Raw genomic sequence first — 57671 nt, 5'->3', positions numbered from 1 at the left:
GTGCCCGGGCATCCGCCCCGGCGGCCCGGTCGGCGACGACCAGCAGCGCACCGTCGGCGTGGCCCAGGCCTTCGCCGACGGCGCCGACGCGATCGTGGTCGGCCGTCCGATCCGCCAGGCCGCCGACCCGCGCGCCGCGGCCGAGGCGATCCAGCGCGAAATCGCCGCCACGCTGGATGGTGCGGCGACCCGCTGAGTTTCGCTCTATAAATATCAATGACTTAGAAGATAGAACTTAAACCATTGCATTAGCTTCGTACTGTCGGTAGCATGCGCAGCGTCCGGCTTTGCCGGAGATGCGCCACAAACCGTTCTCCGGCTTCGGTCGGATTTTGAAGAGGCCACGCGCCTTGGTGCGCGTGGCCTCTTTTTTTTGTGCCCGAGAGGCGCCCGGGCCATCGTTCAGAGCGGCGCGGCCGCGCAGTAGCGGTCGATGAAGGCCTGGTGCGCCGGCATCGCGTCCACGCAGTGGCCGATGGTCTGCTCGATGCCGGCGACGAAGCGTTCGATGTCCGCGGCCGGTATCTGGTCCACCAGCGGGTGGTAGGCGCGCGGCAGGATGCCCTGCCCGACCATCACCTGCACCCAGCTGATCTCGGCGAACATTTCCTCGCCGTTACGGTAGAAGCGGCCGCTGTCGCGGAACAGGTCCAGCGTCGCCTGCAGTTCGGGCGTGATCGCCATGTTGCGGCACTGCCGCCAGAAGTCGCTGTCGTCGCGCTCGGTGGCGCTGTAGTGCAGCACCAGGAAATCGCGGATGCGGTCGAACTCGAAGGCGATGCGGTCGTTGTAGCGCTGCACCAGCGCCGGGCTGATGCCCTCGCGCGGGAACAGCTCCAGCAGCTTGGAGATGCCGGACTGGATCAGGTGGATGCTGGTCGATTCCAGCGGCTCCATGAAGCCGCTGGACAGCCCCAGCGCGACCACGTTGCGGTTCCATACCTGCTTGCGGCGCCCGGTGAGGAAGCGCAGCGGGCGCGGGTCGGCCAGCGCCGGCCCGTCCAAGTTGGCCAGCAGCGTGGCCGCGGCCTCGTCGTCGCTGATGTGCGCGCTGGAATACACGTAGCCGTTGCCGGTGCGGTGCTGCAGCGGGATGCGCCACTGCCAGCCGGCCGCGCGCGCGGTGGCGCGGGTGTACGGCGTCGGCGGGCCGACCTTGGCGCACGGCACCGCCAGCGCGCGATCGCACGGCAGCCAGTGGCTGAAATCGTGGTAGCCGGTGTGCAGCGCCTGCTCGATCAGCAGGCCGCGGAAACCGGAGCAATCGATGAACAGGTCGCCGGCGATCACCTCGCCCGAGGCCAGGCGCACCGAGACCACGTCGCCCGATTCCGGATGCAGCTGCACCTCCTCGACGATGCCCTCGCGCCGGGTCACCCCGCGCTGCTCGGAGTAGCCGCGCAGGAACGCCGCGTACAGCGATGCGTCGAAATGGTAGGCGTAGGCGATGTTGCCCAGCGGCGAATTCGGCGGCGCATCGCTGGCCGAGGTCATGAACTTGCCGCGCTTGGCGGCGACGGTGTTGAGCGTATACGCGCCCAGCGGCTTGGCCTTGCCGAGCAGCGCCTGCTTGAACCAGTACTGCTGGAACGGCAGCATCCCGAGCGGATGCCCGATCTCGGTGCCGAAGCCATGGACGTAGGAGGTGCCGGGCCGCTGCCAGTCGACGAACTCGATGCCGAGCTTGAAGCTGCCCTGGGTCTGGCGCACGAATTCGGCTTCATTGATGCCGAGCAGGTTGTTGAAGGCCTTGATGTGCGGCACGGTGGCTTCGCCAACGCCGACGATGCCGATCTGTTCCGATTCGATCAGAGTGATGCGGTAGTCCGGGCCCAGCACGCGCGCCAGCGCGGCGGCGGCCATCCAGCCGGCGGTGCCGCCGCCAACGATGACCAGGTTGCGGAGAGGGGCGGCGATCATGCGTGCGCGGTCCTAGGCAGGAAGAAAGAGGCGACCGATACGCGAACGGGGCCAAGCGGCCCCGTCCGGAAAACCCCACGCGCGCCGGTCGGGCACGCGCGTGGGCGATGGCGGTGGATCAGAACTTGGCGCCGATCTCGAAGGTCACGGTGCGCGGCACGTACAGGATCTCGCCGGTCTTGTTGATGGTGATGTCCGGGTCGAAACTGCCGTTGGTGCCGAAACCGTTGTACGCATACGACGAGTAGTTCTTGAAGTTGAAGGCGTTGAGCAGGTTGATGCGCGCCGACAGCTTGAAGTCGTTGTACACAGCGAAGTCCTTGCTCGCCTGGAAGTCGACCGTGCGATAGCCCCAGATCTTGCCGCCGACCAGGAACTTGCCGCTGCCCGGCGGAGTGACGCCGACCTGCTGGCAGGTGCCGCCGTCCGCATCGACCCTGCCGTAGCAGGCGATGGTGTTGATCGGCTCAGGCGTGGCCAGCACCACCTTGGCGCCGAAGGTGACGCCCCACGGACCGTCGATCGAACCGGAGGCCACGAAGCGGTGCGCCGAGACCGCATCGGACTTCACGAACGGATAGTCGCCCACCGTCGGCTTGTCGAACGCGAACGGCTCGTCGATGTTGCGGTTCTGGCGCGCGCTGGTGTGGGTGTAGGACAGGGTCAGACCCCAGCCCGATTCCTTGGTGTAGGGCTTCTCCGCCGACAGCAGGACCTGGCTGCTGCGCTGTTCCAGGCCGTTGTTGCCGATGATGGTGTTCTGGTAGCCCGGAACCGGCTCGCCCCACGGCACGCTGCCGTTCTCGAAGTAGGAACCATTCGGATAGCGGTTGATCAGCGACATCACGAAGCCGTCGTAGCTGAGCACGCGCTGGAAGGTCACGTCGGTCAGCCAGTCGCCGACCTGGTTGCTGATGCCGATGCTGTACTGGTCGCTGTACGGGGTCTTGATGTTGTTGTTGAAGATGAACAGCTCGGCGCTGCCGCTGACGCCGGGAATGGTGTTCAGCTGGTCCACGCCATTGAGGAAACGCGGATCCCACGCAGCGCAGGTGCGATCGCTGCGGAAGCACTGGCCGGTGGCCGGGTTCTCGAAGTACACGGCGACCGGCGACAGCGCGGCCTTGCTGGTTTCCAGCGCGAGCTGCTCGAACAGGTTGCGGTCGTACGAACGGCCGGCGCCGCCGTGCAGGACCGCGGTCTCGTCGCCGAAGAAATCGTACGAGAAGCCCAGGCGTGGCGCCCACGCATCCTTGAAGTTCTTGCGGTTGTTGCCGGTGCTGATGTAATCGGCCGCGTTGATGCCGCTCGGCAGCAGGCGGTTGGCCCAGGGCTGGCCGGGGTTGTCCGGATCGTCGCCGTACAGCGCATCGACGAAGCCCTGCGAGGTGACGAAGTCGGTGTAGGCCGGGGTGTCTTCGTAGTCGTAGCGCACGCCGACGTTGATCAGCAGCTTGTCGGTGGCGGCCCAGTCGTCCTGGATGTAGATGCCGTACTGCTTGGACGGCGACTCCACCGTCGCCCGCTGCCCGGGCGTGGTGTAGGGGGCGACGAAATCCACGCGGTACGGCGTGGCGGCGACGCCATTGGCATCGACGGCGTAGCTGAACTGCGGGTTCACTGCCGCCGCGTCCTGCGAGGTCAGCTTCACGTCCTTGTAGTTCACGCCCATCTTGATGGTGTGTTCGCCGTGCCACTCGAAGCTGGTGAAGGTCAGGTCGTTCTGCAGGAACCAGCCCTTCTGGCTCTTGCGCTGCACGGTGGAGCCGCCTGCCGAGCCGGTGGCCAGGAACGTGTATTCGTCGACGTCGGTGGAGCCGGCGCGCGGTGCCAGGTACTTGTAGAGGATGCCGTTGCCGAGGGTCTTGGCGGTCGGGTTGTTCTCCGAATCCTCGGTGCCCACGATCAGCTCGTTGTACCAGCTGTCGGCGCTGTGCTGCCAACGCAGGGTCGAGCGCTTGTCCTTGTTGATCTTGTTGGTGGCCTGCTCGGGCGTGTTGAGGCCGCCGACGTTGGCGATCTGGGTCTCGTCGCGGTACAGGGTGCTCAGCTCGATGCGGTCGCGGTCGGTCGGCTCGAAGTCGACCTTGGCGAAGACCAGGTCTTCTTCGAACGGCATGTTCGCCGCGCCGTACTGGCTGGACAGGTTGGCCGGCAGCACGCCGACGAAGGGCAGCGCATTGGCCTCGGCCTGCACGCTCTTGGGCGCCACGTTCTCCTTGCCTTCGTAGGCGACGAAGAAGTGCATGCGGTCCTGCAGGATCGGGCCGCCCAGGGAGAAGCCGTATTCCTTGGTCTGCGAATCGATCTTGCCGTTGTCTTCGTCCGGGCGCTTGTCGCGCAGGTCCTGGTCGGTGTAGCGGAAGAACGCCTCGCCGTGGAACTCGTTGGTACCGGACTTGGTCGCCGCGGTGATCGCCGCGCCGCTGACCTGGCCGTACTCGGCCTTGTAGTTGGAGGTGATGACCTTGTACTCGCCGATCGCCAGCTGCGGGAACGGGTTGCCCTGGGTGTCGGCCTGGCCGGCGATGCCGCCGCTGCGCACGTAGCTCTTCTGGCCGACGCCGTCGATGTACAGGTTGCCGGCGCTGGCGTTGGCGGCGCCGCCGCGCAGCTTGGTGTTGCCGTTGCCGTCGATGGTGAAGACCATGCCCGGCACGGTGTCGGCGAACTCCAGGAAGTTGCGCGTGGCCTGCGGCAGCTGCTGGATCTGGCGCAGCGACACGATGTTGCCGACCTCGGAGGTCTTGACGTCCTTGATCGACGGCGGCGCGGTGACGTTGATCGTGCCCAGCGTGGTCGCGTCGCCAGTCGGCGCGGCGGCCGCGCTGGCGTCGAGATCGACCGTGGAAGAGGAGGCGACCTGCAGGGTCACCGTGCGGCTGACGCCCTTGGACTCGACCGTGTAGGTGCCCGGCGGCAGGCCGATCACGGTGTAGTTGCCGTTGGGACCCACCGGCGCGCGACGCACCGAACCGGTGGCGGTGTTGGTGACGACCACTTCGGCGCCGGCCTGGGCCTGGCCGCGCAGGATCGCGTTGCTGGACTGCGCCATCGCCGGCATCGAGGCGAACAGACAGGTCGCCAGCGCGCAGCACAGCAGGCTGCGTGCGGGCAGGTTGGAAGCGGAACGCTTGCTCTTCATGACAGTACCCCTCCCAGGGTGGTAAACGGGATCATTCGTGGCTTCTTCTAGTTGGATGCAGACGGTGGTGGCGTGAAACGCGTCGGGCGTGTCAGTCCATGGCGGTTCCTCGCTGGACACTGGACGCACGGACGATCAATTGCGGGGCGATGTCGGTGGAGGACGGCGCGGACGCGGTCTGCGGCTCCAGCGCGGCGATCAGCAGCTGCATCGCGCGCGCGCCGAAGCCGGCGATGTCCACCCGCATCGTGGTCAGCGCCGGATGCACGTAGCGCGCCATCGGCACGTCGTCGAACCCAGCCAGGGCGATGTCGTCGGGCACGCGCAGGCCGGCATGGGTGAAGGCGAACAGGCAGCCGAGCGCCATCATGTCGTTGGCCGCGAACACCACGTCCGGGCGTTCGCCCTGCAGCAGCGCCTGTCCGGCGCGGTAGCCGGAGGCTTCGTCGAAGTCGCCCGGCAGCACCCGCGGCGGCGTCTGCGGGCTGCGCTCGTGCAGCTCGTCGCGGTAGCCGCGCAGGCGTTCGCGCGCATCGAAATTGTCGTCCGGCCCGGAGATGAAGGCGATGCGGCGGTGGCCGCTGTCGAGCAGGTGGCGGGTCATCGCGCGCGCGCCGCCGTAGTTGTCGACGTTGAGCACCTGCGTGTCGGCGATGCGCTCGGCGCAGTTCATCAGCACCGCCGGCAGAGCGCCGGGGAGCATGTCGATGGCCTCGTCGGCGCCGCTGCCCAGGTACGGCGACATGATCAGCAGTCCGTCCACGCGCCCGGGCATGCGCCGCACCGCCAGCCGCTGCTCCTCCGGCTCGCCGTGGTAGCTGGACACCAGCAGGTGCAGGCCGCGCTCGCGCGCGACGGTGTCGATGCCGCGGATCAGTTCGGAGAAGAACTCGCCGTGCAGGTCGGGCAGGATCACGCCGATGGTGTGGGTGCGGCGGCTGCTGAGGCTGCGCGCGGCGTGATGCGGCACGTAGTGCAGCGTGCGCGCCGCTTCCAGCACCCGCGCGCGCACCGGCTCGGCCACGTGCTGATGGCCGTTCATGGTGCGCGACACCGTCGCCACCGAGACGTTGGCCATGCGCGCCACGTCCTTGATGGTGATGCTGGCGCGCTGTTCCGGCGCTTGCGCGATCCGCGGGTTCACCAGCGTGCCTCCAGGGTCCGGAACGGCTTGCTCAGCACCACACCGCCGGCGTCGTAGTCGTCGACGCGGCGGCCGTCCACGCGCAGCTGCGTCGGCCGCGTGCGCGAGGGCCACACCACGCGCACCGCGGTGCCGGCACGCAGCCCGCTGCCGAGTTCGACGCGCAGCACCTCGTCGCGCTGGCGCGCGCGCATGCTCAGCTGACCATAGGCGGTGGGCAGGCGCTGCACCGACAGGCCGTCGCCGGCCAGCCACGACGGCGGCGCGCCCGGCAGCAGCACCAGGGCGTCGTCGCCTTCGTGCATCAGCATGCCGAACAGGGTGCGCGCGTATTCGGCGCCGATCCAGGTATGCGGCATGTCGCCGAGGTAGCGCGGGAAGCGCAGCCGCGACTGCACCACTTCGGCCAGCACCTGCCATTCGAACGGGCGGCGGTCGCGCATCATGTCCTGCAGCAGCTCGTCGGCGACCTGCGGCTGGTCCAGGTGCACGTAGGTCAGCACGTTGCGCATCTCGTACGGCGAGTACGCCCACAGCGCGTTGGGCTGCTTGCGCTTGCGCACGTCGTCCAGGTAGCGCGCGAAGGTGGTGCGCAGCGCCTGTTCCGGCAGCAGGTCCTGCTGGCCGGTGGGATCCAGCGCGATCGACACGCTGCTCGGGTCGCCATCGCCCAGGTCGGCCGCGGCGGGGATGAAGTCGGCGCCCTTCCAGGCCATCGTGGCGCGGATCGAGGCGGCCAGCGAGGTGCGCAGCGCGGCGTACTGTTCGCGCGCCCAGGCCGCGGTCTGCGCATCGCCCAGCGATTCGGCCAGCCATGCGCCGTCGTGCCAGCCCTTCAGCGCCCAGTAGTCGTCCCAGTAGCTGTGGGTGGGGCTGGAATAGCCTTCGTGGCTGATCGATGGGGCCAGGATGCCGCGGAAACGCTCCGGCGCCGGCTGCTCGGCCATGTAGCCGGGCACCAGGGTGCGCTCGCGCAGTTCCTGCATGAACTGCATCGCCAGCTTCACCTTCGGCAGGTAGGCACGCACGCTCTCCGGGCCGCCGTCCAGGCGCGCCACGTCGGCGACCAGGGTGATGTATTCGCCCTGGCTGTCGTACTCCAGGTCCGAGCCGAAACCGTCGTTGACGCTGCCGTCGTCGTTGAGGATCGGCGACACCAGCCCGTTCGGATGCACCGCGTGGTCGCTGTACCACTGCAGGTAGTCGCGGGCGACCTTGGCCTGGCCCATGCGCAGCAGCACCGCCGAGGTGGCCATGCCGTCGCGGATGAAGGAGCGGTTGTAGTTGCGCGGACCGGGCTGCATCGCCGGGCCGGTCTGGTTGATCAGCATGTACGCGGCCTGCGCGCGCAGCATGTCGACCAGGCTGGCGTCGGGCAGGGTCAGCCCGACGTTGCCGAGCCGGCGCTGCCAGTCCGCGGAGACGCGATCGGCCAGCGCGTCGAAGCTGCGGCCCGGATCGCGGCCCGCGGCGCCGAGCAGCGCGGCGCGGTCCAGCGCCGGCGCCGGCGGCAGGCGGCCCTGCTTGTCGGCGTTGGCGGTGCCGAGCGGGAACGCCAGCACCACGTCCTGCTGCGCGCCCGGCGCCAGCGACACCGTGTAGTTCAGCATCGCCGCGGCCAGGCCGTCGGCGTCGTGCGCCTGGCGTTGCGCCGGCAGCGTGCCGGCGGCGACGTGGCGGGTGATTTCGGTTTCCCCATGCGCGCCGAACGCTTCGGCGCCGGCGCCGCTGGGCGCGCTCAGCGATTCCAGCAGCAGGCGGCCATTGACGCGCACCGCGGCGTCCTCGACGGCCACGTCGTGGATCGGCGACAGGCCGCCGTTCTGCCACGGCGGGTTCATCTGCATCGGCCGCACCAGCAGCGACAGCGTGCCGCTGACCGGGGTGTTGCCGGTGTTGCGCAGGCGGTGGCGCAGCAGCGTCACCGGCTGCCCGTTGTGCTCGATCGCGAAGGTCTCGCTGCGCAGTTCCAGCCCCGGCTGCGGCGACCAGCGCACCGACGGCATCGGCTTCCAGCCATCGCGCAGCGCATGCGTCAGCGCGTGTCCATCGGCGCCGGCGGCGCTGCCGGACGCGTCGCGCCACAGCGGCTGCACCAGCGGCGCGCCCTTCCACGCCTCCAGGTTGCCGTACTCGTCGAAGATCGATTTCTGCCGGCCGGCGTGGATGCCGACCGCGGTCCAATAGGTCTGCTGCATGTGCAGCGAGGCCGGGAACAGCGCGCGTTCGCCGCGCTGCGCGGCGACCTGGTAGCGCTTCATCGGCGTCATCAGCGCCTTCGGCCCGAGCAGGCGCAGGCGGCGCAGCGCCGGTGCGGCGGCGCCGGGTGCGGCGTCCACGCTCAGGCGCAGCGCACGCGCCTGCACCGGCGCGGTGCCGGCCAGGTAGGCGCTGTCGCCCTGCCCAGCCTGCGGATCCTCGGCCAGCGTGCTCCAGCGGCCGCCGGCATCCTGCGCCTGCAGCCGCGCCGCGCCATGCGCGCCGGCGAACTCGACGATCAGGCCGGTGCTGGCGAACGCGCGCGGGAGGGCGATGTCCAACTGCCGTGCCTGCTTGCCCTTGCCCGGCATCGGCACCGCCGCGCCGCCTTGCCACAGCGCGGCCGCATCGGCCACCGCCACGCCGCGCAGCTGCGCGCTGGCCGCGGCGCCCAGCGGTTCCATCTCGAAGATCGACACGCCCCAGTCGGCGGTGCGTTCGGGGCTGGCCAGGCGCAGGTAGCGAGCGCGGCGCGGCGCGAAGAACAGCGTCTCGCTGCCGCCCATGGAATCGGCCATGGTGTAGACCGTGTCCCAGCGCTGGCCGTCGGTGGAGGCCTGCAGCAGGAAGCCTTCCGGATTGGCGGTGTCCCATTGCAGATGCACGCCGCCGACCTGCGCCACGCGGCCCAGGTCGACCTGGAACCAATGCCCGGGACTGAAGGCGCCGCCGGTGCGGGTGGTCGCATCGCCGTCGATCAGGTAGTCGATCGCCTGCGCCTTGACCTGGCTGGAGGAACTGGAAGCGCGCCACGCATCGCGCGGCGGCAAGCGGCCGTCCTGCGCCTGCACTGGCAAGGTCATGGCGAACCCGCACAGAACGCCGGCCAGCGCCAAGCCGCAGCGGCCAATGCCACCGTGACCCAGCGCTCGGAAGATGTCGGACCTGTATCGCACTGGGACCCCCGTCCAGTACCACCTCAAGTCGAGGTGGGCGGACGGTAACAGCAACTGCAAGCGGTTACATGATGCGCCGCAACATTGCGGAATGTGGCGGCACGCTGTGCGATACGCCGACACAGTGCCGACATCGTTGTCTCGGCAGAACCGAACGGGTCAGGAATTGTCCCGATGCGACATCCGCGCACGGCCCGGCCGCCGTCGCGCAGGTTCCTGGACCGCGGCGCGCGGCTTGCCGGAATCGCCTGCGCCCAGCAAGATGCGGAACGTTTTGGGGAACGAGCCGAATAGAGTATGTCGCCGCCACGCCCGACCCGGCTCACGCCCACGCTTGTCGTTCCCGCGCTGCTGCTGGCGGTGCTGGCCCTGGCCGGCTGCAAGCGCAGCCCCGCCGAACTGCCCGGCGCCAGCGCCGAACCGGCCGCGGCGGTGCGCGAGCTGGCGCGCACGCTGCAGCGCAACGACCTGGCCGGCTATGCCCGCGCCGCGGTCCCGCCGGAGCAGTACCGGCGCCTGCAGCAGGCCTGGAGCGAGGACCGCAGCCGCTGGCCGCTGACCCAGCTGCCGCTGGCCGAACGCCTGCCGGAGATCCTCGACACGCTGTCCGCACCGGACGCCGAGCGCCAGCTGCAACGGGCCTTCGATGCGCAGTTCGGCGGGCAGGCGGCGAGCCTGCGCCAGGCCGCGCACTCGCTGGGCCTGTTCGGTGTGCAGTACCTGCGCAACCAGGGCGACTACACGCCGGAGCAGCGCGGCCACTACGTGCAGCTGGTGCAGGCGCTGAGCGGCTGGGCCGAACACGCGCCGCTGTCCGAGCGCAAGCGCGCGCAGGCGGCGATCGCCCGGCTCAGTGCCGCCGCGCGCCGCACCGGCCTGCGCAGCGATGCCGATCTGCACGGCCTGGGCATGGAGCAGAGCCTGGCCCGGCTCGGTCCGTTCCTGGCCGACCTGAAGGCGGTGCTGGGCGACTACGGCCTGGATCTGGACGCCAGCGCGCGCGAACTGCGCACCGGGCTGGTCAGCCAGCAGGGCGACCAGGCCGTGGTGCGCATCCAGTACCCGCTGGCCGGCGCGCAGATCGACACCACCGCGGTGCTGGTGCGCCGCCAGGGCCACTGGTACCTGCGCGATACCCTGCACGAGGTGGACGCGCTGCTGGCTGCCGCGGCGGCACCGATCGCGGCCTCCGCCCCGCCTGCCGATGCCCCGGCGCCCCCGGCCGCCGGCCCCGCGCCGCCGGCTAAGCGATAATGACGCCGATGCCAGAACAAAATCCCCTCCCCTTTCCCGACGACGCCGCGGGCGCGCGCGCGCCGGACCCGGCGGCAGCGCCGCCCGCCCCGGCCGGCGGCGACGCCGCCGAAGCGCCCGGTGCGGCGGCGCTGCCGGTGCCGCCGTCCAACGTGCGCACCGCCAAGCGGCCGCTGTGGGCGCGCCTGCTCGGGCGCGTGGCCGATCCGTGGCTGGGCCTGAAGATCGAACCGGCCGAGCCCGGCCAGTACGACGACGGCCGCCCGGTGGTCTACGTGCTGGAGGACTACGGCCTGTCCAACGCGCTGATCCTGGACAAGGCCTGCCGCGAGGCCGGCCTGCCGTCGCCGCTGGTGCCGCTGCCCGGCGACCCGCTGGGGCGCAAGCGCGCCTACCTGGCGCTGTCGCGGCGCAGCAGCAACAACGCGCTGATCCCCGAGCAGCGCGGCGCCAAGACCCACTCCGATTCGCTGGCCAAGCTGCTGCAGGCGCACCGCGAGCGCCCGGACCTGGACATCCACCTGGTGCCGGTGTCGATCTTCGTCGGCCGCGCGCCGGACAAGCAGAGCGGCTGGTTCGCGGTGCTGTTCTCGGAAAACTGGGCGCTGGTCGGCAGCTTCCGGCGCCTGCTCGGCGTGCTGCTCAACGGCCGCAGCACCATCGTGCGCTTCGCCCCGCCGGTGTCGATGCGGCAGACGATCGAGGAAGGGCTGCCGCCGGAGCGCACCGTGCGCAAGCTGCAGCGCGTGCTGCGCACCCATTTCCGGCGCATCCGCGAGGCGGTGATCGGGCCGGACCTGTCGACCCGGCGCCTGCTGGTGGACCAGGTGCTGGCCGCCGAACCGGTGCGCGAGGCGATCGCCGCGCAGGCCAAGCGCGACAACAGCAAGCCGATGGACGCGTGGCGCAAGGCCCACGCCTATGCCTGGGAAATCGCCGCCGACTATTCCAGCCCGGTGGTGCGCTCGGCCAGCTTCCTGCTCACCCATGTGTGGAACCGCATCTACGCCGGCGTGCTGGTGCACCACCTGGACAAGCTGAAGGAAGCCGCGCCCGGACACGAAGTGATCTACGTGCCCAGCCACCGCAGCCACATGGACTACCTGCTGCTGTCCTACCTGCTGTACGAGCGCGGCATCGTGCCGCCGCACATCGTGGCCGGCATCAACCTCAACCTGCCGGTGGTCGGGCAGTTGCTGCGCAAGGGCGGCGCGTTCTTCATCCGCCGCTCGATCCGCGGCAACGCGCTGTACTCGGCCGTGCTCAGCGAATACGTGGCGCAGCTGGTGGCCGGCGGCTACTCGATCGAATACTTCGTCGAGGGCGGGCGCTCGCGCACCGGCCGGCTGCTGCAGCCCAAGGGCGGCATGATCGCGATGACCCTGCGCGCGTTCCTGCGCCAGCCGCGCAAGCCGGTGCTGTTCCAGCCGATCTACGTCGGCTACGAGAAGCTGATGGAAGGCAACAGCTATCTCGACGAACTCAGCGGCCGGCCCAAGGAGAAGGAATCGATCTGGGGCCTGCTGTGGAGCATCCCCAAGGTGCTCAAGCAGAACTACGGCCAGGTGGTGGTGAACTTCGGCGAGCCGATCGCGCTGAGCCAGGTGCTGGCGCAGCGCGCGCCGGAATGGGACGGCCAGCCGCTGGGCGAGGACGAGAAGCCGAACTGGTTGAACGGCACCGTCGATGCGCTGGCGCAGCAGATCCAGGTGCACATCAACGCCGCCGCCGACGTCAATCCGGTCAACCTGCTGGCGCTGGCGCTGCTGTCCACGCCCAAGCACGCGATGGGCGAGGCCGACCTGATCGCGCAGATCGAACTGTGCAAGAAGCTGCTGGCCGAACTGCCGTACTCGGACCGGGTCACCGTCACCCCGCATTCGCCCGAGCGCATCATCGCCCACGCCGAGGAGATCAACGTGCTGACCCGCACGCCGCATCCGCTCGGCGACGTGCTCAGCGTCAACGGCGACAACGCGGTGCTGCTGAGCTACTTCCGCAACAACGTGCTGCACCTGTTCACCGCCTCCTCGTGGGTGGCGTGCTGCTTCCAGAACAACCGCCGCATGAGCCGCTCCGGGCTGCTGCGGCTGGGCCGCATCGTGTACCCGTTCCTGCAGGCCGAGCTGTTCCTGCCATGGAGCGAGGACCAGTTCGCCGAACGCATCGAGCGCACCATCGAGGTATTCGTGCGCGAAGGGCTGCTGCTGCAGGTCAACGACGACGACGGCGGCGTGCTGGCGCGCAACACCGGGCAGACCGACGAGGTGTTCCGCCTGCGCGCGATCGGGCATTCGCTGCAGCAGGCGTTCGAGCGCTACTACATCGCCATTTCGGTGCTGGTCAAGAACGGCCCCGGCAAGCTCGGCGCCGGCGAACTGGAGAGCCTGTGCCAGCAGGCCGCGCAGCGCCTGAGCCTGCTGTACGCGCCGGCCGCGCCGGAGTTCTTCGACAAGACCCTGTTCCGCGGCTTCATCCAGAAGCTGCGCGAACTGAAGCTGGTGTGGCCGGACGAGAACAGCAAGCTGCTGTTCGACGAGCGCCTGGACGCCTGGGCGAAAGACGCCAAGTTCATTCTAGGCCGCGAATTGCGTCACACCATCGAGCGGGTCAGTCCGGAAGCGGCGAAGACAGAAGAGCCGGCGGTGCCGCAGGATTGAAGCGGCGGCGAAAGCGAAGGGGTCTGCTACCGCCTCTGGTGCTTTGTCCCTCAGCCTCCATGTGTCGCTCGATTGTGGGAGCGACTTCAGTCGCGACGGGCTCTACCGGTAAGGCCCGTCGCGACTGAAGTCGCTCCCACATGTGGCATCGGCATCGCCGAGCCCATGGCTCAGCCGCCGAACAGATCGCCGGTGACCGAGCCGGCGGGCGGTGCGTCCGGCGGGTAGACCAGTTGCCCGTGCGCGTCGGTACGTGCGGCGGGATTGAGGGTGGCCGGTTCGCGGCGCTTGGCGTCGATCAGGTGGATCACCGGATGGCCGTGGTGCAGCAGGTGATCGCAGACGATCTGGCGATGGCACTGGCGCCAATAGGCCTCGGCGCACATCACCGCGCACGCGCCGCGGCTGCCGAGTTCGCGCAGCTGCGCGAACGCTTCGCCGAATTCGGCGCCCAGCGCGTAGTCGGCGTAGTTGTGGAAGCTGACGCTGCGCCAATGGCCGTTGCGCTGCGGGTCCACGCCGGGCTGCTTGCCGCGGCGCCCGCCCAGCGCGCGGAAATGCTGGTAGCCGATGCCCTCGGCGGCCAGCGTGCGCGCCAGTGCGCTGCCGTCGAACTGCGGGAAGCGCCGCGAATACGGAAACGCGCGCACGTCGGCCAGCTGCTCAATCTGCGCGCCGTGCAGGATCTCCAGGAACGCGTCCAGGCCACGCGTGGAGTGGCCGATGCTGAAGAACGTCGCCGCGCTCACGCCGGTTCGTCGGGAATCAGCAGGTTTTCCAGGCGCATGATGCAATCCTTGAGCTGCAGCTTGCGCTTCTTCAGCCGCTTGGCCTGCAGTTCGTCGTCGAGGTTGGCCGGGGTGCGCTGGATCTGTTCGTCGAGCGCACGGTGCTCGCGACGCAGGGCGTCGATGCGCAGGGAGATCTCGGCGGGCGTCATGTCTTCCACGAGGCCCGAGCATACACAGGCAACGGGTCTGCCGTCACCGTGCGCCGCGGCGGCGCTTTGTCGGCGGCGCGGTTGCCGGCACAATGCACGCGGCGCCGCGGCGGAGGCGGCGCCATTTCCCTCGTCCGCATCACCGGCGGCAGGATCGCCGCCCAGAAAGGAGTCTCCATGCGTTTGCGCCCTTCCCTGTTGTTCCTCGCCCTCGCCGTGGGCACGGCCGTGCCTGGCCTGGCCGCCGCGGCCGACGCCAAGTACGACGGCTTCCTGTGCTGCAACATGCGCAGCGACGGCAGCTGGATCAGCGACAGCAACTATGCCGAGAACGGCAAGCGGGTGATTCCCGCCGGCACCCCGGTCAAGGTCACCGGCTATGGCCGCTACCGGGTCAACGTGCTGATCGACGGCCAGAAGCAATCGATCGGCAACGACTACAGCCGCGACCTGGACAACGATGCCTTCGCCAAGCGCTACGTGGTCACGCAGGATCCAAAGCTCAAGCTGGCGGCGTATCCGGCCAAGATCCGCGAGGCGATCGGCAGCAGCCGCGTCACCAAGGGCATGACCCGCGAACAGACGCTGATGGCGCTGGGCTACCCGATCAGCAGCGAGAACCCGAACCTGGACAGCGCCCTGTGGCGCTACTGGCGGTCCAGCTTCGGCGAGTTCCAGGTGTCCTTCGACGGTGCCGGCAAGATCGACAAGGTCACCGCCGATCCGCAGACCCAGAACCTGGTGTGGATGCCGTAAGCCGGCGGCGCCGCAGCGCACGTGCAGCGCCGACTGACGCTGCGCGTGCGCCGCGGCGTAATTACGCACCGCGGCACGAGCATCCTGCGCGCGCTCAACCGCCGTAGGGATCGATCGGCGCGATGCGCCCGTGCGCGTCGTGGTGCAGCTCGGTGAGCTTGATGCAGCGCAGATGGGTCACGCCGCCGGATAGCGCCGAGTCGTGATAGAACAGGTACCACCGGCCCTGGAACTGGCAGATCGAATGATGGGTGGTCCAGCCGATCACCGGGCGCATGATCGGCCCCTGGTAGGTGAACGGTCCGTACGGCGTGTCGGCCACCGCGTAGCACAGCAGGTGGGTGTTGCCGGTGGAATAGGACAGGTAGTAGCGCCCATCGTATTTGTGCAGCCACGGCGCTTCGAAGAAACGGCGCGCATGGTCGCCGGCCAGCAGCGGCTGGCCGTGTTCGTCGACGATGCTGACCTCGCGCGGCGGCTCGGCGAACTGGGTCATGTCCGCGCGCAATCGCGCCACCCGCGGCCCCAGCGCCGGCTCGGCATCGGCCGGTTCCTCGTGGGCCTGCGCATAGACGTTGTCGCGGTACTTCTGCAGCTGCCCGCCCCAGATCCCGCCGAAGTACAGGTAGTGCTCGCCGTCGTCGTCGGCGAACACCGCCGGATCGATCGAGTAGCTGCCGTCGATGGCCAGCGGTTCGGCGGCGAATGGGCCCTGCGGGCGCGTGCCGATGGCCACGCCGATCTGGAAGATGCCGTCGGCGCGCTTGGCCGGGAAATACAGGTAGTAGCGCCCGTCCTTGCACGCCGCGTCCGGCGCCCACATCTGCCGTTCGGCCCACGGCACGTCCTTCACGTGCAGCGCCACGCCGCAGTCCACCACCGGACCGTCGGCGCTGTCCATGCGGAACACGTGATAGTCCTCCATGTCGAAATGGCCGCCGTCGTCGTTGAACGGCACGCCGGCGTCGATGTCGTGCGAGGGATAGATGTAGATCGCGCCGTCGAAGACGTGTGCCGACGGATCGGCGGTGTACATGTGGGTCACCAGCGGTGGCGAGATGGCGCGGCTGGCCAGGGTCTGCAGGTCGTCGGCGTCGATGGCGGGGGGCATGGCGCGGTGGGGCTCCGGGGGATCGTGTCGGGTTCAGCCGATGGCGCCGGAGGACGCGCGCAGGCGGCGCGCCTCCAACTCGCGCTCAATGCGCGCTTCCATGGGCTTGTTGATTTCGTAGAGGAACAGCGCGGCCACGCACAGCAGGAACGGCGTGGCGCTGTACACGCTCACCGCCAGGCGGATGCCGTGGGTGACGGCGGCGCTCTGCTGCGGCAGCGCCGCGTCGTAGCCGTAGAACGCCAGGATCGCCGCGACCAGCGCGCCGCCGACGCTCAGGCCGATCTTCAGCCCGCACATCATGGCCGAGAAGATGATCGCGGTGGCGCGGCGGTGGTTCTTCCATTCCGAGTAGTCGGCGACGTCGGCGATCATCGCCCACAGCAGCGGGATGGTGATGCCGTAGAAGAAGCCGTGCAGGATGTAGGAACCGAACACCAGCGCGATGGCGTCGGGCGGATACAGGTAGAACGCCAGCAGGAACAGGGTGGAGACTAGCAACGCGGCGCCGAACACGTCGCGCTTGCCGAAGCGGTCGGCCAGGGGCTTGGAACAGCCGATGCCGACGATCATGAACAGGATGCCGCCGGCGCTGAACGCGCTGAACGCCGAGGTCGGCGCGTCCTGTGGCCATTGCAGCGCGGCCAGGCCGGCGCGGGTGGTCATCGCGTTGGCGCCGGCGATCAGCGTGTTGAAACCGCTGCCGTCGAGGAACCGCGACAGCGCAGCGGCGTCCAGGTAGTACTTGAAGTAGTAGACATACATGCCGCCCTTCATCGCCAGGTTGACGAACACCAGGATGGTCAGGGCCAGCATCACCAGCCACGGCTTGTTGCGTACCAGGTCGGTCAGGTCCTCGCGCACGCTGGAGGCGCGCTCGGACAGCGGCAGCACCCGCTCGCGGGTGGTGAAGAAGGTGATCAGGAAGCACAGCGTGCCGGTCGCCGCGAACAGCGCCATCGCGTTGTGGAAGCCGCGCGCCTTGTCGCCGTCGCCGAGGATCAGCACCAGCGGCAGCAGCAACACCTGGATGATGAACTGCGCGATCATCACCGCCACGAAGCGGTACGAGGACAGGCTGTTGCGCTGGGCCATGCTGCCGGTCAGCACGCCGCTCAGCGCCGAGTACGGCAGGTTGTTGGCCACGTAGACCAGCATCAGCAGCGAATAGCTGGCCAGCGCGAAGACGGTCTTGCCGCGCTCGCCCAGATCCGGCGTGGTGAACGCCAGCAGCGAGGCGGCGCCGAACGGGATCGCGGTCCACAGGATCCATGGCCGGAACTTGCCCCAGCGGCTGCGGGTGCGGTCGGCGAGGATGCCCACCAGCGGCGTGAACACGAACGCGCCGAGCAGGCCGACGACGAAGATGATGCTCGCCGCCGACGCGGCCGGGATCTTGTAGACGTCGGTGTAGAAGAACGCCAGGAAGGTGATCAGGGTCTGGAAGATGATGTTCGCGGCCAGATCGCCGAGGCTGTAGCCGATCTTTTCCGTGATCGAGAGGCGGTGCGCGCTGTTGGTCATGGCCTAGGGGAACCGGTGGTGGGGGCGTTGCTTCCCGCTTCCGGCGGAAGCGGGTCCGCCGGTGAGGGTAAGGCGAACGCGCTGCCCTGCGGCGGACGGCGCGGGCGCTGCGACCGTGCGGGTCGGCGCTCGCCCGCCCGCTGCGGCGCGGCTGGGTCAGGAGTGGAGGCCATTGGCTGCGGCGCGATCAGAACGAACCGCGGATGCCGAGCATGATGGTGCGGCCGGGCTTGTACAGATCGTAGGTCGCGTTCGGGTACTGGAAGGTGGTGCGCAGCGGTTCGTCGGTGAGGTTGGTGACGTTGAGGGTGATCTGCGGCGCCGAGCGCATCCACGCCAGCGTGTAGCTGGCCGACAGGTCCAGCTGTCCGCGCGCGTCGGCCATCAGCCGCGCATCGGGGATGCCGTTCTGGTTGGCGCCGGAGATGATCATGTCGTCGTTCCAGGCGTAGGACAGGCGCACCGAGGCGTTGTTCTTCTCCCAGTACACGGTGCCGTTCCACAGGTTCGGCGCCACGCCCACCGCCACCGCCTGGATGCCGTCGCCTTCGGATTCCTGCTTGACGTGGGTGTAGTTGAGGCTGAAGCCCAGGCCGTCGAACAGGCGGTCCAGCGGCTGCACCCAGATCGCTTCCAGGCCGCGGATGTTGAGCGTGCCGTCGGCGTTGACCTGGGTCTGCACGTCCACGGTGGCCGCATTCGGACCGCCGCGCTGGTCGATCGCGGCCTGCTGGGTCGCGGTCAGATCGGCGTAGGCCACGCCCAGGTCGAGGAACGGGATGCGGCGCACGCCGTTGACGGTGAAGCCGTCGATGCGCTTGTCGAACACGGTCAGGCCGACGAAGCCCTCGCCGCCGGTGTACCACTCGCCGCCGATGTCCACGTTGGTGGACAGGTACGGCGCCAGGTTGGAATTGCCCTGGGTCGCGGTCTGCGCGGACGGGTCGCTGAAGTTGGTGTTGGGCAGCATCGCGCTGGGATCGGGCCGGGTCAGCGTGCGCGAGCCGGACAGGCGCAGCACCACGTTGTCGGCCACGTCCCAGGCCACGTTGAACGACGGCAGCAGTTCCTTGTAGTCCGAATCCAGCACTTGGTAACGGCGCACGCCGCCGATGGTGACCGGGCCGCTGATGGTCTGGTCGGTGGTCACGTAGCGCACGCCGGCGTTGAAGCGCAACGAACGGTTCCACACGTCGGTCTCGGCGTTGGTCTCGACGTAGAAGCCCCAGTTCTTTTCCTCGATACCGCCGGTGGAGGCGCCGGTATTGGCGGCGTTGGTCTCCGGCGCGGCGTCGCGCAAGGCGTAGTAATTCGTATCGCGCAGGAAGCGGTCGAAGTCCACGGTGATGAAGCCGCCCGGGCCGGGCTTGAGGTACGACGCCAGCGCCGACTGCGGCACCAGCGAGCCGGGGCCGCCGGTGCAGGTGGCGCCGCCGCCGCGGCACACCACCGTCTCCCAGGCCGCGCTGTTGTCGAAGCCCTGGATCGTCCGCTCGGCCTGGTCGTAGGCGACGCCGACCTTGATGTTGCGCTTGTCCTCGCCGAACTGCAGGTCGGCGCGCGCGCCGCGGGTCTCGGTGACGCGCTTTTCGTTGTTGATGTTCAGGCGCCCTCCGGTCCAGCCCCAGCCCAGGTTCGGGTCGTTGAGGTCCAGCGGGCTTTCGATCGACGGCTGGTCGCCGCCCTGGTTGCTGTACTGGACGGTGGTGAACGGCGAGGTCACCAGCACGCTCGGCGATTCGCGGAACATCCAGCTGCGGGTGGCGTTGGCCTGCACGTTGAGCTTGATGTCCTGCTCGGCGCCGAACAGCAGCTCGGCACCCGGATTGACGCTCCAGAACTTGACCTCCTCGCGGTACGGGCGCGCTTCCAGGAAGTACTGCGCGTTGGCGAAGGTGGCGTCGGTGACGACGTTGTTGCCGTCCAGCTGCATGCCCAGCGGAATCATGTTCCCGTTGCGGCCGATCAGGTTCATGCTCAGCCGGTCGGTGACGCGCTTGGCCTTGGAGAACAGCGTGTCCAGGTAGAAATGCGCGCTGTCGCTCGGCCGCCACTCCAGCGACATCACCGACGAGTCGCGGTCGCGGTCGCCCTGCATGTACACGCTGCGGCCCAGCCGCGGGATCCGCGCATCGCTGATCTGGTCGATGCTCAGCCCGGGGTTGTTGGCCAGCAGCCACGCCGCGTCGATGGTCTGGCCCGGGGTCAGCCCGGCGCCGGCCGCAGTGACCGGCACGGTGTCGGGGATGCGCCAGTTGCCGCCGCCGTTGACGTTGCACGCGGCCGGCTGCGCGGTCGCCGGGGTGCCGGCCGGCGGGGTCAGGCCGCATTGGGTGTAGGTCAGGCCGGGATTGGTCCAGCCCACGGTTTCGAAGCCTTCCACGCCGATCTTGCTGCGCACCGAGGCCACGCCGAACAGCGCGCCGAAGGTGCCGGCCTCGTTGGTCCAGCTGCCCATCAGCGCGCCGCGCGGAGTGGTCTTCTCGCTGGTGCTGTTCCAGTCGCCCTGCAACTGGTAGGTCAGGTGCGTGCCGGGCCGGTCGAACGGCCGCGCGCTGCGCATGTCGACCACGCCGGACACGCCGCCTTCGAGCATGCTCGCGGTCGGCGTCTTGCTCACCGTCAGCTGGGTGAAGAACTCGGTCGGGAACAGATTCAGATCCACTTCGCGGTTCTGGTTCTGCGCGTTGATGCCGATCGAGGCGGTCGCGATGCTGGAGCCGTTGAGCGTGGTCTTGGTGAAGCTGGTGCCCAGGCCGCGGATGGCGATGTTCAGGCCTTCGCCGTTGACGTCGCGCGCGAGCTGCACGCCGGGAATGCGGTTGAGCGACTCGGCGATGTTCATGTCCGGGAACTTGCCGATGTCCTCGGCGAACACGGTGTCGCTGAAGGTCACCGAATCGCGCTTGGCGTCGGTGGAGAACTGGATGCTGCGGCGATAGCCGGAGACGGTCACCGTATCCAGCTGCTTCACCGCATCGTCGCTTGCCGCTGCCGGCGCGGTCGCCTGCGCCGCGGGCGCCTGTGCCGGCGGGGCGGTCTGCGCCCAGGCCGTACCCGCGACCATGCCGAGCAGCGCCGTGGCCAATGCGTGAGACAACGTGGTGCGCGCGTAACTGTTCTTCACCGTGATCCTCCCCAAAACAGGTGACCTGCGGCTCTGCGATGCCACGCGGAGCGGCCAGCCGACGAATTGCCGAGCGACGGAAAAACCTGAGCGACTTCGCTGCCCGTGCGGACAGTGGCCGAGATGGTAGCGCTACCAAGATGGGTGTCACGCTGCACGGCAACATATGGCTGGCCGTGCCGCCACGGGCCAGCCAACGTGCGTCGCGGTATGGCCGATGCGCGATGGGCACCGTGCGACCCAGTCGCGTTTCATGCTGCTGTGCACGATGGATCGCGTGCGCCGGCATGTTACTGATAGCGCTACCAATCGCGGCGACGGCCGCATCCTGCGGGGATCAAGCGCATGCACCGGCCCGGGAACAGCGCAGTTTGCGGACTGCATCGCACCATCCGACACGCCCGCGCGCGCGCCGCAGTGCGCTGCCGGCATCCGCAGCGCGCTGTGCGGCGCATACGCGCCACATCGGTGCAGCGCGCATGATGCCGCTGCCCGGCGCCGACACCGCCGCGCCGACGACCGCCGGCGCGCGCCTGGGGCGCATGCGCTGGCGCATCTGCGCGCTGCTGCTGGCCGCCACCACGATCAACTACATCGACCGCCAGGTGCTCGGCGTGCTGGCGCCGTTCCTGCAGACGCAGATCGGCTGGAACGAGATCGAATACGGCTACATCGTCACCGCGTTCCAGGCCGCCTATGCAATCGGCCTGCTGTGCAGCGGCGCGGTGATCGACCGCTTCGGCACGCGCGCCGGCTATGCGCTGGCGATCGGCATCTGGAGCGTGGCGGCGATGAGCCATGCGCTGGCGGCCAGCGTCGTGGGTTTTGCGATCGCGCGTTTCTTCCTGGGCCTGGGCGAATCGGGCAACTTCCCGGCCGCGATCAAGACCGTGGCCGAATGGTTCCCGCGGCGCGAGCGCGCGCTGGCCACCGGCATCTTCAATTCCGGCTCCAACATCGGCGCCATCGTCGCCCCGCTGCTGGTGCCGCTGATCGCCAGCGCCTGGGGCTGGCAGTCGGCGTTCCTGTTCACCGGCGCGCTCAGCGCCACCTGGCTGGCGGTGTGGTGGCTGACCTACCGCGCGCCGGAGCAGCAGCCGCACCTGAGCGCGGCGGAACTGGCGCATATCCGCAGCGACCCGCCCGAACCGATGCAACGCCTGAGCTGGGCGCAGGTGCTGCGCCACCGCCAGGCCTGGGCGTTCGTGGTGGCGAAGTTCGTCACCGATCCGATCTGGTGGTTCTTCCTGTTCTGGCTGCCCAAGTTCCTGCATGCCGAGTACGGACTGAGCCTGCTGCAGCTCGGCGCGCCGCTGATCGTGATCTTCGTGCTCGCCGACATCGGCAGCATCGCCGGCGGCTGGATCGCCGGGCGCTTCATCGCCCGCGGCTGGAGCGTCAACCGCGCGCGCAAGACCGCGATGCTGATCTGCGCGCTGTCGGTGGTGCCGATCGTGTTCGCCGCACGCGCCGACAACCTGTGGCTGGCGGTGGGCCTGATCGGCCTGGCCACCGCCGCGCACCAGGGCTGGTCGGCGAACCTGTTCACGCTGCCCTCGGACATGTTCCCGCGCCACGCGGTGGCCACCGTGGTCGGCATCGGCGGCTTCGCCGGCGCGGTCGGCGGCATGCTGATCGCCACCTTCATCGGCTTCCTGCTCGAGGCCACCGGCAGCTACGTGCCGGTGTTCCTGATGGCCGGCTCGGCCTACCTGCTGGCGCTGGCGCTGGTGCAATGGCTGGCGCCGCGGCTGCAGCCGGCACGGCTGGAAGGGGCGGCGTGATGCCGCTGCGGCAAACGCTAGCGCGAGCCCTTCGCGACGCCGCGTCGCCACCACGAACCCGCCTGGCCGATCCGCGACGGCGGCAGCGCGCGGCCGGCGCCGACCCGGTTGCGCGATGATGCAGCCAGCATGCCGTGGCGCGGCGCCCACCTCTTCCGACCATCACTCCCTACGCGCATCCCGACCATGACCCTGTCCTCCCCCGCCCTGTCCCTGCATCCCGACCGCCTGCTACCGCCGGAGCCGGGCATGCGCGCGATCGCGCGGCGCCTGTACGCGCAGGTCGCCGCGCTGCCCATCGTCAGCCCGCACGGGCATACCGACCCGGCCTGGTTCGCCACCGATGCGCCGTTCGCCAACGCCACCGAACTGCTGCTGGTCCCCGACCACTACGTGTTCCGCATGCTCTACAGCCAGGGCGTGGACCTGGACGCACTGGGCATCCCGCGCGCCGACGGCAGCCGCGCCGCGGTGGACCCGCGCGCGGCCTGGCGCGTGTTCGCCGAGCGTTTCCAGCTGCTGCGCGGCACGCCGTCGGCGCTGTGGCTGAACCACGTGTTCCACGAGGTGTTCGGCCTGCGCGTGCGCCTGGACGCGGCCAGCGCCGACCTCTACTACGACCGCATCGGCGAGGCGTTGCAGACGCCGGCGTTCCGGCCGCGCGCGCTGTTCGATCGTTTCGGCATCGAGGTGATCGCCACCACCGAATCGCCGCTGGACCCGCTGCAGCAGCACGCGGCGATCCGTGCCAGCGGCTGGGGCGGGCGGGTGCTCACCGCCTACCGCCCCGACGCGGTGATCGATCCGCAGCACGAGCAGTTCCCCGAGGCGCTGCACCGCTTCGGCGAGCTGACCGGCGAAGACGTGTACGCCTGGGACGGCTACCTGCGCGCGCATCGCCAGCGCCGCGCGTTCTTCGCGCAGATGGGCGCCACCTCCACCGACCACGGCCATCCCAGCGCGGCCACCGCCGACCTGCCCGCGGCCGAAGCGGCGCGGTTGTTCGCGCGCGTGCGCGGCGGCGGCGCCAGCGCCGCGGACGCGGAACTGTTCCGCGCGCAGATGCTGACCGAGATGGCGGCGATGAGCGTGGACGACGGCCTGGTGATGCAGCTGCATCCCGGCTGCTTCCGCAACCACAACCGCAACCTGTTCGCGCGCTACGGCCGCGACAAGGGCGCCGACCTGCCGCTGCGCACCGACTACGTGCACGCGCTCAAGCCGCTGCTGGACCGTTTCGGCAACACCCCGGGCTTCACCCTGATCCTGTTCACCCTGGACGAGAGCACCTATGCGCGCGAACTGGCGCCGCTGGCCGGGCACTATCCGTCGCTGCTGCTCGGCCCGGCCTGGTGGTTCCATGACGCGCCGGAAGGCATGTGGCGCTTTCGCGAGCAGACCCTGGCCAGCGCCGGTTTCTACAACACGGTCGGCTTCAACGACGATACCCGCGCGTTCCTGTCGATCCCGGCGCGGCACGACGTCGCCCGCCGCGTCGATTGCGCGTTCCTGGCCAAACTGGTGGCCGAGCATCGCCTCGACGAGGACGAGGCGACCGAGATCGCGATCGACCTGGCTTACCGGCTGCCGAAGCGGGCCTATAAGCTGTGACCGGTACGGCACGCCGTAGCGCTGCGCACGCATGCGGCCGAGCATGCGTAGCGGCCGCGCCCAGGCTCGCGCGCGTGCCGTCTATCGCGTTCGCGCTGCTGCTAGCCTTGGTCTGGCTGGCCGCCGGCACCGTGGCCGCAGCGCCGCCGTCCCCGCGCGAGCGGCTGTCGCTGGATGCCGATTGGCGCTTCCATCGCGGCGACGCGCCCGGCGTCGGCGACACGCTGGACTACGACGTGCGCCCGGAGATCGAACGCAGCGCCGACGGCAAGGTGGCCGATGCCCGCCCCGACGCCGCCGACCGCCTCGCTACGCGCACCCGGCCCGTACTCAAGCCCTGGATCCTGCCCACCGGCAACGCCTTCATCGCCGACCCGGCGCGGCGTCACCAACGCCCGCCCGGCGACCCGGGCGGCGACGTGGCCTTCGTGCGCGCCGAGTTCGACGACAGCGCCTGGACGCGCGTGGACCTGCCGCACGACTGGGCGATCGCCGGGCCGTTCCTGAAGGACGGGCCGTACGGCGGCATGGGCCGGCTGCCGAGCTGGGGCGTGGGCTGGTACCGCAAGCGCCTGGACATTCCCGCCAGCGACCGCGGCCGCGCGGTATTCCTCGACATTGACGGCGCGATGTCCTACGCCACGGTGTGGCTCAACGGCCGCCTGGTCGGCGGCTGGCCGTACGGCTACAGCTCCTGGCGCGTGGACCTGACCCCGTACTTGGTGCCCGGCGGCAGCAACCAACTGGCGATCCGCCTGGACAATCCGCCCGAGTCGGCGCGCTGGTATCCCGGCGGCGGCCTGTACCGCAGCGTGTGGCTGAGCAAGACCGCGTCGGTGCATGTCGGCCAGTGGGGCACGCAGGTCGCCACGCCACGCGTATCGGCCCAGGCGGCGGACGTGCAGCTGGCGGTGACGCTGGAAAACAGCGGCGACAGCGATGCGCAGGTGCAGGTGGCCAGCGCGATCTATGCGCTGGATGCCGACGGCAAGCGCCAGGGCATGCCGGTCGCGCGGATCGCAGCAACCAGCGCACGCATCGCCGCGCGCGCCAGCGCCACGCTCCATGGCGATGCGCGCATCGCCAAGCCACGGCTGTGGGGCCCGCCGCCGACGCAGCGGCCGCACCGCTACGTCGCGGTCACCGAGGTGACGCAGGACGGGCGCGTGGTCGATCGCTACGAAACCCCGTTCGGCGTGCGCACGCTGCGCTGGGATCCGGAGCGCGGCCTGCTGGTCAACGGCGAACACGTGCCGATTCGCGGCGTCAACAACCACCACGACCTCGGCGCGCTTGGCGCCGCGTTCAACCTGCGCGCCGCCGAACGCCAGTTGCAGCTGCTGCAGGGCATGGGCGCCAACGCGATCCGCATGAGCCACAACCCGCCCGCGCCGGAGTTGCTGGAACTGACCGACCGCATGGGCCTGCTGGTGGTCGACGAACTCTTCGACAGCTGGGAAATGAAGAAGACCCCGCTGGATTTCCACCTGCTGTTCGCCGACTGGCACGAGCCGGACCTGCGCGCGCTGCTGCGCCGCGACCGCAATCACCCTTCGGTGATCCTGTGGAGCGTGGGCAACGAAGTCGGCGAGCAATACACCGGCGAGGCCGGCGCCGCCATCGCGCGACGGCTGCAGGCCATCGTGCACGAAGAAGATCCCACCCGCCTGGCCACCGCGGCGATGAACTACGCCGCGCCGGACATGCCGCTGCCCGCGGCGCTGGACGTGATCGGCCTCAACTACCAGGGCGAAGGCATTCGCGACACGCCCGAGTTCGCAGGCACCGAACGCATCCGCAAACCGCCGCAATATCCGCTGTTCCATGCGCGCTTCCCGCACAAGCCGATCTTCAGCAGCGAGACCGCCTCGGCGTTGAGCAGCCGCGGCGTATACCTGTTCCCGGTGAGCGCGGACAGCAGCGCGCCGGTGCGCGATGGCCGCGGCGGCGATTCGGTGGCGCACCAGGTCAGCGCCTACGAACTGCACGCGGTGGATTTCGGCGCCAGCGCCGACAAGGTGTTCGCCTCGCTCGACCGGCATCCGTACGTCGCCGGCGAATTCGTGTGGACCGGCTTCGACTACCTGGGCGAACCGACCCCGTACTACTCCTCGCGCAGTTCCTATTCGGGCATCTTCGACCTCGCGGGCTTTCCCAAGGACCGCTACTGGCTGTACCAGGCGCGCTGGCGCCCCGAACTGCCGATCGCGCACCTGCTGCCGCACTGGACCTGGCCGGGCCGCGAGGGCCAGGTCACGCCGGTGCACGTGTTCACCTCGGGCGACGAGGCCGAGCTGTTCGTCAACGGCGTCTCGCAAGGGCGCAAGAAGAAGGCGCCGCTGCAGTACCGGCTGCGCTGGGACGAGGTGGTCTACGCGCCGGGCGAACTGCGCGTGCAGGCCTACAAGGACGGCAAGCCCTGGGCCAGCGAGCGCGTGCGCACCGCCGGGCCCGCAGCGAGGCTGCAGGCCACACCGGACCGCACCACGCTCAGCAACGACGGCCGCGACCTGGCCTTCGTGACCGTGCGTCTGCTCGACCGCGACGGCACTCCCGCGCCCACCGCGGGCGACCGGCTGCGCTTCCGTGTCGAGGGCCCGGGCGAACTCGTCGCCACCGACAACGGCGATCCCACCGATCTGGAATCGTTCGCCACGCCCGCGCGCAACGCCTTCAACGGCCTGGCCCTGGCGATCGTGCGCGCGCTGCCGGGCAAGACTGGCACCATCACGTTGCATGTCGAATCAGACACGCTGCAGGCCGCCAGCACGCAGATGCGGGTGCAGCCATGAGCGGCGCGCCCGCCGGCATGCAGGCGCCGCCTGCACTTTGCTGCACACGTACTCCGCATTCGCGTGACACCCACGCTCGAACAAGGACCGCCGCCATGCCTGCACTGCGCAACATACGCATCGCGCCCCTGCTGCTGGCCTGCCTGCTCGGCACGGCGACGGCGGGTGCCGCCGACCAGCCTGCCGCCGCATCGCGCACGCCGAACGTAGCGGCGGACGGCCGCGGCCTCAAGGACGCCTACGCCGGCGCGTTCCTGATCGGTACCGCGGTCAACGCCGACATCGTCTCCGGCAAGGACGCGGCCTCCGCCGCGCTGCTGCCGCGCCAGTTCAACGCGATCACCGCCGAGAACGCGATGAAGGCCGAAGTGGTCAATCCGCGCCCCGGCGTGTTCGATTTCGCCGCCGCCGACGCCTTCGTCGAGTACGGCCGCCGCCACGGCATGTTCGTGGTCGGCCACACCCTGGTCTGGCACAACCAGACCCCGGACTGGTTCTTCGTCGATGCGCAGGGCAGACCCAACAGCCGCGACGCGCAGATCGAGCGCATGCGCGCGCACATCCAGGCGGTGGCCGGACGCTACGTCGGCAAGGTGCAGGCCTGGGACGTGGTCAACGAGGTGATCGACGAGGACGGCAGCTACCGCAACACCAAGTGGGTGGAGCGGGTCGGCGACGGCGACGAACTGGTGCGGCAGGCGTTCCGCTTCGCCGCGCAGTACGCGCCGGATGCGCAGCTGTACTACAACGACTTCAACGCCTGGCGCCCGGAAAAGCGCGACGGCATCGTGCGCATGGTGAAGATGCTGCAGCGCGCCGGCATCCGCATCGACGGCGTCGGCATGCAGGGCCACTGGGGACTGGACTATCCAAGCCAGCACGACATCGAAGCGGCGATCGATGCCTACGCCGCGCTCGGGGTCAAGGTGATGATCACCGAGCTGGACGTGGACGTGCTGCCGCTGACCAAGGAAGGCCAGGTGATCGGTACCGGGATGGCGCACAAGCAGTTCCAGCTGCCGGAGTTCAAGCGCTACCTCGATCCGTACCGCGACGGCCTGCCGGCGGACGTGCAGGCGCAGCTGCGCGACCGCTATGCCGAACTGTTCCGGCTGTTCTGGCGCAAGCGCGACAAGCTGACCCGAGTCAGCGTGTGGGGCGTGGACGACGGCATGTCGTGGAAGAACGACTACCCAGTGCCGGGCCGCCGCAACTATCCACTGCTGTTCGACCGCGAGCGCAAGCCCAAGCCTGCATTCGACGCGGTGCTGGCGGTGCCGGCGCAGGCGCAGGCGCAGTAGCGCACCCGCCGGCGCCGCCGCTGCGGCACGCCATGGTTTGCCAAACGGCCAGGGCCGACTGCCCCGAGGACCGGCGCGCTACCCGCGCGCCGGCGGCGGCTCAGCGCGTCAACACCTGCGGCGCCTGGGCCTGGGTCTGCGCCTGCGTGGCCTGTTCCTGCGCCTGCACCGTGCGTTGGGTCTGCGCCTGCTGCAGCGATTGCTCCTGCAGCTGCTGGTAGGTTTCCTGCGCCGGCCGCGCGATCGCCTCGCTGGTCGGCATCTGCGCGCGATTGGCGTAGGGATCGGGCGAGGCGGTGTGGCCGTCGCGATACACGAACGCCAGTTCCCCGCCCGGGTGCGTCGCCGTGGGCCGGTTGAACCCCACCGACAGCTGGTCGCGCTCGCTGAAACCGTTCTGCCTGGCCAGCAGGGTCAGGCTGGCGGTCATGCGTTCGCTGTTGTCGTCCCAACCCTTGCCGATCGCCTGCTCGGCCTGCGCGACGCCGCTGCGCACCTTGTCGTGCAGGGCGCGGTCCGCACCGGTCGGCTCGGCCGCGGGTGCGGCGGCGCGCGGCGCCGGCGGAGTCGCGCCGGTATCGCGGAAACCGTTCGGGATCCACTCCGGCCGTACCTTGTCCTGGTCGATGCCCAGCGCCTTCAGGTCGGCACGCACTTCCGGCTGCGCACGCTTGGGATCGCGCAACTGCGCCGCATCCTCGGCCTCAGCCACCATGCCCAGGTCGCGCGCGCCGTAGTGCTGCGGATAGCCGCGCGCGTCGTAGAACAGCTTGCCCATCGCCTCGACGTTCTTCGGCGCGTTCGCGTCGATCTTCAAGTCGTTGCCGAAGGTCAACCCATCCTTCGCCTTGTAGGTCGCCTTGGCGCCCTCGCCGTCCTTGTCGATGTAGTTGGCCATCTCCGTGCTGGCGTTGTACAGGTCCTTCAGCGTCGCCTTGGGATTGCTGTGCTTGACGTAGTCGGCCAGCGTGTTGATCCCGGCGATCTCGTCCTTGGACTCGCGCGTGCGCTCTTCGGCGCCATGCGCCTTCAGCGCCGCGGTGTAGTCGTGCGGCGAAGGCGACTTGGCGATCTCGTCGATCTTGTCCTTGAACGCGGCATCGGATTTCTCGATTTCCACCTTGTTGATCGCGTGGCCGACCTCGTGGCCGAGGATGATCCGCGCGGTATTGGCCGAATCGTCGCGCGGCGCATCCATCTTGGCGGTGCGCAACACGTCCATCGGCAGCAGGATCTCGCCGGTGCTCGGCCGGTACGCGCCGGCGCCCGCGTGCGGATGCGGCCCGAACCCGGACAGCTGCTTCTGCTCGATCGCCTGCTCCACCCGCGCCTTGAGCTCGGGCGTGTTGTCCAGCATCTGCCGCAGCGCCTTGCCTTCCTTGGCATGGTCCGCTTCGAACCTGTCCACCATCTTCTTCAGATCGTCGTCGTTCGCCATCACACCCTCTCCTTATGCGGTGGCCAGGATCTGCAGCGCGGACACGCAGGCCTGCAGGTCGTCCTGCGCAGCGTCCTTGCCGACGAACGCGTACACCACCACGGCGCCGCGCTCGAAGTGCCAGCGGCCGGGGCTGCCCAGGCGCGGCGGTGCGATCCACTGCGCGGCGAAACCGGCCTCGGTCAGCGCCTGCTTGTACGCGCCGAGCGGCTGCGTGCAGCGCGCCGGCGCAGCGGATGCCGGGGCGAACGCGAAGTCCAGCCGCGATGGCGGCTGTCCATCGGCATCGGCGACCGACTCCAGCGAATAGCGGCCGCCGCCGGCCACCGGACCGGACGCACTGAATTCCTGCGCGCTGTCGCCGGCGTCGACCTGCAGGCCCGCATGCGCGGCGATCTGCGCCGGGGTCAGGTCCTGCTTGCCGCCAATCGCCAGGATCAGCCGCACTACGCCTTGTGCCAGTTGTTCTGGCGTCATCTCCGACATGGCCCGCTCCTTTGCAGTGGTAGTCGATGGGGAATGGGGTTGCGCACCGGCGCACGCGGCCAGCAGCGCCGCGGCCAGCACCATGGCGCCGCAGCGCACGCGCCGGTGGCCGGCGCGCGGCGGCAACGGGCGGTAGCCGTTGGGGGAAACAGGGTCCATGGTGCGCCTCTCCTTTGAATGCCCGTCGCGGCTGTACGCGGCCGGCATGGTGGCCGCGATTGTAGCCATCGTGTCCGCGCAACGCAGCCCGGTGGCTGCCGCGTACGGCAGTTCGGTGCCATCGCCGTGCGGGCAGCGCGAGCATGCGGCGCCGCGGCATGCACCGAAGTGAAGAAGCAGGCGCCGCGCGATGGCATCATCGCCCGACACCACACAGGAACCTCCCGATGCGATTCCCGACCCGCGTCCTGCTCGCCGCCTCCGTGCTGGCATTGCTTGCCTGCTGTGCGAAGAGCCAGGCGCCCGCGCCGCGCTTCCCGGTCATCGGCCACGTCACCGCGTTCGACCCCGCGTTCGGCGATACCGTGGCGGCGGACGCGCGCATCGAGCGCATCGCCGAGGGCTTCACCTGGGCCGAGGGCCCGGCCTGGGTGCGCGATGGCGGCTACCTGCTGTTCAACGACGTGCCGCAGAACACCATGTACCGCTGGTCCGAGCGCGACGGCCTGTCGGTGTTCCTCAAGCCCTCCGGCTACGCCGGCCCGCCGCTGGCCGCCCTGCGCGAGGCCGGCGCCAACGGCCTGCATGCCGAAGCGTCGGGCACCGTGCTGCTCGCCGATTCCGGCACCCGCGCGGTGGCCCGGCTCGATCCGGCCACGCGGCGCAAGACCGTGCTGGCCAGCGCCTACGACGGCCACCGCCTCAACAGCCCCAACGACCTGATCCAGCGCCGCGACGGCGTGGTGTTCTTCACCGACCCGCCGTACGGCCTGAAGGACGGCGACAACTCCCCGGTCAAGGAACTGCGCTTCAACGGCGTCTATCGCCTGGACCCCGACGGCAGCGTGCACCTGCTGGACGACAGCCTGAGCCTGCCCAACGGCATCGCCCTGTCGCCCGACGAACGCACCCTGTACGTGGCCAACTCCGATCCGGCGCGGCCAATCTGGACCGCCTACACGCTGGACGCGCGCGGCGAAGTCACCGGCAAGCGTCTCTTCGCCGACGCCTCCGACATCGTCGGCGACGCCAATCCCGGCCTGCCGGACGGCATCGCCGTGGCCAGCGACGGCCGCCTGTTCGCCACCGGCCCCGGCGGCGTGCTGGTGTTCGCGCCGGACGGCCGCCGCCTGGGCCGCATCGAGACCGGCGGCCCCGTCGCCAATTGCGCCTTCGGTGACGACGGCCGCACCCTGTACATGACCTCGCACAAGATCCTGGCGCGGGTGCGGGTGAAGGCGACGGGGCTGGGGTTTACGCCGTAATCGACCGACGGCTCGGCCGTCCATTCAAGCCGCCTCGCGCGGCCAACGCGAACATGGGACTCTATGGAAATCATGCGATTCGCGGATGCAATAAAGCAGGACGATCCCGCAGATGCGGTCTTCACGACTGCGCTCGCCCTGGTCTTCGACAAGGGCGACGGCGTTACGGAGCATATCGATCGCCTCTCCCCTGAAGCGCGGCTTGTCTACTTGCTGTGGTGCTTCGACGGGGAGGTACACAATGGCGGCTTCGACCAACTTTTCACCAACTCTCTGGGCAACCATTGCGTCGAGATCCTTGGCCACTTGGAGGCCATCGGCGCGAGCAAGTCCCACGACCTTCTGGCCAAAGCAGTTTCGTGGTTTCCGAACGCATCGCCATCCAGCGACCGCCGGGTCAGGTGGTCGCAACATGAGTCCTTCTCTGGCACGCCTGAGTATGAGGCGGAGATCGACAGGCTGGATGCCGAGTTCTACAAGTACGAGGACAATCTGGGTTCGCTGCTGAGTGCGTATGTGGCCCAGCACCCCAATGCGTTGATCAGAGCCTGATTCGCTTCAACGTTCGCCTCTTAGCAGGCATTCCACGGCTCGCCTTGCTGTCCATTTCGCCCTGTCGGAAGAAGATGTCGCGTCTTCTATCTGAGCAACGTAACGAAGACCGTCTGGCCGTCGTCGAGGAAGAAAATAGAGGGACGCTGCTTTGAGCAGTCCGGAAGCAAAGTCCCTTCTCCCCTCGGGAGAAGGTGGCGCGTAGCGCCGGATGAGGGTACGGGCGACCTAGGCAGTCGCACCGCACCTCAGGCTATTTTTTTCAAGGCAGGCATCCACAGTGGACGCTCTTCAATCCAACCATTCGCGTCGCCGTAATGTCTGCCGCTTCGTTCGTCGCGGCTGAAGCCGCTCCTACAGAGAGATTCAAACGTCTTCTCTCTGTAGGTAGCGAGGCGGCGTCGCCACGGGACACACGCTGATCTGTGTTTGAGTTTTCTCAGCCGCCCTCTTGCCCGATCCGATCCAACGCGGCCAGCACATCGTCCGACAACGACAGCTCCGCCGCCGCCAGGTTTTCCCGCAGATGCGCGACCGACGAGGTGCCCGGGATCAGCAGGATGTTCGGCGCACGCGCCAGCAGCCACGCCAGCGCTACCTGCATCGGCGTCGCACCAAGCTGCTGGGCGATGGACGACAGCGTGCCGGACTGCAGCGGCGTGAAGCCGCCGAGCGGGAAGAACGGCACGTAGGCGATACCGTCGCGGCCGAGCGCGTCGATCAGCGCATCGTCGGCGCGGTGCGCGAGGTTGTAGTGGTTCTGCACGCAGACCACGGGCGCGATGCCGCGCGCCTGCGCCACCTGCGTGGCGGTGGCGTTGCTGATGCCCAGATGCCGGATCAGCCCGCGCTGCTGCAACTCTGCAAGCGCGCTGAATTGTTCTTCGATCGAGCCCTCGCTGGGCGCGTGCACGTCGCCCATCACCCGCAGGTTGACCACATCCAAGACATCCACGCCGAGGTTGCGCAGATTGTCGTGCACCGCCCGGGTCAGCTCGCCGGGGCTCTGCGCCGGCCGCCACGACGCATCGTCGCCGCGCACGGCGCCGACCTTGGTCACGATCGTCAGCTGCTGCGGATACGGATGCAGCGCCTCGCGGATCAGCTGGTTGGTGATGTGCGGCCCGTAGAAATCGCTAGTGTCGATGTGGTCCACGCCCGCGGCCACCGCCTCGCGCAGCACCGCCAGCGCCGCGTCGCGGTCCTTGGGCGGGCCGAACACGCCCGGCCCGGCCAGTTGCATCGCGCCGTAGCCGATGCGGGTCACCGTGCGGTCGCCGAGGGAAAAGGTGCCAGCTGTCGAAAGCTTGCTCATGACTGTCTCCAGGAATGGTGGGCCGAAGCCCGGATGAGGCCTGCACTGTAGATCGCGCGCCGATGCGCGATAATCCGGTCGAATCGGCACGGGCTGTGCGGGATCTCGAACAATGACCACGGATCTGCAAGACCTCTTCGCCTTCCTGGCGGTGCTGCGCGGCGGCGGCTTCCGCGAAGGCGCGCGGCTCAGCGGCAGCTCCGCCTCCAGCCTGAGCGAGGCGGTGCGGCGCCTGGAAACCCGCCTCGGCGTGCGCCTGTTCAACCGCACCACCCGCAGCGTGCTGCCGACCGAGGCCGGCGCGCGCCTGGCCGAACGCCTGGTCCCCGCCCTAGGCGAAGTGGAAGCGGCGCTGGACGTGGTCAACGGCTTCCGCGACCGGCCCAGCGGTACGCTGCGGCTCAACGTGCCCGGCGTCGCCGCGCGCCTGGTGCTGCCGGCCATCGTCACCCCGTTCCTGAAGGCCTATCCGGAGATCAGGCTGGAAGTGATCGTGGAGGACAGCTTCGTCGACATGCTGGCGGCCGGCTGCGACGCCGGCATCCGCTACGACGAGCGGCTGGAGCAGGACATGATCGCCGTGCCGATCGGCCCGCGCGTGCAGCGCTTCGCCACCGCCGCCGCACCCGGCTACCTGGCCGAACGCGGGCACCCGCAGCACCCGCGCGACCTGCTCGCGCACGCCTGCCTGCGCGGCCAGTTCGCCAGCGGCGCGATCCCGGCCTGGGAATTCGAACGCGACGGCGAGATCGTGCTGGTCGAGCCGACCGGCCCGCTACTGGTGCGCCTGGGCGCCGCGGTGGACCTGGCCATCGACGCCGCCGTCGGCGGCCTGGGCGTGATCCACCTGTTCGAAGACTGGCTACGCCCACACCTGGACAGCGGCGCGCTGGAGCCGGTGCTGGAACCATGGTGGCAGAGCTTCAGCGGCCCATTTCTGTACTACCCCGGGCGCCGCCACCTGCCCGCACCGCTGCGGGCGTTCGTGGATTTCATTCGGACGCCGTGAGCGCGGCGCAGGCGGTGACGCCACGTCGCCGCTCCGGCATCCGGAAGCAACGCCAACCTGCGCTCCCTGCTTCCTGTAGGAGCGGCTTCAGCCGCGACCCGCCTCACCGACAATGCCTGGAGCGCCTGACGAAGGCGCGCCATCCCGCATCGCCCCCACGACTTGCAAGGATATTGCCCAGCTACTCCCGAAACCGCCGCAACCAAACAAACCCAGGCACCGCGATCCGCATCTTCGACGTCCCATCCCACGCCAACACAAACCCCGCACCCACCAACGCCGCAGCGACCTGCTGCCCCACGGCCAGATCCGCATCCGCCCCACCCTGCAAATCCCCGAACGCGATAAACAGCCCACCACCATCCACCGCGCACTCCACATCCTGCCCGTGGTAGAAACAATAGCCGTGGTAGTGGCCCCCCGGCGCCTGCGCCACCGCCTCGGTCACCTCTGTGTGCCCATCGGACATCGTGTAGCCGGCATTGGCCAGCGCGCAGATGCCGACCTCATGCAACCGATAGAACACCGCATCCAGGCGATCGCAATCGGTCTGCGCCGGCCAGCCCTGCTCCGCCTGCTGCTTGGCCTGCCACTGGCCGGCAACCGCGGCACGCAGCATCGGTTCGTCGCAATCGTCTTCCAGAATGTCGTCGAGCATCTCCTCGCGGATCTCGGCCTCAGAGTAGTAGCCGGACCAAACCCACTTCCGGATTGAATCGAGGACATACGCATCGGTCTCGTTCACGCTCGCTCCTTTGGAGGCCAGGCACTTGCCTGGCGCGCACGGTAGCAGGACGACGTTTCGATCTTGGAAACGCCGAGTGAATCTCAGGATCGAGGCCAGCGCTATCGAGGCAAAAGCCGACCACCGACACCACGCCAGTCGCCGCCTCACGCGACGCTGGCGTGGCTATGGCGGCGCACGCCACACGAACGTGCGCACACCAATGACGTCAGACCTTGGATCGCAGCGGAAGCGAAGCGGCGCGCGTTGCCCGCGCCTTCTTCTTCCCCGCAGCCCGCGCCGATGGCACGACCGCAGCCGGCGCGCGACTGATCAACAACACCCCGCGCCCCACCGTCACCCGCAACGCATCGCCCACCGCAAAACCGTACTGCTCCAACCAGCGCCCGGACAGGCGCAGCTTGGGCACGGCACAGCCGACGACATCCTCGGCGCGGCGCACGTCGTAGTGCTGGTAGCTCATCGTGCAGCGCTCGGGCACGCGGAAGCGCAAGCGCGACGCGGCAGGTATGACGAGTGGGGAGGCATCGGCGATCGCTGGCTGCTCAGCGGCTTGCGTGTCGGCTGATCGAGCACGGCGCTTGGGTGTCCGCGACGCGGACGCAGTCTTGGGGGGAGTGAAAGTGGTTCTGCTGAAACGGTGCATGTCGGACTCCTCGGTTTGATGGGAGCCCGCCCCTCGCTGTCAATAGGGGTGGCGGACGGTACGCGGTTGACAGACCGGACCGAGGACCGGCAGACCTTGCGGTCTCCACGCACCGCCCGCCAGAAAGCAGGCACGTTCCCATTGCCGAGCAGGCACAAAAAAAGCGCCGGCATCGACGATGGGCGCTGTGCGCCTCGGTCGTTCGAGCTGTCAAACTCGGCTGCGGGATTTGCCGCAGCACATCGATCATGCGACTGCGTATTAGATCCTGTCAATAGATGTTCATCCATTATTTCAAAGAGCTTGCTAGCAAAAAGAAGGCTGGCCACAACGAATCGGATGTCTACCGGCCAGATCGCAAGAGTGCTTGCGACCGTCGAATTATGCTGATAGCGTCACAATAATCGGCATCCGCGGGAAGGACACCATGATAGGCACAGGGGTTACACACTTACTTCGTGGAAATCTGTTGGTGTGATAAGGCCGCTATTGCAGCTAGGCCTAGCGGAAGCGAGGATAGACACCTCGTTTACAACCCAGACTGTCGTCGAATAGTAGTTAGGCCGCGGAGAAAGTTGATGGGACCGGATGACATTCTTGGGGCTGCTGCGGGACTAGGATTGCTCATCGTAGTTCTGGGCTGCTGGCGGCTCATGCGCACACTTCGCTCCCGATCAAGCAGATTGCTCTTCGCATCGGTCGTGACTCTTATCCTATGGGTCGTACTTTCTGACACGATCTACAGAGCTGTCTTCTACTACTCCGATTTCTCTAAGCCAAAAGCTTGGGAGAATTGGGTTTATTTATCACTGGAGACATTTGTGCCAGCGCTCCTGATTCTGTGTGCATCGATTTGCTTCTGGTTGGTCGCTCGGTCACTGCCGCTGCCTAACAATTCATTCAAGCCGAACCCACATCAGGGCGGCGCCTAAGTGCGCGCCTTCGGCTATATTTGCACTCAGTCGCCGCCCTGCTGCGGGCCGGCTTAATTCAGGCGTTATGCCGCATTACGATGATCTCTGTATCCGTTAGAAGAGCACTACTTGATATCTCGCTGCGTCGGGCGTCGCCAGATCGAATTCCTAGATCCGGAGACGCTGGCGCAGCTGTCAACTGTTACACCACACGAGTTATTCGAGGCGACGAAGATCACTCGCTAATAGTTCAGTCGGCCGACGGCGGTACTTGCAACTGCCTTGAGTGGGATGGGAATCGCTACTCAATCAACTCAAAAATAAAATTCACCGATTTGCTTGAACACAATTTTGAGTTAACCCACTATCACGGACTTTGCACCACCACATATTCGGGGTTCTTGGATCTGGCATTGGGGCGCATCTTCCGCCTGCCCTACATCAAAGCCAGGTCTCATTCGGCGTATCACAGGCTTGCCCAAGGACTCTATAACCGGCGCAAACTTGTCACAAAGCAAAGAATTGATCTACTCAAGGTCATCCTCTCTGCTCAACTTAATGGTCGCGATAAGTTGTCATCGCTATCCGTCATGTCTCTCATTCACTCAGAAAGATGGTACTTACACCCAAATCATGACAACGAGCATCACCGGGTGCAGTTCTACCTTGACAAGCTTGCTGAGACAAAAGACCTCGTCAAGAATGGCATTGATTACCAAATTTCCGGCCAAGGCGTGGCGGCAATTGAGCTCTACGAAGAGCAAGAAAGAAAGCACGGCGAGAGCATCTCAGCCCAACGGAGGATGTTTTGGCTAACCATAGTCATTGCACTCCTTACTCTTGTTCAAGCTGGTCTGGTCAAGTTGCCTTCGCTTTTGGACTTCACTAGCCAATGAGCGTGCGGCATAACAATTCATTCAAGCCGAACCCGCTTCGCGGGTCGGCTTAATTCAGGCGTTAGGCTCATCCGGCATAGAGCAATTGAAGGTTCTGAGCATGATTACAAAAGATTTCAAGGTGACTGCCCTCGCTCGGCTAGGCGTAGATCTTCATAATCTGGCCAAATCTGATGGTCCGTTAGCAAAACCGTGCGGCACCGTCGGGCCGTCTATAGCAAGAAAAGTCTTGGCCGGCGACGGGCAAGCAGAAATTTCAATTTTGGATCTAAAGATCGCAACGGACACACAAAGTGGAGTTGAGGCCATTTTAGACAATTTTGAGCTTTACGATCCGAAAACCAAGACACCTCTTTTTGGGTCTTTAATTGCTGCGCGCTTAAAAGGTTGAGTGCGCGGCTCGTAGCCTAATCACTCGTTCAAGGCGCACGGCTTTGCCACCGCTTAACTCCAGCGTTAATCCGTGGTGGAGCAAAAAGCGGGTTGGCGCTCTATTTCATCAGTTACATCGGCACCACGAAGTCGGCTCCGGGGTACGGCTCTAACCTCTGCCGACATCGGAAAGCGCATCGTTTCGCACTCGCGCGTCATTCCAGCGCTGCGCTCGTTCATCCAGCTTCGGTGCTATCAAGCGCCGCCGCATTGCTGGGCAAGCTCCATCTCGCAAACTGTGGCACACTCGGCACAGGCGGCAGTGCTGGGGAGCAGGGTTGCAGCATCTAACCCATGCGGCCACTCACTGCCTAGCAACTCATTCAGGCCGACGTTGCTCCGCAACGCGGCTTAATTCAGGCGTTAGGCCGCATGTCAGCATCATCGTATCTGCCGAATTCTGGAGAATTCTCCGGGATGCCTGTCTGGGACAAATGCTACTGGTTGTCTCGAGCCTACATCGAAGCTAGTTGCTGTCTTTGCAACTCGATGGTGCAAGATGATTTTTCCAATCAATACTCATCAAGCAGGGTTGTCCTCCATCTCGCCCGGCAAGGTCTAGAGTTGTTTCTGAAAGGATCCATACTTGTCGCTACAGGGGATAAAGTATTGCCAAGCCATAACTTGGCACGCCTGCTGAAGGTGTATCGCACCCATTACCCATCCAATGAGTTCCACCTCAAGTTTCCGAGGCACTTCGCCCTCGTTGAGGCCGATGACCTGTTTCAAAACGAGCTTGATCAGTTTCACTCAACGCTAGATCAACGACACAGGTATCCTGAAGATCGTGGGGGCCAAGATTTCGCTACTCCTGAAGTATTTAACCCACAATCTTTTTTGGAAGAGATTGGTGAGCTAGATAGGCAACTAAAGATCATAGAATTCGCAGTAATCCGGCCGAAACTCCATACGGGTGCGGCCTAATAATTCATTCAAGCCGACGCCGCTTCGCGGCGCGGATTAATCCTGGCGTTAGGCCCGCAATGAAATTTCGCGTTATGTACATGGAGTCAAAGTCTGGACACGCTAACGGTCAAGCCAGGATTGGCCGTGTCTCTTTCTCAAAGACTGGCGGCACTCTTCGTTACGGCGATCTGGAGTTCATTAGCCTCAAGGGGCGAGGGTCTAAGGCCAACTATTTAGAGACTGGCTCGGGTGACGAGTATTGGATCTCCGGACCTCGAAAAGATGGTCAAGATCGTCTTTACGTAAGTGCTGTGCCAGTTGATATCGATGATGACGTACGAGAAAAGTATTGGTGCACAATCCGTGATCTTCCAGAGTACAAGTCACGTGTGCGGGCCTAACAATTCATTCAAGCCGATCCCACATCCGAACCACTGCCCCGCTCACGTCATAGCACAGTGAAGCGCTTCACCTCCGACCATATTCCGAGCGCTACATCGCCATCCGCGGCCCCTGCTCTTGCTGCGGGGCTTGTTGCTTACTCATCTCCACTTGCTGCTGACGGACTTGCTCGATCCTGATGTGCTCGGCCTGCACCAGATTCTGCTCCGCCGGCTGCTGGGCCGCCTCGCGTCCATCGACCCGAGCATGGAACATCGGGAGTTTGTCGCCAAACGGCGCGTAGACCGCAAGCACGTTCTCGGCCCCGTCGTTGCCCAGCGCGCCGGTCACACGGTCCACCCGCTTCACCAGCGGGTCTTCGGCCTGCTGCTTGTAGAGCGCTGCGGTGACGTTGCGGCTCTCCTCCTCGTTCCAGTTCCCGGTTCCGCTGACCCAGGAATGGATCTGCTGGTAGGTAGGGTGATCTGGATGCGCGGGGTTGTCAGCCAACACAGCTTGGTCGCGAGAGACAGCTTGGGGTTCGATGTCCGGTTGGCCCGCGCCATTGCGCCCGATTTGCCGCACCTCCACCGGTCGCAGCTGCCCTCCGGACGTGTCGGTGAAGCCGAATGCCTTGCCTTGCCCACCCAGGTCGATGCCGGCCGCCTGGATCTCTTCCGCCGAACTGCCGAGCTCTTTCAGGTTTAACCCAAGGCTCGGAATCGACTGACTAGAGGCCCGGTCCAAGTCACGGGACACGGCAGCGCCGGCGGATACAGCGTAGGACAAGTAAAGAGCGTTGTAATCGGACTGGCCTAATGCCCCCAGGCTGTTGCCGGACTGATCGAACTGACAGATCGCCACGGCCTCCACCGCGGGGCTGTTGATGCGGTTGTCGGTCTGCTGCAGGCCGTGGCCATTCATTTGGATGCCTGGAGCAAGGCGCCCGTTCGTGACGCAAGGCGTGGTGGGGTCCAAGCGCTGAAGTAGCTCGGCTTCGCTGACGTCGTTGTCTTGATGCTTCACCCGGCTGGCCACCGCGTTCATCGACACCAGCTCGGCCAACGCTTCGTTCTGCCGGGATGCCTGGCGGTATTCTTTTGCGATAGGCGTGATGTCCACCGTGGCATCCCCGTATCGCATTCCCTCTTTCAGCGCCTCATCGATTCGGTAGGACAGCTTGTGAGTGCTCAGTTCGGTGGAACGCGCCATCAGCGCGTGTCCGGATTCGTGCCCCAGGATGCCAGTGAGCTGATCCACCCGCTCCGACTGCGTCGGCCGTAGCAGCACGTCGGAGTTGATACTGATCGTTTTCTCTTGGTGGCTATAGTGCCCACCTTCGTTCGGCGTCTTCGCTAGACTGATGTGCTTGAGATCACCGTTGTCGATGGCCTTGGTCATCACCTCAACCAGATAAGGCGACGACTCCACTGCTTCCCGGAGGTCCCTGGCAGCTCCCGGGGACAATGAAGATTGTCGTCCGGTCTCCTGAAGCATGCGCTCGATGCGTGGATCAAGCATCGCTGCGCTCCATCTCAAACCTTACAACGGTGACGCACGTGGGCGCGTCACGTCGGTCGGGCGTTACAACGATGTAGAGCCCCAGCGACGGACCCACGATCTTGTGGAAGGTGATTCGCTGGTCGTCGCCAAACGTTGGCACATACACTTGAAAGCCATCGGCTTCCATCTGTTTTTTCAGTGTGTCGTAGGCAAGGCAAGCGTTCGGAGTAACGGTCAGTTCTACCCGGTGCCCGGGGTGCTTGGGCGACGGCTTCCACGCAGCCCAGTCGTAAGTTCCCTTTCCTACCTTGCCGCTCACCCCTCGCCTCTCGTGCTTGGCGTCGGGGGGGAGCGCGATTCCCAAAATTCGCTCCACCCGGTTTGGGTCGGAGTCGGTCTGGGCATGAAGGGACTGGGCGAGTGCTTCGATTTGCTTGAGCAGTTGGTCAGGGGTGTGCTCGGCCCCTGGCTGCAATGCGGGGTATCCGCCCCAAGCCATCATCGGCGCCGAACCAGGAGGAAGCGCGGCGTCGGAGATAGCGGCGACGCGGTCCTGCTCGCGCTGAATGTCAGCAGTGGTCACTTCCTGCATGGCTTCCTCCTGATGTGCGTTAGACGGTTCCGCGCACGCGGCCAATCCCAACAGCAGTACGCCTGTTAAAAGAGCATTGGCGATGCAGCGTCCTCGGCGAAAGGAATCCATGGCCCACACTCGGGTGTCGGGAGGTTGGATAGCTTACCTCCAGCGCCCGAGCCCAGGCCAATCGGGCCGCCATGCTTGCCAAACAACAGCCAAACAACCGACAACGGAACAACGGAACAACGGAACAACGGAACAACGGGGGCCAGAGGAAGCATCTACCTCAAGCGCATATTTCCTCGTCTCCGTTGTCGGATTACGAGCGCCCGGCCCGTTGTCGTTCCCTTTGCCGCTCGACCGCAATCCGCCTCACTCCTTCAGCGGATCCCCCCGCTAAAAATGGGGTCAGAGTGTAGTTTTGTCCAGGTCTTGCCCCCTAAGTGCACTCTGACCCTAGTTCTTGACCCCAGTTCTTTGCCTTTGGAGCGGCTCGGACACCCATGCTCGTCGATTCCTTCGATGGCACTACGGCGGCAGGCAGGCGACTTCACCACAGGATGGGATCATGAGACAGTCCTTCCGAGATCACGAGCTCGGCATATGGTTTTACCTCACACCTTAGGTCCGCGACCGCAATGCCCTTCACCCCCATACATCTCGGTCCAGGACTGGCTTTCAAGGCCGCAGGAGGGCGCCATTTCAGTTTTATGGTGTTTGGCGGCTCGCAAGTCCTCATGGACATCGAGCCTCTGATTGGAATCCTGCAAAACAAGCCGATCCTCCACGGCGTTACACACACACTGTTCGGCGCCATGGTCATCGGCAGTCTAGCGGCGGCCACTGGCAAACCCGTCAGCTCAGCCGTGTTGAAACTTCTCAGGATTCCCCAACCGCCACTCACATGGACTGCCGCAGTGTCGGGCGCGTTCGTCGGGACTTATTCCCATATCGTGCTTGACGGCATCATGCATTCGGACATCATGCCTCTGTGGCCACTGGTGTCAGGCAACCCGTTGTATCGCGCCGTTGACATCGATCAGCTTCATATCGTTTGCCTGCTCGCTGGCGTCATTGGCCTTGCGTGCCTCGGGCTGAAAGCGGCGTTCAAGCGGCGGACCTGAGGCATGCACGCGTTGAGCCGCAGGAAGATCACAAAACGTGGCCAGAGGAAATATCCAACCTCAGGCGCACACTCCTCCTTGTTGCGTTCTCCAGCTTTTAGCTCGACCGCAACCTTCCTCACCCTTCCGGCGGATGTCGCACAGGCGCATGCACCGCCATCAGCGCCGCGATCCACTCGATGAACACGCGCAGCTTGGCGCTGACATGGCGGTTGGGCGGGAACGCGACGTACAGCGGCATCGGTTCCAGCCGCCAATCGGCGAACACCGGCACAAGCTCGCCACTGGCCACATGCGGCCTGGACATGTAGTCCGGCAACCACAGCACGCCCATGCCTGCCAATCCCGCGGCGAGATAGGCATTGCCGTCGTCCACGGCCAGCACGTGGCGGCCTTGCACGCTCAGCCGCTCGCCGTCGCGTTACATGGCATAGGCGATGACCTTCCTGCCGCGACTGGCGCCGGTGAAGCCGACGATGCGATGGTGCGTGTCCTCCAGGTCGCGCGGATGCGCCGGCATGCCGGCGCGCTCCAAGTAGGCGGGAGCGGCGAACACGCCGGCCTGCAGTACGCCGATAAGCCGAGCACTCAGCGATTGCTCGCTGAGCACGCCGCCGCGCACCACGCAGTCCACGTTCTCACCGATCAGATCCACGTGGCGGTCGCTGACCCCCAGGTCGAGCTGGATCTCCGGATAACGCGCGTGGAACGCCGGTAGCGCCGGCACCAGGATCAAGCGCGCCAGCGGGCTCGGCACGTCCACCCGCAGCCGGCCACGTGGCGCGGCGGCGGCGCCGGACAGGCTGGTTTCGGCGTCGTCCAGATCCGCCAACAGCTGGACCACACGCTCGTAGAACGCCACGCCATCGGCCGTGGCGTTGACCTTGCGCGTGGTGCGGTTGAGCAGCTTCACGCGCAGGCGCGCTTCCAGCTGCTGCACCGCTTGGGTGACGCTGGCCTTGCCGACGCGCAAGGTCTCCGCCGCCTTGGTGAAGCTGCCGGTTTCGACCACGCGCGCGAAGGCCAGCATGGCCTCGAACCGATCCATCCGTGCTCCAGTGTGGTTGGGATTGTTTGGATTCTACAAACAGTGATGCGGCGATGCGTCGGTTTATCCGCCGGCATCCTGCGCGTACCGTCTGGCCATCGTCATGACTGGCCCGCGCGGGCCGAGGAAGAGAAGACAGATGGCCACACGCGACGTTGTTTTTCCGCAGGGGCGACAGGCCCTATATGAGCGCAATCGCTATTCGCCGGCGGTGCGGGCCAATGGCTTGCTGTTCGTGTCCGGACAGGTCGGCAGCCGCGAGGATGGCTCGCCCGAGCCGGATCTGGAAGCGCAGGTGCGGCGCGCGTTCGACAACCTCAACGCCATCCTCGCCGCGGCAGGTTGCACATTCGATGACGTGGTCGATGTCACCTTCTTCCTGGTGGATCCCGAAGCGACGTTCGACACGGTCTGGAAGGTCCTGCCCACGTATTGGGGCGAGGCCCCGCACCCGACCGTGACCGCCGTCGGCGTCACGTGGCTGTACGGGTTCCAGTTCGAGATCAAGGTGATCGCGACATTGCCCAAGGCGCAGTAGCGAGGCATCGCGATCGCGATGGTCCGTGACCGCGCGGCTTTGCGCCGAAGGCGCTGCAGCGCTGCCTGACCCTTGCCGTCATGCCAACGCGACTGCCGTGGCCGCGGCGAACATGCTCAACCTTCCGCCGGCCACTCGCGAAAGTTCACGCATACCGTGGTCTTGTCCAGCATCGCAAATTCGCGCGAACCCCAGGGCCTGAGCGCGACGGTGTTGCAATTCGGGTGTAGCAGATGCGGCACGCGTGCGGACATTTCCGCGAAGATCGCATCGACATCGTCGGTGTCGATGCTGAGCTCCGGACGGTCCTTCGCCGCCCACTCGGGGTTCTCGACCAGATAGGCCTTGGCGCCGTCGCGGGCGACGACGGCCATCGTGGCGTCTTGGTACTGCACGGCAAAGCCCAGGCCATCGACGAAGAAGTCGAGTCCGTCCTGCAGCTTGTCGTAGAAGATCTTCGGGATGAGGTTCTTGAACATTGGGCTACCTGCGTTGATGGAGGTATTTCAGCAAGGCGAGCGCTACCGCTCTACATCGGCACGAGCGCTTGCCGCCTATCACCGGGACGTCTTCGGCTAGAGCAGCATATGCGGTCCGGGATGCCTCGACCAAGCTCATCTGCCCGCGCGGACAGAGCCCGGTGCGCTGGCAGCGCTGCACCAGCGTTCGCAGCCGCTTTCATGGGCCGCTCCCGGCTATGCCACAGAACGCGACGCGAGCCGCTGCAGGTAGGCGCAGAACATATCCGCCATGGCGTCGGCATAGGCGCGGATCTGGGCGGCGCTACGCGGCGTTTCCGAAAACTCCTTGGCCCCCGCCCCGAGCGTCGTCTTGATCAGGTTGCCGGCCAGGGTGCGGGTGGCTGCCGGCGCATCGGGCAGGACCTCGCGCATGAAGCGTCGCAACGTGCGCTTTCCCGAGGCGCGCGCCTGCTGCGCCTCGGGCGCGTCGCGGTACAGCGGCGCGGCGGTAGCGAGCGCCGTGCGCATCTGCGCCTCCTCGCATTCCGAGCGTACGAAGGCGTGCACCAGCAGGCGCAGCCGTTCCAGCGGCGGACGCTGCGCGTCCTCGAGGATGCCGCGCAACAGGTCGCTGGTCTGCCGCCATTCGTCGCTCTGCAGCCGGAACAGGATCGCCGCCTTGTTCGGGAAGTACTGGTACAGCGAGCCGATGCTCACCCCGGCCTTCTCGGTCACCCGCGCGGTGGTGAAGCGCTGCATCCCTTCCTTGGCCAAAACCTGAGCTGCCGCTTCCAGGATGACCGCCACGAGCAGGTTGGAGCGCGCCTGTTGCGGCCGTTTTCTCGGAGAAATTCTGGTTTTCCGGCGATCGTTCATGCGGCAGGCCAATGCGAATAGCGAATGTGACGGATCAGTCGCATTCTATTCCGGTCCGATGACGGACGCACAAAAACGGCAACGATCGATGAGTACCCTGACCACTGCACCGCTCGCCCCCCTGCTCGACCGCCTGTTCGACGAGGCCGCTGCGACGACGGCGACGGCGATGTCCGCATTCGCCGAAATCCCGACCGAGGAGCGGGAGCGCCTGATGCGCAGCAAGACCGACTACGTGGAGTTATACAGCCAGCTGAAGGATCTGCCGCTGGCCGTCTCGCGCGAGACCGGCGTGCTGCTATACATGCTGGCGCGCAGCTGCCGCGCACGCACGATCGTCGAATTCGGCACCTCGTTCGGCATCTCCACCCTGCACCTGGCCGCGGCCTTGCGCGACAACGGCGGCGGGCAGCTCATCGGCAGCGAGTTCGAGCCGTCCAAGGTGCTGCGCGCCCACGACAACCTGCGCGCCGGCGGACTCGACGACCTGGTGGAGATCCGCGAGGGCGATGCCTTGCAGACGCTGCGCAGCAACCTGCCCGACAGCATCGACCTGCTGCTGCTCGACGGCGCCAAGGCCTTGTACCCGCAGGTGCTGGCGTTGCTGGAAACGCGTCTCAGGCCCGGCGCACTGATCGTCGCCGACAATGCCGACTACAGCCCCGAGTACCTGGCGCAGGTACGCTCGCCCGACGCGGGCTACCTGTCCATCCCGTTCGCCGAGGATGTGGAGCTGTCGATGCGCATCGGCTGATGGCGATGCGCCGTGCGTTGCGGAAACGTACCGCTGCAGGTTCGATCTTCATGGGAGACCGAACGACCCGGCGGCGGCGGCCGCGCGAGCGAACGCCTAGCCCGACAGGTTTGCCCAGGTCTTGATGCCCAGATAGGCAACGAAGAGCAGCACCACGATCACGACGATTACGCGCGACCTGCGTTGTGTTCGCCGATGTTGCCCGATGCGTGAGGCGAGCAACGGCGCACTCTTGGCCTGCGTCTCTTCGATGAGCGCATTGGAACGCGCCGAGGCTTCCTCGAGCGTCAGCCTGCCTGCGTCGATATCGTTCGCGATGACGTCCAGCTGGCGCATCAGATCCTGCTGCAGCCGGTCGTACTCGTCGTTGTTCCCGTCCGATCGTGCCATGAAAGTATGCGTCCTTGCGTTGAAATGGACCGGGGGGACGCTGCGCCCGTTCGATGGCCCCGCCGTAGGATTCCCTGCAAGTCTACGGCACTGCAGACGCTGTCACTTGACTCGGGGGGCAACTACAACAACTACGTGAGCGCGAGCGCTTGCTGCGCACCCGTCGCGCCAGCATCGCCCAGCGCGGCGTAAGCACTGCGCAACGCCTCGATGAAACGTGCATCCCCCGACAGAGGCGCGAACACCGCGCCCAGTGCGAGGAATGCCTCCACATCGTGGCCAGCATCGCCAGTCGCGCTACGCCCGATCTCGGTCAGCACCTCGCTCAGCGGGTCCACCAGCGCCACGCCGTTCCGCGCCTGCCGCCGCACGAACTGCATCCACGCTGCGATCGGCAGGCACAGGCGGTCGATGCGGCGGCCGGCGGACAGGGCGTCGGCGATGGTGCCGAGCAGGCGCACCGGCAGTTTCTGCGAGCCGTCCCAGGCTATCTGCGCCAGGCGGTGGGCGATGGCAGGGTTGCGGAAGCGGGCGAGGATGGCGCCGGTGTAGTGCTGCGGGTCGAAGCCGGGCATTGGCTGTAGCGTCGGTGCGATGTCTTCGCGCATCAGGGTTTCGACGAAGGCGGCCAGTTGCGGGTGGCGCATGGCGTCGGCGACGGTGTCCAGGCCGAGCAGGGAGCCGAGGTAGGCCAGCGCGGAGTGCGGGCCGTTGAGCAGGCGCAGCTTGGCGCGGTCGTAGCCGGCGATGTCGTCGCTCAAGGTGACGCCGGCGCGCTCGAAGGCGGGGCGGCCGTTGCAGAAGTTGTCTTCGATCACCCATTGGCTGTAGCGCTCGCGCTGGATCGGCCAGGCATCGTGGCAGCCGAGTTGGGCCGCGACGCGTTCGCGCAGGGCGTCGTCGCTGGCCGGGGTGATGCTGTCGACCATCGAGCGCGGGAACGCGGCTTCGGTTTCGATCCAGGCGGCCAGTGCGGGGTCGATGGTGTGCGCGAACTGCAGCACGGCGCGGCGCAGCTTGCCGCCGTTGTCGGGCAGGTTGTCGCAGCTGAGCACGGTGTACGGCGCCAGGCCCAGGCGCAGGCGTGCGCGCAGGCCGGCGACGAGGTAGCCGATGGCGCTGCGCGGGGCATGCGGGGTGGCGAGGTCGTGGACGATGTCCGGATGCGCGAAGTCGAGCTGTTCGCCGGCCAGGCAGTAGCCTTTCTCGGTGACGGTGAGGGTGACCAGGCGTACCGCCGGGTCGGCTAACCGGGCAAGGACGGCGGGCTGTTCGTCCTGCGCGCACAGCACTTCGCGGATGGCGCCGATGATGCGCAGTTCGGGGGGTTCGTCGAGCAGGGCGAGGGTGTAGAGGCCGTCCTGCGGGCGCAGGGCGTCGCGCACTTGCGGGCTGTGCAGGGAGACGGCGCTGATTGCCCAGTCCGGTTCGTCGGCGAGCAGGTCGTCGAGGTAGACGGCCTGGTGGGCGCGGTGGAAGGCGCCGGCGCCGAGGTGGACGATGCCGATGCCCACGGCGCCCAGAGCGTAGGTTGGGCGGGCGATGGCTGGCGGCAGGTTGGGGAGCGTGGCGGCGGTTAGGCGTGGTTCGGTCACGGGGGATCCAGGAGGATTTTTCGGTCTGAGGCTTGGTCGGTAGGGCTGTCGGGACTGAAGTCCCTCCCACAGGGAGCTGGGGCGAGCTGGGGTTTGGTCGGTAGAGCCGTCGGGACTGAAGTCCCTTCCACAATGGAGCTGAGGCGAGCTGGGTTTGGTCGGTAAGGCGGTCGGGACTGAAGTCCCTCCCACAGGGGAGCTGAGGTGGGCTGGGGGTTGGCCGGTGAGGCGGTCGCGGCTGAAGCCGCTCCTACAGGGGATCGCGTGGGTCTGGTACGTGGTCGGTGACGTGCGTGGGGCTGACCTCGGCCTTCCGCGCCCGCTCCTTCGGTGGTGCGAGCGTTGACGGCTCGCACCACCGATCGCGGTCACTTGTGCGGCGTTGCCTCCGCCGCGGGCGACGGCTGCACGCTGAAGCGCTGGCGGGCGCGTACGTCGCTGCTGGAGGCGCCGACTTGCAGTTCGTAGTCGCCCGGGTCCACCACGTAGGCCTTGCGCGCTTCGTCGTAGATGCGCAGGTCGGTCTGCGGGGAGATGGCGAAACTCACCTCGCGGGTTTCGTCGGGCTGCAGGGCGATGCGCTGGAAGCCGCGCAGTTCCTTGTTCGCGCGCTCGCGTTGCGGCGACAGCGGCTGCAGGTACAGCTGCACCACTTCGTCGCCCGCACGCTTGCCGGTGTTCTTCACCTTCAGCGTCGCGCGCAGCTGGCCGTCGGCGGCCAGTTTGGTGCGGTCCAGGCGCAGGTCGGAATAGGCGAACTGCGTGTACGCCAGGCCATGCCCGAACGGGTACAGCGCGGTGCCGGCGAAGTAGCGGTAGGTGCGGCCACGCATGGCGTAGTCGTCGAACGCGGGCAGTTTTTCGCTTTCCTTGTAGAACGTCACCGGCAGGCGGCCGCCGGGGCTGGCGTCGCCGAACAGCACGTCGGCCACGGCGCTGCCGCCGCGCTGGCCGGGGTACCAGGCCAGCAGGATCGCCGGCACGTGCTGCTGCGCCCAGTCGATGGCCAGCGCCGAGCCGGTGGTCAGCACCGCCACCACCGGTTTGCCGGTGCCGTGCAGCGCTTCGAGCAGCTCGCGCTGCGGCTTCGGCAGGCGCAGGTCGGTGCGGTCGCCGCCAGCGAAGCCGGGATAGTTGACCTTCATCTCCTCGCCTTCGACGTCGCCGGTCAGGCCGCCGACGAACACCACCACGTCGGCGCGCCGCGCCGCGTCCAGCGCGTCCTGCAGCGGCGGCTTGGCGCCGGGCTGGCGCCACGCCAGGCGCACGCCGGCGTCGCGCTCGCCTTCGAAATACTCCAGGCGCAGGTCGTAGCTGCGGCCGGCTTCCAGGCGCACGTCGATGCCGTCGGCGTGCAGGCGGTCGCTGGCGCTCCAGCGGTCGATCAGGCGCTTGCCGTCCAGGTACAGGCGCACGCCGTCGTCGGCCGCGGTTTCCAGGTGGTAGGTGCCGGTCGCCGGCGGCACCAGCTTGCCGCTCCAGCGGATGCTGAAGTTGTCGGCCGGGATGGCCTGGCCTGGCCCGGCTTCGCCGCGCGCGAGCAGGTTGTCGGTGGGCGAGCCGCGGTCCCACTTGAAGCCGATCTGCGCATCCGTCCGCACCAGCGCCGGGGTACCGGACAGGTCGTGGTTGCGGAAGTATTCGCCACGCAGGCCGCGCTCGGGCGAGTCGGCCGACGGGCGCAGGTACTGCGGCTCGATCAGCGGCGTGGCGTTGGGGTCGTCGCGGCCTTCGACCAGGTCGGCGCCGCGCGCGTACAGCACTTCGGCGTCGGGCGCGGCCTCGCGGATGCCCTGCAGCACGGTGACCGGCGCGGCCGGCGTGCCGTAGTAGTTGCCGAGCAGCGCCATGGTGTCGTCGGCGGTGGGGCCGACCACGGCGATGCGCTTGATCTTGGCGCGCGACAACGGCAGCACGCCGTCGTTCTTCAGCAGCACCAGCGACTCGCGCGCGGTGCGCCGCGCCAGCGCGTCGTGTTCGGGCGACTGGTTCACCGAGGCGGGAATCTGCGCCCAGCGCAGCTGGCCCGGCGGATCGAACATGCCCAGGCGCATGCGCGCGTACATCAGCTTCTGCAACGCCTTGTCGACTTCGGCTTCGCTGATCAAGCCCTTGCGCACCGCGGCCGGCAGCGTGGAATACTCCTCGCCGCATTCCAGCTCGGTGCCGTTCTTCACCGCCAATGCGGCGGCTTCCTCGCGGGTGGCGACGATCTTGTGGTTCTTCCAGATGTCCACGATCGCCCAGCAGTCGGACACCACGTAGCCGTCGAAGCCCCACTGCTCGCGCAGCACATCGCGCAGCAGGAACTTGCTGGCGCTGGCCGATTCGCCGAACACGCGGTTGTAGGCGCCCATCACCGAATCCACGCGGGCTTCCTTGACCAGCGCTTCGAACGCCGGCAGGTAGGTCTCGTGCAGGTCGCGCTGCGACGGGTGCGCGTCGAAGTGGTGGCGGTCGGCCTCCGGGCCGCTGTGCACGGCGAAGTGCTTGGCGGTGGCGTCGAGCTTGCGGTAGGTCTCGCCCTGCGCGTTCTTCGGCGCATCCGTGCCGTCGCCCTGCAGGCCCTGCACGAAGGTCACGCCCATGCGCGCGGTGAGGAACGGGTCCTCGCCGTAGGTTTCCTGGCCGCGGCCCCAGCGCGGGTCGCGGAAGATGTTGATGTTCGGCGACCAGAACGTCAGGCCCTGGTAGCGGCCGTGCTGGTCTTGGCGCAGGGCCTGGTGGTGCTTGGCGCGCGCTTCGTCGCTGATCGCGGTGGAGACCTCGCGCATCAGCGGCACATCGAAGGTGGCCGCCATGCCGATCGCCTGCGGGAACACGGTGGCGCCGCCGGCGCGGGCCACGCCGTGCAGCGCCTCGTTCCACCAGTCGTAGACCGGCACGCCCAGGCGCGGGATCGCCGGCGCGGCGTTCTGCATCTGCGCGGCCTTTTCCTCCAGCGTCATCCGCGAGACGAGATCGGCGGCGCGCTGTTCGAAACTGCGCTGGGTGTCCAGGTACGGCGGCGGTGCGGATGCCTTGGCGGGCGCCGCGCCGGCGACGCCGGGAACCAGGGCCAGCAACAGGGTCGTCGCCAGGGTGGTGCGGGCCGCAGCGCGGCGACGGTCGGTGCCGTTGTGCATGGTCATTGCTCCTTGGATCGATCCGGTTCGCGGCGGGCGTACGGCCCAAGAGTGACGCCGGTGAAGCCACCGGCCACGGCAGTGCTGAGCATCGCCGCGTCGTCGTCGCGGCGTAGCCAGCGCCAGTCCTGGCCATCGGCGGCGTAGGCGAAGGCATAGCGGCCGCCGTCGCCGGCGATCTTCAGGCGCAGCGCGCCCTTGGCCTCGACCGCGCTGCGCGCGACGGTGGTGGTGCGCTTGCCGTCGCGCTTGTCGAGGAACACCTCGGCGCGCGCGCCGCGGCGGCGCACGCCGAGCACGTACCAGGCATCAGCGTTCTGGAATGCGGCCAGGCCCGCGACCAGGCCCGTCTGCGCCGGTATCTGTACGGCGGTGCTGACATCGAAGCGCGTGTGCTGTTGCCGGTAGGCCAGGAACGCGGGATTGCCGCTGCGTTCCAGACCTTGCGTGTCGGGCTGCAGGGTCAACCAGCCGGGACGCGCGCGCAGGTCGAGCCATTCGCGCTTGGGCGTGCGCAGCTGCAACCAGCGGCGGTCGCGTTGCGGCGCGTCGAAGCTATCGCGCCAGGTGAAGTTGCCACTCAATGGTGCGACGTCGGCATCGGCGCGCAGTCCGGCCGGCCCCGGCGCGACGTAGGGAATCGGCTGCCCGGCGGGCAGGATCGACGGCCAGCCGTCGTGCCAGGTGACCGGCAGCAGGAAGGTCTCGCGGCCGGTGTTGTAGCGATCACCCGCGTACGGGCGGCTGGCCAGGAATAGCGCCCACCACTGCCCGTCCGGACCTTCGACCAGATCGGCATGGCCGGCGTTGCTGATCGGGTTGGCGCGTTCGGCGGACAGGTCGCGCTGGGTCAGGATCGGATTGTGCGGCGCCGGCACGTACGGACCCCATGGCGTGCGGCTGCGCAGCGCCACCTGCGAGTGCTGCGGACCGGTGCCGCCTTCGGCGCAGGACAGCACGTACCAGCCGTCGCGCTTGTACAGGTGCGGGCCTTCGATCCAGATCGGCTTGCTGGCCAGGTCGGTGCCGCCGTTGACCAGCACCTTGCGCGGACCCACCGGCTGCATCCGCGCCAGGTCGATGCGCTGCATCCAGATCGCGCGGTGGCCTTCGTACAGCGGCGCGCCTTCCGGCGGACCGTTGTTGAGCAGGTAGGCGGTGCCGTCGTCGTCGAAGAACAGCGACGGATCGATGCCGTCGATGTCCGGCAACCAGTGCAGCGCCGACCACGGCCCGGCCGGCTCGTCGGCGGTGGCGACGAAGTTGCCGCCGCTGTCCACCGCGGTGCCGACCACGTAGAAGCGGCCGTCATGGTGCGCGATGCTGGCAGCGAACATGCCGCGCGACACGCGCAGGCCGTCGTAATCCAGCTGCTCGGCGCGCTCGACCACGTTGCCGACCTGCCGCCAATGCACCAGGTCGCGGCTCTCGAACACCGGGATCGCCGGGAAATAGGCGAAGGTGGAATTGACCAGGTAGTAGCGATCGCCCGCGCGGACGACGCTGGGGTCGGGATAGAAACCGGCCAGCACCGGGTTGCGGTAGTGGCCGGGCGGCAGCGGTTCGGCAAACACCGCGTCGTCGCCGCGGTATTCGAACCAATCGAATTCGGCAATGCTGGCGGCCTGCCCGCGCTGCGCCGATGCAGTCTGCATCGCCACGACACACAGCAGCGCCAGAACCAGTGCGCGTCCCCAGCGCATGCGCATCACCAGTCCCACATCGCGCCGTCTTCCAGCCGCGCCACCGGCAGCTGCTTGGGCGCGTACGGGTAGCGCTTGGCCAGGGCCTCGTCGATGTCCACGCCGTGCCCGGGCGTCTCGCCGCAATGCAGGCGGCCGGCATGGAACGTGTAGTCGTGCGGGAACACCGCGTTGGCCTCGTCGGAATGGAACATGTATTCCTGGATGCCGAAGTTCGGCACCCAGGTGTCGAAGTGCAGCGCCGCGCCCATGCACACCGGCGACAAGTCGGTGGCGCCGTGGAAGCCGGTGCGTACCTGGTGCAGCGCGGCGAAATCGGCCAGCCGGCGCACGTGGGTGATGCCACCGGCATGGACAATGGTGGTGCGAATGTAGTCGATCAGCTGCCGCTCGATCAGGTGCTTGCAGTCCCAGATCGAATTGAACACCTCGCCCACCGCCAGCGGCGTCACAGAATGCTGGCGGATGGTCTCGAACGCGCGCTGGTTTTCCGCGGGCGTGGCGTCTTCCAGCCAGAACAGCCGGTACGGTTCCAGGTCGCGCGCCAGCCGCGCCGCCTCGATCGGGGTCAGCCGATGGTGCGCGTCGTGCAGTAGCTCGATTTCGTCGCCGTGGTCGGCACGCAATTGTTCGAACAGCTTGGGCACCACGCTGAGATAGCGCGGCGTGGACCACACGGTCTCGGTCGGCAGCTCGCTTTCGGCCGGTTCGTAGGGCTTGCCGCCGCTGGAGATGCCGTAGGTCTTCTTGATCCCGGGCACGCCGCACTGCGCGCGGATGGCGATGAAGCCCAGTTCGCGGAAACGCGCGACTTCCTCGCTGGTCTCGGCGATGTCGCGGCCGTTGGCGTGGCCGTAGACCAGCGCGCCTTCGCGCGAACGCCCGCCCAGCAGCTGGTACAGCGGCATGCCGGCCATCTTGCCGAGGATGTCCCACAGCGCCACGTCCACCGCGGCGATCGCGGTCATCGTCACCGGCCCGCGCCGCCAGTACGCGCCGCGGTAGAAGAATTGCCAGATGTCCTCGATGCGGCCGGCGTCGCGGCCGATCAGGTTCGGCACCACGTGGTCCTGCAGGTAGGACGCCACCGCCAGTTCGCGGCCGTTGAGAGTGGCGTCGCCCAGGCCGTACACGCCGGAGCGGGTGACGATCTTGAGGGTGACGAAATTGCGCCCCGGGCAGGTGACGATGACCCGCGCCTCGACGATCTCGCGATCGCGGGCCGAGCCTTGGGCGGAAGAAGCGCTGTCGGAAGTCTGGGTCATCGCGGGTCGCTCAGGGAGAAGAAGCCGTGGCCGCACGGGCCGCGGTCGGGAGGGAGAGTTCGAACGGACCGGCCGGCAATCCGGCGCGATCGAACAGCGTGCACACCGGGCTGTCGGCCCAGCAGTAGCGCACGCGGGTAGGCGCGGCGCCGGCGGGAACCGGCAGGCGCACGCTGCGGCCCTGCAGTTCGGCCTGCGCGTAGCGGCAGCTGCCGGATGCCGCGCCGCACAGTTCGAAGCCGATCGGTGCAGCAGCGCTGTAGACCTGCAAGGCGCCATCGACATCGTCGAAATCGACCACCAGCGCCGCGCCCTCGCGACGCAGCGCATGCGGCACCGGCCCGGACGGCGCCACCGCCTCGCCGTAGACCACATGCCGCGCCGCGCGCGCCAGGCGGCGGCCGAGTTCCTGCTTGTTGGCCGGATGGATGTCATAGCGGTCGCCGATGTCGATGGCCACCGCCAGGCCGGCATGCGGGTCGGCGGCGACGAAGCGCCGTTGCGCCTCGCGCAGCTGCGCCCAGCCGCTGTCGCCGGGCTGGGTGGGCGGCGCGCCGTAGTTGGCCAGCTGCACCAGCAGCAGCGGCAGTTGCGCGCCGAAGCGCTGCCGCCAGTCGCGCTGCCAGGCGTCGAGCAGCGCCGGATAGCCCGCCGCGTCGCCGGTGTTGGATTCGCCCTGGTACCACAGCACCCCGCGCAGGCCGACTCGGCCGAGCGGCGCGATCATGCCGTTGTACAGCGTGGTCAGGCCCGCGGCCGAGGACCACGGCGCGCGCGGCGGCGTGCCCAGCTGCGGCGGCGCGCTGCGGTACCGCCACCCGGCCAACGCCACCCGGCTGCCGTCGCCCAGTTGCAGCTGCTGCGCCTGCGCACCGCCCAGCAGGCCGCCGCGGCGGTAGCTGTTGTACACGTTGACCACGATGGTGTTCTTGCCCGCGTGCAGCACGCCGCGCGGCAGGCGGTAGCTGCGCGGCTGGTCGGCGCCGTAGCTGCTGCCCACCGCCTGGCCGTTGACCCAGGTCTGGTCGAGTTCGTCCACCGGCCCCAGCGCCAGCGTCGCCTGCTGTTTCGCCTGCTCGGCGCTCAACGTGACCGTGCTGCGGTACCAGACCATGCCGTTGAAATTGACCAGCTGCGGCACGCCCCAGTCGTCCCAGGCGTCCAGCGCCGGGACGTCACGCCAGTCGCCACCGGCGTCGTCCGGCTGCCACGGTGCACCGCTGCCGTGCGCGCGCCACCACGCTTCCCACAGCCTGCCCCAACGCGGCGCCGCCTGCTGCGGATCGGTGGCGTAGCGCGCCAGCACGTCCAGCGCCGGTGCGTTGCCATCGACCTTGCGCAGCGCCGAATCGCCGATCCACGCCTGCATCTGCGAACCGCCCCAGGAGGCGTTGATCAGTCCCATCGGCACGTCCACGCTCTTGCGCAGTTCGCGGGCGAAGTAATAGCAGGCCGCGGAGAACGCGCCGACCGTCTCCGGCGTGGTCGGCTGCCATGCGGCCGCGCCGCCGAACTGCGCCTGCGGCGTCGGGCTGGACTGCGCCGGCACCTTGAACATGCGGATCGCCGGCTGCTGCGCATCGGCGATCTCGCTGCGCGTGTCCAGCGAGCGTTGCACCGACAGTTCCATGTTCGACTGGCCCGAGCACAGCCACACATCGCCGAGCAGCACGTCGTCGGCGCGCTGCGTGCGGCCGCGCGCGGTGCTGGCCTGCAAGGTGTACGGCCCGCCGGCCGGCAACGCCGCCAGCTGCGCCTGCCAGCGGCCCTGGCGGTCGGCACGCGCCTGCACCCGCTGCTGCGCCAGCTGCACGGTCACCGTCTCGCCCGCCGCGGCTTGGCCCCACACGCGGATCGGCACATCGTGCTGCAGCACCGCGTGGTCCTGGAACAGCGGATGCAACAACGGCGCTTCGCCCGCATGCGCGAATGCGGGCACGCACAGCGCCGCCAGCAACAGGCGGCGCGCACGCGCGGCAAGCGATCGGTGCGATGTCATTTCGGATTCCCCGGTGCGTACGGAAAACGCAGTGCCTGGTAGTACGGCAACGGATGCGCCGGTGGCGCGGTCCCCGGCGGCAGCGCGCGCCCGGACACGTGTTGCCAATAGGCGATGCTGGCATCGCGCCACCATTGCGCCTCCTGCTGCTGGATCGCCAGGAAATCGGCGACCTGGCGATGGCGCTGCGCATCCACGTACGGTGCCAACCCGGCCCAGGTCGCGCGCATCCGCGCCACCTCGGCCACGCCGTGGTCGTAGCGGCCGAGCAGTTCGTCCCACAGCGGCCGGCCCGAGGCCATGCGGTGGTCCCACGGCACGTGGTGGAACCACAGCAGGTATTCCTCCGGCACCGTGCGCACGTCGCCGAAGCGGCGCGCCAGCGGCGGCGCGTACTGCGCCACCGCGTTGCTGCCGGTCGCACTACGGTCGAAGCCGATGCCGTTGCGGTCGGCGCGGTGGTAGTACACCGGGTCCCAGTCCGGCCGCGCGCTGCCCGCATCCCACGGCGCCGGGCCGTAGTGGTGGCCGCGGCCCATCAGGTGATGCAGGCCGAGCGGAGTCATGTAGTCGACCGCCGCCTGGTGCGAAGCCATCATCATCCCGACCACCGGCGCGACCAGCGCCGGGTCGTTGCCGAACGTCATCCGCACCCAGTCCTCGGCGATCGCCTGCGCATCGCCCTGCGGATCCCACGCCAGCCGCCCGAACGCGTACCAGTTGGCCTGGTCGAAGATCGAGCCGGACCAGGTGCGGTCGGCGCCGATGTTGGCGACCCCGGCGATGCCGCTGAGCGCGTGCTTGTCCACCGCACCCTCCACCACCCGCGCCACCGTCGCGCGCTTGCCGCGCTGCGTATCCGCTTGCAGGGTTTCCTGGTACAGCGTGCCCAGGTAGACCAGGTGCGTGGCGAAGCCCAGGTACTCCTTGGTGATCTGGAATTCCAGCATCAGCGGCGTCTTCGGCATCGCCCCGAACAGCGGATGGAACGGCTCGCGCGGCTGGAAGTCGATGGCGCCGTTCTTGACCTGCACCACCACGTTGTCGCGGAACTTGCCGTCCAGCGGCACGAACTCGCTGTAGGCCTGCTTGGCGCGGTCGTCCGGCTGCTCGTGCGAATAGACGAAGGCCCGCCACATCACCACCCCGCGGTGCGGCGCCAGCGCATCGGCGAGCATGTTGGCGCCGTCGGCGTGGCTGCGCCCGTAGTCCTGCGGGCCGGGCTGGCCTTCGGAATTGGCCTTGACCAGGAAGCCGCCGAAATCGGGAATGCGCGCGTAGATCTCGTCGGCCTTGGTCCGCCACCAGCGCCGCACCGCCGGGTCCAGCGGATCGGCGGTGGCCA

The 57671-nt window shown here is 67.6% G+C and carries 42 protein-coding genes and 1 pseudogene (2 of these 43 only partly in view); 17 read left to right on the top strand and 26 right to left on the bottom strand.

Going from position 1 to position 57671, the window contains the following annotated elements; genetic code table 11:
• Positions 1-196 carry the end of an orotidine-5'-phosphate decarboxylase gene (gene pyrF, locus NUG20_RS00740; protein WP_263396582.1) on the top strand. It extends 539 nt beyond the left edge of the window, so the window shows 196 of its 735 coding nt (coding positions 540-735); its start codon lies off the left edge, out of view; it ends in the stop codon at positions 194-196.
• A 206-nt stretch (positions 197-402) separates the two neighbouring features.
• Here the strand turns inward: pyrF and NUG20_RS00735 are convergent, their stop codons facing one another.
• The 4 genes from NUG20_RS00735 to NUG20_RS00720 form a co-directional block, all read right to left on the bottom strand.
• On the bottom strand, positions 403-1920 hold the full coding sequence (locus NUG20_RS00735; protein ID WP_263396581.1) for a tryptophan halogenase family protein: 1518 nt from the start codon (positions 1918-1920) through the stop codon (positions 403-405).
• 118 nt (positions 1921-2038) lie between these two features.
• Positions 2039-5065, bottom strand: coding sequence for a TonB-dependent receptor domain-containing protein (locus tag NUG20_RS00730; RefSeq protein ID WP_263396580.1), 3027 nt, complete (start codon positions 5063-5065; stop codon positions 2039-2041).
• Positions 5066-5156: 91 nt separating this feature from the next.
• Entirely contained in the window at positions 5157-6209 is a 1053-nt protein-coding gene (locus tag NUG20_RS00725) for a LacI family DNA-binding transcriptional regulator (protein WP_263396579.1), read from the bottom strand.
• Positions 6206-9271, bottom strand: coding sequence for a galactose-binding domain-containing protein (locus NUG20_RS00720; RefSeq protein WP_263396578.1), 3066 nt, complete (start codon positions 9269-9271; stop codon positions 6206-6208). Before NUG20_RS00720 ends, NUG20_RS00725 begins: the two co-directional genes overlap by 4 nt.
• 390 nt (positions 9272-9661) lie before the next feature.
• Here NUG20_RS00720 and NUG20_RS00715 point away from each other — a divergent pair, with 390 nt between their 5' ends.
• Positions 9662-10618, top strand: coding sequence for a hypothetical protein (locus NUG20_RS00715; RefSeq protein ID WP_263396577.1), 957 nt, complete (start codon positions 9662-9664; stop codon positions 10616-10618).
• The gene (plsB, locus tag NUG20_RS00710; protein ID WP_263396576.1) at positions 10618-13278 is read left to right on the top strand and encodes a glycerol-3-phosphate 1-O-acyltransferase PlsB; all 2661 of its coding nucleotides are present in this window, start codon (positions 10618-10620) and stop codon (positions 13276-13278) included. Before NUG20_RS00715 ends, plsB begins: the two co-directional genes overlap by 1 nt.
• Positions 13279-13448: 170 nt before the next feature.
• Here plsB and NUG20_RS00705 read toward each other — a convergent pair whose 3' ends face one another.
• A complete protein-coding gene (locus NUG20_RS00705) occupies positions 13449-14027 on the bottom strand; it encodes a DUF488 domain-containing protein (RefSeq protein ID WP_263396575.1) in 579 nt (192 codons plus the stop codon).
• Entirely contained in the window at positions 14024-14227 is a 204-nt protein-coding gene (locus tag NUG20_RS00700) for a YdcH family protein (protein ID WP_038231978.1), read from the bottom strand. Before NUG20_RS00700 ends, NUG20_RS00705 begins: the two co-directional genes overlap by 4 nt.
• A 168-nt stretch (positions 14228-14395) precedes the next feature.
• On the opposite strand from NUG20_RS00700, the gene NUG20_RS00695 reads away from it, so the two are divergent.
• The gene (locus NUG20_RS00695) at positions 14396-14974 is read left to right on the top strand and encodes a hypothetical protein (RefSeq protein ID WP_263396574.1); all 579 of its coding nucleotides are present in this window, start codon (positions 14396-14398) and stop codon (positions 14972-14974) included.
• A 94-nt stretch (positions 14975-15068) separates the two neighbouring features.
• Here NUG20_RS00695 and NUG20_RS00690 read toward each other — a convergent pair whose 3' ends face one another.
• The 3 genes from NUG20_RS00690 to NUG20_RS00680 form a co-directional block, all read right to left on the bottom strand.
• Positions 15069-16085, bottom strand: a complete 1017-nt coding sequence (locus tag NUG20_RS00690) for a glycoside hydrolase family 43 protein (protein WP_263396573.1) — start codon at positions 16083-16085, stop codon at positions 15069-15071.
• A 33-nt stretch (positions 16086-16118) separates the two neighbouring features.
• Positions 16119-17609: an MFS transporter gene (locus NUG20_RS00685; RefSeq protein WP_263396572.1), complete on the bottom strand. Its 1491-nt coding sequence runs from the start codon at positions 17607-17609 to the stop codon at positions 16119-16121.
• Between the two features lie 187 nt (positions 17610-17796).
• Positions 17797-20736 carry a TonB-dependent receptor gene (locus NUG20_RS00680; protein WP_263396571.1) on the bottom strand — a complete coding sequence of 980 codons (2940 nt, stop codon included), beginning with the start codon at positions 20734-20736 and terminating at the stop codon, positions 17797-17799.
• Between the two features lie 482 nt (positions 20737-21218).
• Between NUG20_RS00680 and NUG20_RS00675 the strand changes: the two genes are divergently transcribed.
• From NUG20_RS00675 to NUG20_RS00660, 4 genes are all read left to right on the top strand, one after another.
• The gene (locus tag NUG20_RS00675; protein WP_263398581.1) at positions 21219-22520 is read left to right on the top strand and encodes an MFS transporter; all 1302 of its coding nucleotides are present in this window, start codon (positions 21219-21221) and stop codon (positions 22518-22520) included.
• A gap of 192 nt (positions 22521-22712) precedes the next feature.
• Positions 22713-24131, top strand: coding sequence for a glucuronate isomerase (gene uxaC / locus NUG20_RS00670; RefSeq protein ID WP_263398580.1), 1419 nt, complete (start codon positions 22713-22715; stop codon positions 24129-24131).
• A gap of 95 nt (positions 24132-24226) precedes the next feature.
• Positions 24227-26923 carry a beta-galactosidase GalB gene (gene galB / locus NUG20_RS00665; protein WP_263398579.1) on the top strand — a complete coding sequence of 899 codons (2697 nt, stop codon included), beginning with the start codon at positions 24227-24229 and terminating at the stop codon, positions 26921-26923.
• 95 nt (positions 26924-27018) lie between these two features.
• Positions 27019-28224, top strand: coding sequence for an endo-1,4-beta-xylanase (locus tag NUG20_RS00660; protein ID WP_263396570.1), 1206 nt, complete (start codon positions 27019-27021; stop codon positions 28222-28224).
• Positions 28225-28324: 100 nt separating this feature from the next.
• Here the strand turns inward: NUG20_RS00660 and NUG20_RS00655 are convergent, their stop codons facing one another.
• Positions 28325-29662, bottom strand: a complete 1338-nt coding sequence (locus NUG20_RS00655; RefSeq protein WP_263396569.1) for an XVIPCD domain-containing protein — start codon at positions 29660-29662, stop codon at positions 28325-28327.
• A gap of 12 nt (positions 29663-29674) precedes the next feature.
• Entirely contained in the window at positions 29675-30307 is a 633-nt protein-coding gene (locus NUG20_RS00650) for a hypothetical protein (protein WP_263396568.1), read from the bottom strand.
• Here NUG20_RS00650 and NUG20_RS00645 point away from each other — a divergent pair.
• From NUG20_RS00645 to NUG20_RS00635, 3 genes are all read left to right on the top strand, one after another.
• Positions 30306-30479 carry a hypothetical protein gene (locus tag NUG20_RS00645; RefSeq protein ID WP_263396567.1) on the top strand — a complete coding sequence of 58 codons (174 nt, stop codon included), beginning with the start codon at positions 30306-30308 and terminating at the stop codon, positions 30477-30479. The genes NUG20_RS00650 and NUG20_RS00645 overlap by 2 nt on opposite strands.
• A gap of 55 nt (positions 30480-30534) precedes the next feature.
• Positions 30535-31572, top strand: coding sequence for an SMP-30/gluconolactonase/LRE family protein (locus tag NUG20_RS00640; RefSeq protein ID WP_263396566.1), 1038 nt, complete (start codon positions 30535-30537; stop codon positions 31570-31572).
• A 63-nt stretch (positions 31573-31635) separates the two neighbouring features.
• Entirely contained in the window at positions 31636-32124 is a 489-nt protein-coding gene (locus NUG20_RS00635; protein WP_263396565.1) for a DMP19 family protein, read from the top strand.
• A gap of 439 nt (positions 32125-32563) precedes the next feature.
• On the opposite strand, the gene NUG20_RS00630 is transcribed toward NUG20_RS00635, so the two are convergent.
• Positions 32564-33439 (bottom strand): aldo/keto reductase family oxidoreductase, encoded by an 876-nt coding sequence (locus NUG20_RS00630; RefSeq protein WP_263396564.1) that lies wholly within the window; start codon positions 33437-33439, stop codon positions 32564-32566.
• Between the two features lie 112 nt (positions 33440-33551).
• Between NUG20_RS00630 and NUG20_RS00625 the strand changes: the two genes are divergently transcribed.
• The gene (locus NUG20_RS00625; protein WP_263396563.1) at positions 33552-34448 is read left to right on the top strand and encodes a LysR family transcriptional regulator; all 897 of its coding nucleotides are present in this window, start codon (positions 33552-33554) and stop codon (positions 34446-34448) included.
• A 181-nt stretch (positions 34449-34629) separates the two neighbouring features.
• Here NUG20_RS00625 and NUG20_RS00620 read toward each other — a convergent pair whose 3' ends face one another.
• Together NUG20_RS00620 and NUG20_RS00615 are read right to left on the bottom strand one after the other, a co-directional pair.
• Positions 34630-35193 carry a DUF6891 domain-containing protein gene (locus tag NUG20_RS00620; protein WP_263396562.1) on the bottom strand — a complete coding sequence of 188 codons (564 nt, stop codon included), beginning with the start codon at positions 35191-35193 and terminating at the stop codon, positions 34630-34632.
• Positions 35194-35401: 208 nt separating this feature from the next.
• Complete coding sequence (locus NUG20_RS00615; RefSeq protein ID WP_263396561.1) at positions 35402-35839, bottom strand: SymE family type I addiction module toxin; 438 nt, start codon at positions 35837-35839, stop codon at positions 35402-35404.
• 1012 nt (positions 35840-36851) lie between these two features.
• On the opposite strand from NUG20_RS00615, the gene NUG20_RS00610 reads away from it, so the two are divergent.
• Both NUG20_RS00610 and NUG20_RS00605 read left to right on the top strand, forming a co-directional pair.
• Positions 36852-37649: a hypothetical protein gene (locus tag NUG20_RS00610; protein WP_263396560.1), complete on the top strand. Its 798-nt coding sequence runs from the start codon at positions 36852-36854 to the stop codon at positions 37647-37649.
• 100 nt (positions 37650-37749) lie between these two features.
• Positions 37750-38040 carry a hypothetical protein gene (locus tag NUG20_RS00605; RefSeq protein ID WP_263396559.1) on the top strand — a complete coding sequence of 97 codons (291 nt, stop codon included), beginning with the start codon at positions 37750-37752 and terminating at the stop codon, positions 38038-38040.
• A 1439-nt stretch (positions 38041-39479) separates the two neighbouring features.
• Here NUG20_RS00605 and NUG20_RS00600 read toward each other — a convergent pair.
• The gene (locus NUG20_RS00600) at positions 39480-40769 is read right to left on the bottom strand and encodes an XVIPCD domain-containing protein (RefSeq protein ID WP_263396558.1); all 1290 of its coding nucleotides are present in this window, start codon (positions 40767-40769) and stop codon (positions 39480-39482) included.
• Between the two features lie 112 nt (positions 40770-40881).
• On the bottom strand, positions 40882-41574 hold the full coding sequence (locus tag NUG20_RS00595; RefSeq protein WP_263396557.1) for a hypothetical protein: 693 nt from the start codon (positions 41572-41574) through the stop codon (positions 40882-40884).
• A 512-nt stretch (positions 41575-42086) separates the two neighbouring features.
• On the opposite strand from NUG20_RS00595, the gene NUG20_RS00590 reads away from it, so the two are divergent.
• Positions 42087-42572 carry a metal-dependent hydrolase gene (locus NUG20_RS00590; RefSeq protein ID WP_263396556.1) on the top strand — a complete coding sequence of 162 codons (486 nt, stop codon included), beginning with the start codon at positions 42087-42089 and terminating at the stop codon, positions 42570-42572.
• 118 nt (positions 42573-42690) lie between these two features.
• Here the strand turns inward: NUG20_RS00590 and NUG20_RS00585 are convergent.
• Positions 42691-43620, bottom strand: a pseudogene (locus NUG20_RS00585) (LysR family transcriptional regulator).
• 139 nt (positions 43621-43759) lie between these two features.
• Between NUG20_RS00585 and NUG20_RS00580 the strand changes: the two are divergent.
• Positions 43760-44158, top strand: coding sequence for a RidA family protein (locus NUG20_RS00580; RefSeq protein WP_263396555.1), 399 nt, complete (start codon positions 43760-43762; stop codon positions 44156-44158).
• Positions 44159-44274: 116 nt separating this feature from the next.
• Here NUG20_RS00580 and NUG20_RS00575 read toward each other — a convergent pair whose 3' ends face one another.
• Together NUG20_RS00575 and NUG20_RS00570 are read right to left on the bottom strand one after the other, a co-directional pair.
• Positions 44275-44637: a VOC family protein gene (locus NUG20_RS00575; protein ID WP_263396554.1), complete on the bottom strand. Its 363-nt coding sequence runs from the start codon at positions 44635-44637 to the stop codon at positions 44275-44277.
• Positions 44638-44853: 216 nt separating this feature from the next.
• Entirely contained in the window at positions 44854-45495 is a 642-nt protein-coding gene (locus NUG20_RS00570; RefSeq protein ID WP_263396553.1) for a TetR/AcrR family transcriptional regulator, read from the bottom strand.
• A gap of 88 nt (positions 45496-45583) precedes the next feature.
• On the opposite strand from NUG20_RS00570, the gene NUG20_RS00565 reads away from it, so the two are divergent.
• Positions 45584-46249: an O-methyltransferase gene (locus NUG20_RS00565; protein ID WP_263396552.1), complete on the top strand. Its 666-nt coding sequence runs from the start codon at positions 45584-45586 to the stop codon at positions 46247-46249.
• Between the two features lie 96 nt (positions 46250-46345).
• Here the strand turns inward: NUG20_RS00565 and NUG20_RS00560 are convergent, their stop codons facing one another.
• The 7 genes from NUG20_RS00560 to NUG20_RS00530 all read right to left on the bottom strand — a co-directional run.
• A complete protein-coding gene (locus tag NUG20_RS00560; RefSeq protein WP_263396551.1) occupies positions 46346-46639 on the bottom strand; it encodes a hypothetical protein in 294 nt (97 codons plus the stop codon).
• A gap of 131 nt (positions 46640-46770) precedes the next feature.
• Complete coding sequence (locus NUG20_RS00555) at positions 46771-48234, bottom strand: mannitol dehydrogenase family protein (protein WP_263396550.1); 1464 nt, start codon at positions 48232-48234, stop codon at positions 46771-46773.
• Between the two features lie 368 nt (positions 48235-48602).
• Positions 48603-51359, bottom strand: coding sequence for a glycoside hydrolase family 3 protein (locus NUG20_RS00550; RefSeq protein WP_263396549.1), 2757 nt, complete (start codon positions 51357-51359; stop codon positions 48603-48605).
• Positions 51360-51361: 2 nt separating this feature from the next.
• A complete protein-coding gene (locus NUG20_RS00545) occupies positions 51362-53014 on the bottom strand; it encodes a glycoside hydrolase family 43 protein (protein ID WP_263398578.1) in 1653 nt (550 codons plus the stop codon).
• A gap of 53 nt (positions 53015-53067) precedes the next feature.
• On the bottom strand, positions 53068-54327 hold the full coding sequence (gene manD, locus NUG20_RS00540; RefSeq protein ID WP_263396548.1) for a D-mannonate dehydratase ManD: 1260 nt from the start codon (positions 54325-54327) through the stop codon (positions 53068-53070).
• Between the two features lie 10 nt (positions 54328-54337).
• Positions 54338-56326, bottom strand: coding sequence for a sialate O-acetylesterase (locus NUG20_RS00535; protein WP_263396547.1), 1989 nt, complete (start codon positions 56324-56326; stop codon positions 54338-54340).
• Positions 56323-57671, bottom strand: partial view of an alpha-glucuronidase family glycosyl hydrolase gene (locus tag NUG20_RS00530; RefSeq protein WP_263396546.1) — the 3' portion only. Its footprint extends 856 nt past the window's final position; 1349 of the gene's 2205 nt are visible here — the last part of the coding sequence; its start codon lies beyond the right edge, outside the window; it ends in the stop codon at positions 56323-56325. Before NUG20_RS00530 ends, NUG20_RS00535 begins: the two co-directional genes overlap by 4 nt.

It is taken from the genome of Xanthomonas sp. CFBP 8443, assembly GCF_025666195.1.
Lineage (GTDB): Bacteria > Pseudomonadota > Gammaproteobacteria > Xanthomonadales > Xanthomonadaceae > Xanthomonas_A.
Note: the sequence above shows the minus strand (reverse complement) of the source record. Positions and strands in the feature narration are given on the sequence as shown.

Excerpts from the sequence above, each read along its gene's own strand:
- NUG20_RS00535 (WP_263396547.1), bottom strand. The coding sequence starts at position 56,326 with ATGACATCGCACCGATCGCTTGCCGCGCGTGCGCGCCGCCTGTTGCTG.
- NUG20_RS00685 (WP_263396572.1), bottom strand. The coding sequence starts at position 17,609 with ATGACCAACAGCGCGCACCGCCTCTCGATCACGGAAAAGATCGGCTAC.
- plsB (WP_263396576.1), top strand. The coding sequence starts at position 10,618 with ATGACGCCGATGCCAGAACAAAATCCCCTCCCCTTTCCCGACGACGCC.
- NUG20_RS00730 (WP_263396580.1), bottom strand. The coding sequence starts at position 5,065 with ATGAAGAGCAAGCGTTCCGCTTCCAACCTGCCCGCACGCAGCCTGCTG.
- manD (WP_263396548.1), bottom strand. The coding sequence starts at position 54,327 with ATGACCCAGACTTCCGACAGCGCTTCTTCCGCCCAAGGCTCGGCCCGC.
- NUG20_RS00650 (WP_263396568.1), bottom strand. The coding sequence starts at position 30,307 with ATGGACCCTGTTTCCCCCAACGGCTACCGCCCGTTGCCGCCGCGCGCC.
- NUG20_RS00600 (WP_263396558.1), bottom strand. The coding sequence starts at position 40,769 with ATGACCAAGGCCATCGACAACGGTGATCTCAAGCACATCAGTCTAGCG.
- NUG20_RS00610 (WP_263396560.1), top strand. The coding sequence starts at position 36,852 with ATGATCTCTGTATCCGTTAGAAGAGCACTACTTGATATCTCGCTGCGT.
- NUG20_RS00550 (WP_263396549.1), bottom strand. The coding sequence starts at position 51,359 with ATGCACAACGGCACCGACCGTCGCCGCGCTGCGGCCCGCACCACCCTG.
- NUG20_RS00655 (WP_263396569.1), bottom strand. The coding sequence starts at position 29,662 with ATGGCGAACGACGACGATCTGAAGAAGATGGTGGACAGGTTCGAAGCG.
- NUG20_RS00660 (WP_263396570.1), top strand. The coding sequence starts at position 27,019 with ATGCCTGCACTGCGCAACATACGCATCGCGCCCCTGCTGCTGGCCTGC.
- NUG20_RS00595 (WP_263396557.1), bottom strand. The coding sequence starts at position 41,574 with ATGGATTCCTTTCGCCGAGGACGCTGCATCGCCAATGCTCTTTTAACA.
- NUG20_RS00690 (WP_263396573.1), bottom strand. The coding sequence starts at position 16,085 with ATGCCCCCCGCCATCGACGCCGACGACCTGCAGACCCTGGCCAGCCGC.
- NUG20_RS00570 (WP_263396553.1), bottom strand. The coding sequence starts at position 45,495 with ATGAACGATCGCCGGAAAACCAGAATTTCTCCGAGAAAACGGCCGCAA.
- NUG20_RS00720 (WP_263396578.1), bottom strand. The coding sequence starts at position 9,271 with ATGACCTTGCCAGTGCAGGCGCAGGACGGCCGCTTGCCGCCGCGCGAT.
- NUG20_RS00590 (WP_263396556.1), top strand. The coding sequence starts at position 42,087 with ATGCCCTTCACCCCCATACATCTCGGTCCAGGACTGGCTTTCAAGGCC.
- NUG20_RS00580 (WP_263396555.1), top strand. The coding sequence starts at position 43,760 with ATGGCCACACGCGACGTTGTTTTTCCGCAGGGGCGACAGGCCCTATAT.
- NUG20_RS00605 (WP_263396559.1), top strand. The coding sequence starts at position 37,750 with ATGATTACAAAAGATTTCAAGGTGACTGCCCTCGCTCGGCTAGGCGTA.
- NUG20_RS00640 (WP_263396566.1), top strand. The coding sequence starts at position 30,535 with ATGCGATTCCCGACCCGCGTCCTGCTCGCCGCCTCCGTGCTGGCATTG.
- NUG20_RS00560 (WP_263396551.1), bottom strand. The coding sequence starts at position 46,639 with ATGGCACGATCGGACGGGAACAACGACGAGTACGACCGGCTGCAGCAG.
- NUG20_RS00695 (WP_263396574.1), top strand. The coding sequence starts at position 14,396 with ATGCGTTTGCGCCCTTCCCTGTTGTTCCTCGCCCTCGCCGTGGGCACG.
- NUG20_RS00575 (WP_263396554.1), bottom strand. The coding sequence starts at position 44,637 with ATGTTCAAGAACCTCATCCCGAAGATCTTCTACGACAAGCTGCAGGAC.
- NUG20_RS00675 (WP_263398581.1), top strand. The coding sequence starts at position 21,219 with ATGCCGCTGCCCGGCGCCGACACCGCCGCGCCGACGACCGCCGGCGCG.
- NUG20_RS00630 (WP_263396564.1), bottom strand. The coding sequence starts at position 33,439 with ATGAGCAAGCTTTCGACAGCTGGCACCTTTTCCCTCGGCGACCGCACG.
- NUG20_RS00635 (WP_263396565.1), top strand. The coding sequence starts at position 31,636 with ATGGAAATCATGCGATTCGCGGATGCAATAAAGCAGGACGATCCCGCA.
- NUG20_RS00735 (WP_263396581.1), bottom strand. The coding sequence starts at position 1,920 with ATGATCGCCGCCCCTCTCCGCAACCTGGTCATCGTTGGCGGCGGCACC.
- NUG20_RS00545 (WP_263398578.1), bottom strand. The coding sequence starts at position 53,014 with ATGCAGACTGCATCGGCGCAGCGCGGGCAGGCCGCCAGCATTGCCGAA.
- NUG20_RS00625 (WP_263396563.1), top strand. The coding sequence starts at position 33,552 with ATGACCACGGATCTGCAAGACCTCTTCGCCTTCCTGGCGGTGCTGCGC.
- NUG20_RS00715 (WP_263396577.1), top strand. The coding sequence starts at position 9,662 with ATGTCGCCGCCACGCCCGACCCGGCTCACGCCCACGCTTGTCGTTCCC.
- NUG20_RS00645 (WP_263396567.1), top strand. The coding sequence starts at position 30,306 with ATGGTGCGCCTCTCCTTTGAATGCCCGTCGCGGCTGTACGCGGCCGGC.
- NUG20_RS00615 (WP_263396561.1), bottom strand. The coding sequence starts at position 35,839 with ATGCACCGTTTCAGCAGAACCACTTTCACTCCCCCCAAGACTGCGTCC.
- NUG20_RS00565 (WP_263396552.1), top strand. The coding sequence starts at position 45,584 with ATGAGTACCCTGACCACTGCACCGCTCGCCCCCCTGCTCGACCGCCTG.